We start from the raw sequence: 54374 nt of genomic DNA, 5'->3' as shown, positions 1-54374 counted from the left end.
GCCTGCCATACTACACCACCTCGCTAACTGTTACGGAATACGTACCCCACGCAGAATATGTCATTTCTTTTTCTTCGCCTTTAATCAAAGCATTGGTACGCGCTACTTTCGAGCCTTTTTTATAATTATTCGTAAGAGTGGAAACCGTCAATTCTCCTGGTGCTACTGACGTAATCATTACGTTTTCACTCGCTGTATCGTCGTAAATCGTTATCTCTGTGTCTACCGTAAACCCGCTCTCATCATATACAGAAATAGTCGTAGCTCCTGCTGTAACTGCAGCAGTTGCATAGCTTTCTGTAGATTGGCGAACCATTTTATTTGGCGCCGATCCATCCAAAGCATCAAAGAAAGTACCGCTATTTTGAGGAGATCGACCATCAATTTCCGCCTGGACTCGTAATCGTTGCATTTCTTGCTCGGCTTCCAATATTCGAACGTAGGCATTGTAGATGCCGTTTTCTATATTCATAGCTCGCTGGGCGTTAAACCTGGTACCTTCTTGAATGACCTTTAACTTTGGTTGATTTGTAACAGGATCAGTTATTACATCTCCATTAGAGTCGCGCTCGAATTCAGTGGGATCCACTATGTGATCCACCCATATCGATTTCACATACGGAATTATTGTAGTGGTTGGCATTTACTCTACCTCCTTCACATTTAACTCAATTAGGAAGACCATCATAAATCCGTCTTGTCCTTTAGATATTTTTAATGGTTTCACGCTTAAATCACGTCCTAAAGAGTCTACAAGTTTAGCTTCCGATATATATCCAGTCGCGTTATCTAAGTAGACGTACTTCTTAATTGAATTTCCTTCAACCAAGGAATTGTAAATTGGATAATCTTCAGTAACATCGTCTATAGTAATCTTAGCTTTATCTATAAGATTGTTAATGTAAGTTACAGTCTGATTAATTAATAAGGGTTGTAGGGCCATTGGTTTACCTCCTCATAAACACTTAGTACTTGACCTGTACTCAAGAACGAAGTGCTCTTTTCTTTAACAGATGCTGTTTTGAAGGTTCCGCAAACAGGATAATTAACTGGAAAATAGTACGGTTTATTCTCAAAATTAAGAGGACTACTTATCCCGGTTCCTTGGCGGTCATCTGTGTGGAAACGGTTTGTTATTTTATAAGGAACTTTAAAGAAGTGCGAGGCTTCTTTCAAAGTAATGATTGATTTAGGCATATTAATAGAAAAGCCTTCAAATTTAGATCTAATATTCTTAGCTTTTTGTATCAGCTTTCCTAAGCGATCTATATCTTTTTCAGCTGAAAAGGCTCCCTCAATTTCCACTTTAAAATGATATGGATCTCCCCCGTATTCAAACCACTCTTTTACTGCCCCCTTTTCAAATACTGTAGACACCAGTCTCTCTACAGCCCAAGGAGTTCCTTTATATTTGTGAAGCATCTCAGAGTCTTTAATTAACTGTCTTTTTGTTTCAATGGACAGCTCTGGTTCATAAAAGTCCACATGCTTCTCCCAGGCTAGTACATCTAGCAAAGGTTCTTCTAAGTCCATTAAATTGTTCTCTATAATTGTTTTCGGAATTCGAGTGATTACTCGTCTTAGTTCTTTATCGAATGCGCTAGCTAAACTAGCTGTATCTTCATCTTTAAGGCTTGAAGGTAATAATCCTGCTAACGTAAAAGTTTGTAAATCAATCATCTTCAAAACCTCCGAACACAACATTCACATTAGATTCACTAGCAACTTCTCCCCTATTTAAGGATTGGTAAATGGGAGAAGCTACTATCACTCTTTTAGCTCCGCTTTTTTTCATGTTTGCTATAAGTTCTGTTGGGTCAATATCTCTTCCAAGCTTCTCTTTTTGCCAAAGTTGATACTCCTGAACGGACTGATCAACTTCCTCCTGGATGAAACTTGCCTTACCTGACTCATTACTGTGTATCCAATAAGTTACATCGATGTCGTAAGAGACAACAGCAGGAGCTAATACGCTAACACGGTCAGTCAATGGCCGTATTTTCCTATCATTTAGCTTGTCTGCAACAGCGTCCAATATTTCTTGTCCTGGTACCTGTCCATTTTTTAAAAGAGGTCTAACTTCCACAGTGGCATCACTTGGTGAATCCACAGACACATCCCCTATTAGTGAACTCGCTGTTTTAGCCCAATATTTATAGGCCTCTTCAGGACCCGCAGTTGAGAATTTTTCGGGAGATTGTCTAATGCGCTCTGCGTAACGATCATCATCTTCTCTCTGACTACCGCCTTCACTTTGTGTGACGTTCTCTACTCTCGCAACCCAATACAAAGGCTGAACGAGTTGATTAATTTCTCCTGGCAAGTAACCATTTCCGATATCCCCTACGTTTGTGCATCGCACTTTTCCATCAGTATAAGGATTCTCTGGGTTAGCAATAAGAGTCTCTTCTAATTCAAAAAACACCCCATCACCTGCCGTAACTGCAGCACCTTTTGGGATGTTTTGTATTTGACTGATATTATGTGTAAATCTCATCATTGTTGTAGCAGCTGTTGCCTCCAACCGAGGTGTATTACTATCTACACCTTTGTGATCTAGTACGTCACCTAAAGCGTAAGCAAGTAAGTTTTGTTTTGCTGAATGATCAATATTATTATTAACAGCAACTAAGGCATATACAATTGTCTTCACGAACAACCTGCGAGGATCTGCAGGTCCAATTTTCTGCCCTGATATCCTGTTATATTCCGCGAGGATATTAGCTTCTATTTCATCCGGATCAACTGAAACAAAATCAATATTTGGTAAATTGAATCTAGGCATTAAATCACCTCCGTTCTCTTATATACTCCTCTTCAATGTTTATAACTACAATGGGCTGAAGTACACCATCTGCTTGATTCTGACTGAATTTAACCTCCACAATAACGGCACGTTCTTCATACACCTGCAGCTTCTCCACTATTTCTGCGGAAAGTTTCGCTTGGGCTATTAGTAATGGGTCATCTACATAGTCGTTTGAAAGTCCAAGCTCTCGTGCCATTGGAACAGTGCCCATAACAGTGGTTAAAATTGTATAAACATTTTGGATAATTTCTTCAACCGGGGTGGGATTATAATTAATTTTCTTGGATTCCGCAGTTATGGTATACCTCATACATATTCCTCCAAGCTAACAGAGAGATTACTCACCAACAGGTTCCCCCTATTATCTACATGCTCCCATTTCTGGACCACTTTCTGTAAGCTCCAACGCTTCATCCCAAGTCCCTTACCGCCTATAACTAGGACATACGTTTCTCCGTTCCGAACCATGCTTAGTAGCTTATCCATCTCTTTGCGGGGGTTCATTCCGTATTGAACATCAAAACGAATGTTAAAAGATATAGTTCCAAGCTCAGGGCCCAAAAACTCTGAAGCTGGTTTCTGTAACATTCGATCATGTGTAGCCCAACGCCCGCCTTCTGACCTTTGAAAGTCCGTAAAAGTTCTCATTGATTGTTCGCTTGTGTAAAAAATAACAGGTCCCAATGTTCCGATCATTTATATCACCTACTTATTGATAACATCTCCACCTATTAGAAGATCCTTAGCCAGATCAATATTTCCATTTACCTTTATATTCCCAGTGACTTCAATATCGCCATCAAGTCGTACAGCCCCATTTAAATTAATAGGATTAGAGGCTTGGATGGTTAATGTACTTGATTCAGCATTATATTCTATATAGGTCCCATCTTCGTACCAAACACCTTTGAGATCTGCGTCACTCACTGGCGGAGAGTCCACTTCCGAATAAGGAGAGCCAATGACATACCCCGTTTCAATGCCATTTTGAAGAAAACAACATAAAACTGTTTCGTCAATATCAGGCATTCGGTAATACTTGGTCTTCATAGTTTGAGGAACAATTACTTTTAAGTTGTGGGACGTTACATCCTCACGATCTTCAAAACGTACCCTGACTGTACCTTTTGTAGCATCTACGGAGGCAACTACGCCTACACGAAGTATTTCTGCTGTTTGGGCGCTTGCTGACTGAAATTGATACATCAATAATTCAACGCCTTTCGTATATTTAAATCTGTAGTATATCCGTTGTTAACGCGGTGTACGGAAGACTCAATAAAGTACTTATCATCGTATTTCCCCCACCCGTTTGTGATAATGGTTAACCCCTGAACAAACTCAGGACTCCCCATCATTTTTAATTTTCCAGTTCTCTCGTACTTATTCTTGTTACGAACTGATTTGCGAGCTAGCCTTTTTGCTTCAGCTAGAGATTTCACTCGCTGATTCACGGTAAGAGTTGGACCTTCATCTACGCCAGGTACGACATACGTATAAATTAGTGTCTTCTTCTGATCTTCATCAAAGTACGAAACCGTACATTCTTTATATTCATTTTCCGCTGTAGAAATAGAAAAGGAGTAGCCCAATACCTTGGACTCCCCTTTAACAATTTCCCTTATGGGTGCTTTACTTTCGTATTTTTGTTCATCGTACACGATTAGTTGTTCACTATTTACCTTTGTGGCAGCTCCCTCTTTTCGAGCTAAGTTCGATAAAAATGAAAGTCCTGTTCGTTCAACTTGATCCACACGGTCGTAGGTTACATCCTTTGCATCAAAAAGAAGGGTTAACTCAGCTTGATCTGCTATATCGCTTGCAATTTTAGAGAGCGTTGCTCCTTCCCATGTTCGTGACCGTTTAGAATTTTTACCACCTGGAGCAATAGGTACAGATAAAGCTTTAATTTTCACGGTGTCGGGTGGCCCGGAAAAATCAACAGCATCAACATAAAATACTCCACAGTTAAGCTTGCGATTATCATTTTCTTTATCCCAAGCTTCAACTTCTATAGAGGCCTTAATAATATCACCTTTGCCTGGCAACCAAGGACCATGCCATTTTGCTTCTCGATCTTGCAACGTGATTTGAATATCATCTGCTCTACCTTCGTTATCTGAGTAAACGAAACTCAGCAAGTAAGGAGCCAAATCCGTTGTAATATCGACTCCTTGATATTCAATTATGACTTTGGCTCTTCTTGCTTTCATCTCATCACCTCAACCATGGGGGTTTTTCTTCTTTCGGTTTAACTTCAACAGCTGGTATATCAAGCGAGATCCCAGCACTAAAAATGACCGTGTTAATGTGCACTGGATTAGCCCTCAATAACTCGATCATTTTCGTTTCATCTTTATAGAATTTATAGGCAATGCCGTCCCAAGTATCTCCTTGTAAAGTCTCATATACCATTAAAATTTCGTCCTCTCATGGTCCTTTATCATTTCTTCCCACTCTTCCCTGGCAGATCGTTCTCCCTCTTCAATACCTCTTGCTACCTCATCTTTATCCGCATCTCCCTGGATATAGACATTGGTTGGTCCTGCATGATAGACAAAATTACTAGAGTTATCATTAGAAGAATAACTCGCTGGTTTTACATCGAATGGACTTTCTGAAGGCCCTTGATCAGTTCCCCCGAGAGCTCCAATCTTTTGACCCGTCAACGTCCACAAGTCGAGAGCTCTCTTCGTGTTATTCCAAGGGATAACAGCTTCTGTATCGCCACCTTCACCAATCATGGCAAGCTGCGCATTCGATACTATGCCGCCTGTTGCATACTGAGGAACTTGTCCCTTGCTGCTTCCGCCACCGATAAAGTTTTTCACTTTATTTCTCAAGAAGCCTGGTACTACTGATAGCACTGCATTTAGCACAGCGTCTTTCATAGAACCAATACCTTTGACCAATCCACCAATCATGTTCTTACCGATGCTTAATAAATCAATCCCTTTAAAGAAACCAATTATATTATTCATGATTTCCACGGCAGTAGATTTTATCGCCTTCCAAGCCCCGCTCCAGTCTCCTTGCAGCACTTTAGTAAATGTCTTTAGTACTCCACCTATTAATGTGAGTGAATTTTGTACTAAAGTTAGGACTAATGGAAACACAAATCGGACAATTGCTAATATGCCTCGAATAGCCGGAAGAACTACTCCAGTAATTATTGAGGCTACCCCGCTTAAGATCGAGATGACAATCGGGATGACTGATTGAATGATCTGGAGTAAAATTGGAAAAATGGTTTGCACTACTTGTAATAGAATCGGGAGTACAGTGGAAGCTATTTGTATAATAACCGGAATAATTGACCGTATTAAATTAACTACTATAGGTAGAACAGCCTGTATGACAGATAAGAAAACCGGGAAAACAGCTTGAGCATATTGCAAAAGCATAGGAAGAACAGTAGACGCTAAGCTGGATATTACAGGTATCAAAGAACTTAACAATACTTCGGCAAACGGGACAGCTTGTTGGACCACTTGAAGAATAAATGGAAAGATCGTTGCTACAGCATTCGCTAGTAAAGGCAAAATATTACTCGCTAAATTACCAACCTGCTCTTGCCATACCATAGCATAGCTTTGCAATAATGGAATTAGAGAAGAGAAAGCTTGGCCAAGGGCTGGAAGTATAGCTTGAAAGTTCCCCCACAATTGTTGAATAACCGGGCCGATCGTTTGCATTACATTCTTAAGATAATCTACCGCAATAGGTAGAACGTCTTTTAAATGATTAGCAAAGTTATTAACCGCAGGAAGCAGGTAATCGCTGATAGGATAAGCAAGCTCGACTAGGAGAGTTCTCCCCATCCCTTTAAAAGCGTTGCCCATCGAATCATACCTTACCTCATTCATTTGGTTAAGAGTATCGGTGGAGCCTTTGATGGCGTCATTTGTTTTAGCCATTTCAAGAACAGCCTTAGCTCCCATGTCTTCAAACTTCGAACCAAAGAGCTCTACCCCTATTGCATTTTGATCAAGAGGGTCTTTTACTTTAGATAGCTCTTTGGCAATCGTCTGGAAGGCTTGTTTAGCCCCTTCTCCGCCTTGTGCGAATTGACTTCTCAGCTTTGTTGAATTTAAACCTAGTTGAGATAATGCATTGGAAGCCCTATCGCTATCCTCTCGCATGATAATTCCGAACTCTTTAAATGCATCCGCTGCATAATCAAGATTAAAAACCCCTGCATTCTTTGCATTCTGCATCATTCCCATGAAGTCCTGGGCACTCAATCCAGCAGCATCAAAATGTACCGAATATTCCCGGATGGTGTCCATAAAATCATCAGCATAGTTCAACCCTTTTTGGGACCCCTCAGCAATGTAAGCCATAGCTTGCTCGCCCGATAATCCGAAGTTCTTCATTAAAACATCTGAAGCCTTTACACTTTCATTTACCTCGTAATCGAAAGTATCTGAAAGCAAAAATGCATGTTCAGTTAATTTCTGCAGATCTTTACCTGTTTCTCCAGTTATGTTCTTAGCGCTGATCAGAGCATCATTAATTTGACCAAAGTTTTCCCCGTAGTTGTTTGCAAAAATATCACGGGAAAGGCTTTTAAGTTCTTCAAAATCCTTTCCCGTTTCACCTGTTGCAGCCTGGAGTTTATTCATACTGTCAGCCATCTGGTCAAAATTATGCAAAAGAGCACCGGCCCCCACTGCTCCTGCTACAGAGGTAACCGCTGCTCCCACACCAGTAATTGCTTTTCCTGCTTGTTTAAACGTACTTTTAAAATTATTGGTAAGCTCTGCCCCTAGCTTAAAGGCGAGCTCATAAGTTTTGGCCATTTATTTCCCCCCTTCATCAGGGAAGGCATTCTCTATGGTCTTCTTCCAGCGAAGTAACCCATCAACGGTTTGATTCATGAAATAATCAAGGGGAGTTTCGGATTTACGGGCACAATAAAGAGCTGATCGTTTGATCAGCTCTCCAGGTTGCTTATTCAGTCCCCTTTTAGTAAAAAAACTTGAACCATCCGAGTTACTTTTCCATAATCAGAAGCAGACATAGACTTGATTACATCTACAGGAAGTCCAGCAGCTTTTGCCGCTACGATAGCTTGAAACCCTTTGCTAAGATCTTTCATTGGAGTTTGAGCCGATAGATCCGGGTTCCGAACAGTGTATTGCAGCTCTGCATCCTCAATATCCTGACCTGTTAATTTATCTAGGTCTAGTTTCAGAGTGCGGTATTCTTGATTATTAAAAGTGATAGGTTTCTTTAAGGTTACCTCGTTTTCCAATTCAATTACTTCTACATTATTATCATTTGTCATCTTTGTTCACCTACTGTCCTAGTATTTGTCTTACTTTTTCCAAAACATCTTCACCATCAATAAAAGCAATATAGTTAAATTGATCAATCTCGACGATTCTCTCGCCGTCAACTTCGATTTTTAAGTAAGATACAGATAATTCATTAGAACTATCTGTAGTAGCTCCTACTTCAAATTTCCCAATCCCCGTTGTCTTCGGCACCCCTCGGATAGATACGCGTACCCCTGTCGGTTCATAAGTGCCCGAGCCTGCATCAAACACTTGCATCGCCCCCCGGAAATCAAGAGCATGTGATTTTTGAGCTGCTAATTTAAATTGGGATTTGTTCATCGTCCTCCAGTTCAATGTAGCTGTCATCGCTGCATAGTGACCCAATACTGGACTATCTACTTCGCCAGCAATACCAGCGCCTTTCAACGTTTCAGACAATGCCTCCAATGAAGGCAATTCTACGTCAGCTGTCCCAAGCCACTCTGCACCTTCACGATAGACAGAGTAGTTAATCAGCTTTTCAGGAATTTTATTCATCACTTACAACCTCCTTTTATGATGGAAATAATGTATCAAAATAATTCGGATCAAACTCTACCAGGAAATTCAATTCCTTACCTGGCGTAGGGGGAGTCACGAAAATATGAAATGTGACTTTTCCATCAATCAAGCTGGTCAATGGATTTTCAGGTTTTACAAATTCAATTCGTCCACCCAAAATAAAGCCCCGGGCTGATAGGCCGTTAAGCCAAACGTTCATACTATCTACTACTGTTTCTATAAGCCTTTTATTAGTCGGATCATCAACCTTTTGCCAACAAGTCAAAATTGTCTGATTTTGTATCCAATTCATCATTTTACGAACAGAAATAAAGGTATTTTTTGGATCCGTCTCACCTGGATATGCCCCTGTACGGTTCCCCCAGACTTTCCATCCACCAATGAAGTTGAGCGCTGTTGTAATCCCTTCACCATTTAAGTAGTTTGCTTGCTCTACCCCAAGGTAAACTTCAGAACCATCTTCTAAAACAGCGCTATCAGCTTGCAAATTTTTATTAGAGGGTGAAACATATGGAATATCTTCGTTTTCAACATCTGTACGGCAGATAACGCTCGCCAACTGAGTGCTGAAATGATATTGGGTCCCCCCTAATGAAACTTTTGGCCAACACGGGAATTGATATGGAGACGTCAGGTTATTATCGTTTTTGTGTGCCGGAACCTCTGTATAGCTCGAAACTGCACTTGTTGAAATATCAATAAGTGCTACCGCTTTGAAAAGGCCATTGATGTTAGATGCTTTTGCAGCCATGACAGCTGCTACAGCTGAATCCGTAGAATATTTAGGTGCAAGAATTTGCCCTGGCACCAAACGGAACCTTGAGAAGATTTGATTTACAAGTTCCAGACCTTCGATACGACCATCAGGACTTACTCCGCCAATAATGTCTTGGCCACTCACCATTGTTGGATCTAGTTGCTCGAATTCTGCTTGGACAGAAGAAATGTCGGGGCTCACACTAAAGAACAAATTAATATGACCATTGTCATCAAATTCTATGACATAATCTTGATCTTTCGCATAAGTCGTTGAGCCGTCATCAGATTTTATAACAAGTGAATCCAGCAGAACGCCGTTTTCTGCTAACGTTGCTTTTCCTTTTGTTACAGTTAAGGTTGCTGGGGTACCTGACTTTTTATGTGCTTCAGGACTTAAGACGTTAACAAAAACAACTGGAGCTTGAGCATACAACGAAAAGTGCGAACTCATAAACTCGCATAGCGTGTAGTCATTAAAGTTACTAGAATAACCTAAGGCTTCAATAGCCTCTTTATAGGTATAACAAAGCACCGGCTCGTTAACCGGTGCTGTTTCTCGTTTAGATTGATTTATAGGGGCCGTACCGAAAACGACCGGTAAACTTGCAGTACTATTAGCTGGAGGTACCAGAGAAGTCGGGACCTCCGAGGTATAGGATCCGTGACGATACATTATTTATCACCCTTTCTTAGCCATTCTTCTATCTCAGTCCGATAACGGTGTTCTAGCGTCCCCTTTGTTTTAGAAGCTTGCTCTGCTTCTCGAAGTTGTTCTACAGGTACAATTAGCTTTTCAACAGCTGGTTGTTTTTGAATCAAGGACTCCACATGCTTCGGGACTGGGCCTTTAAATACGGTATAGGTGTTAAGTTGCAATAAGTTTGGTCCGACATAGACCATCTGCTTATCTTTAATTTTTCTAGTCCGATTTGTTGAAGTTTTAACTTCATTTTTCTCAGCTTTTGTCATAATAGGTGATTCACATCCTCTCTTATAGTTTTCGGCACTGTAAAGCTTGCTTCAATTCCACCGTAATAGTAAGGGTGAAAATCTTCATCTGTTAGGGCCCACTTGATAGGGTAAGTGCACTCAAACTTTCCACCTATAACTGGCTTCTTTTTAAGAAAATCGTAGACTTTCCTGAGGATTAGCTTAACGCTCTCATGACCTATCCTTTCCTCAGAACCGTCATAAACCCCAGCCATCAAAGTTACCTGTATGGTATAAGGGGCTTCTTCTTCTTGCTCTTCTCCTTCTAACAGCTTGACTAAAAGACAAGGGTACTGATTGGAATCTCTTCTTCCGCTTTTAGTAGGGAGATATTGTTCGTAGATATTTAAAGGACCCTCTTCTCCATCAGCCAAAGGGAACGGGATGCCCACAAATAACTTTTCTAATTCCTTTTTCAAATCATCCTGCAATTCAAGTGGTATCATGGATTACCTCCTCAACATGCGCTCAATCTCGTGATCGATAGTGCGGTCATACATTTCTTGTGCATTTCGTCGCACTACATCCATCGTTTCTTCATTACCAACCATTTGAGGGACTGAAGGACCAAATAAGCGCCTTATAGGTAATTGCGACTGAATAACCCTTCCACCACTACGTACCGATTTGTGTTGAGCATTACCTTGACGTTGGAACACAAAATTGCCATTTCCAGCATTAGCTACAAACGCTCCAGGAATCTTTTTAAGTGACCCTTTTTCAACTCCGGCCTTAAGTGATCGAGGAGGTGTGTGATGTCTAGGTTCGCTTGGGGAAACCTTGAAATGATCTAATCCAATCAAATTACCTCGAGTGATAATACTTGCGCTAAGAGAATTGTAATTGGCACGCTTCACATTCATAGTTTCTTTGATTTTTGCAGCAGAAAGTCTATATTTCTTTCTAGTTTCTACAGACACATTTTTTTTGGCATTTGTGGCAGCACGATTTAAAGACTTAGATAAAACGTTAGGGGCTTTCTTCTCCAAAGCCCCTAATCGCCTTTCTATATTCCTTAAAGCCCTTCTGTCTGTCGCTATATCTACCCTCATGAGTCCAGCACCTCTAGTACTACTCGATAAAGGCCGTCATGCTCAACTACTGAATCAACATAATAGTCCTCTTCATCGAAAATCATTCGTTCTCCTCGATAAGGTTTAGGAATATCATTCGTTCTAATATAGAATGCCACTTTGTTCATGTAGATGCCTGGACGCTCAATCCCCTCGACCATCTCTTCTTCATCCATTACCACGGTAAAAAACTCTCCGTTAATATTAGTCTCAATTCCAAATTCATCTATATCCATGAAAATACTAATATCACTCTCTAACATTTCACGAAAGGCTGACATTGTTACTCATCCTCATCTTCGAAAGTGGCAAGGACTTCTTCAGCTTTTCCTTCTTCTTGAATACGATCTACTAGCTTATCAAAACCGATATTCCCATTGAACGTGATACCAGCTTCGGTTGCAGCATCCTTTAAATCTGAGAGTTCTATGCCCTCAAACGATAGCTCTTTAGGATGATTTTCAGTTTTGTCATCTTCGGGAATAGAGGGTGCATAAGTAAAAACAGCGTCCCCTTCTTTGACGAGACGCTGTTCTTCTGCTTTATTTAATCCATTTATTACATCGCCTGATTCATAAGTTTCAAGCCTGCCTTCTCTACGAGTGGAGATGCGAGTCTTTGCAGTAATAGCCATATTAAACCCTCCTTACTTAACTTTAGCCACATACCAGCTGTCTACATCCACCGGTACAGGTAACGGGCGAGCAGATAAACGCATCATGCGAACTTCGTTTTTGTTATCAATCCACGATTTAGGAACTCGAGTCCCTTCGATCGTCACAAAACTATTATCTTCAATTTGAGTTACAGCACCATAAAGACGTTTATTCATCCCTCGTGAACCAAGCAACACATGCCCCACTGGCACCATTGGTTGTTCTTCATCATTTTCATCCAGATACCATTCATCATAACTGTAAATTTCAATCCCCAATGAAGAAAGGCGCCCGATAAAGGTAACGGCTTCATTTTGAATAGAAGGTTCAATAGCTCCTACGTTTAAACGCTGTAAATCCATTAACTCTCTAACATCTTTATCAGCTAAGAAGTCATCCACAACGCTTGATTCCATAATGCAAACGTTTGGAGCTTTCCCGGTCTTTTGGATGACTTGAAGACGCCAGCGTTTTAAATCGGCTAACTTCTCGGATGTACCTTCATTCCACTTAGAACCTGTCGATAGCGTTTCTTTATTTGTGAAATTATAATCGACCTCTTGTTCGATACCATCCCCAACCATAAGGACTTTCCCACCGAAGAGAACTTCTCGACACATCCACTCTTCACGTCGCGTAATCAAATCATCTAGATCCATAATGTCTGTAGCCATTAATTCTACAGCTCTTTGGGCTGGCGTCTTTGCACTATACAGACCTTCCCCCATACTGCGACGTGTAATGTCGTCACTTGTCATTACACGTTCAGGGGCAATCTTTGGCACCGCATAGGTATAAGTTTGGAATCCTTGGCGTTCTACTACTTTACCGCCTACACGCGGTGATACGAAAGGTGCCATTTTACGTTTACCCTTCTTAAAATCTACATCCACTTTTTCCGTTACCTTTGTCTCAAAGTTTGGAAAGAACGTGTCCATTAAGAATGTTCGAGCCGGCTTCATCTGAGAGATGGCGCTCAACATTGTACGAGTGCTATAAATATCTACTGGTGGCATTTTGTTTCCCCCTCAAATTTAATAAGAAATAACATCTTTTACATACAAACCGCGTTCACGCATTGTAATTTTGTGGTCATCAATGGCATCCTCATCTGCAAATGCTAGTTCATTAACATTGAACAACCCTGTAATATATCCTGGTGTTACTTTTACTTCGCCAGTGGTATCCACGGTTTCTGCCAATACAGCATAGGCTTTCTCAGAACCATCAGTCTTACTTTTATCTACAAGTACTCCTTCTCCGCTGGCTGTCACAACTCCAATGACTGTACCACGTTTTAAAACCCCTTGATCCGCAGATAGCGTAATACCTTCTGCAATCAAAGGGATTTGATTACCCGCAATAAGACGGTCTGGTGAATATTCATCTGTTTTCGTGTATAGTTGTTCTGGCATTATTCTCTACCTCCTCGAATTGAATTGACTACATCAGCAATAGAAGTTGCAGCAGTTTCTTGGTCCTGTTGTTGATCTCCGCTACCTTCTGGAGCAGCAGAACCTTGTACAGAATCTAATTCTTGTGCATCATCGCGACTATTATTTAAAAACGTCGTCCCTTGTTCCTTCTGGGCTCTTACGATTTGAATAGCCAGGTCAGCAGCTGTTGTTTCCTTATTTTCAAATTTAGCTGTATGGATGAGGTTTTGACTTCCTGGTATATCTAAGTCCTCAATATCCTTAATGCGCGTATTTTCTGCTTTGACCCCCTCGTCATAACCTTCTGCTTTCACTTTTTTAAAGAGTTCAGGGTGATCATTCTTTAGTTTTTCTAAATCCATATCTTCTTCCGCTCCTTTCACACTCGTTTGGTTACTTGCCATGGGAGTATTTTGTGGCAGAACAACTCCACCTTCGTTTCCACCACTTGCACCAGTTTTCGGTGTGCTGTTTGCCTGCTCCATAGTCTCGTTAGCAAACTCATTCCGAATTTTCTCGATTACTTGCTCGGGCAACGTATCTGCATAGGAAGCACTTGCTGAAGCCCCTACTTGCTTTTCGAACATTACTTCGTCAATCAATTTATGCTCAAGTGCTTGTTGAGCTGTCATCCAAGTTTCATCATCCATCATAGATAGTAACTCTTTATCCGACTTTCCACTCTTTAGCTTATAAGCATTTGCGATGGTCTTATTGACATTTTGAAGAAAATTCGAAGATCGATCCATATCCCTATAATCTCCTCGACTGACAGAAGATGCATTGTGAATCATCATCTGTGCTGTAGGTGACATTGATATTTTATTCCCAGCCATTGCAATAACTGACGCAGCACTAGCTGCTATCCCCACAATATTTACTTGTACATTACCTTTGTGATTTTTCAATGCGGTGTAGATTTCAGAAGCATCAAATACTGAACCGCCACCACTATTAATCTCTACCTCTAAGTCTCGATTTTGGGATTTAGAAAGCTCATCTGACACTTTCTTAGGACTTGTAGCCTCCATGTCAAATAAGTCATAAATCCACTGGTGACTGTTTGGGATGATTGGTCCCTTAATTAGAACTTTAGGCATTGTCTAGCCCCCCTTCTTTCCTAGCTTTTTCTTCAACTTCTCTTAATGAATTATTTCTGAAGAAATCTCCATTCCCGAGTTCTACCGTTTCTCTCGTCCGAGTGCTGAACCCTTGATTGACTCGTTCGGTAGCTGCTTTCACCTCCTTCAAAGGATCTAACTGCCCTTGAGAAGGTCCATTCCATTCAGCGTTTGCGTAAGCTTTTCTTGCAACTGGATCACTAAAGAAGCCTGGTGCATCAATTCTTCCTTTAGCTACACCCTCAGCTAAAAACTCCTCATAGATCGGCTGACAAAAATCACTCGCCATCCATGCTCTACGCATTTTAAACATCTTCCATGCCTCTAATAGCGCTCCTCTACTGGCTGAGTATGAGGCTGTAAAGTGTTTCAATAACAATTCATAAGGGATTTCAAGCGCAGCTCCTACTTGTCTACAGATAGAGGTAACAAAGCCATCAAACGCAGGGTTAGGTCTCCCGGGATTCGCAACTTCCACTGATTGATTTTCATCAAGTTCAACGACCGAACCGTTCCCTAATTCATATGAACCTTCATCTTGTTCATCAATTTCTTCGTCGTCGTAATCGTACATCTGTCCTAAGTTCCCCTCTTCACCGCCTTCTGTTTTGACGAATACGGTGTACATCCCACTAACAACTGCTGCCATCAACTCTGCTTCAGAATAACGACTTAATTGTTTAAGTGATTCTATGACGGGAGCGAGAACTGGAACGCCTCTTCTTTGCTCCGGTCGTTCAGTTTCCATCAAATGAATGATATTTGGGCGCCCTGTTTTCGAACCATACTTCCTAATTCGTCTCCAATCATTTTTTGAGAGCGAAGTAGAGTTAGGATGTTGCTGCGCAATATGATAAGCTACCACTTCTCCTCTGCTGTTCACTTCAACTCCGTTGACGATCTTATTGTCCATGTCCATTTTCTTATCTTCTGGCGTACAAATCCGATCAGATTCTAATACTTGCACGCGCAAATCATATGGCATATTGGGTCGTTCGATATATGGTAGTAAAGCAAAGCTATCGCCTGACATTAACTGCGATAGAAAAGCTAATTGTTGGAGTTCATAAAAGTTATTCATACGTTGAGCATCGCAATGAACCGACTCAGCCCATAGTTCAAATTCTCGTTCTACTTGCGTTTGCCAACGGTCCGCTTCTTCTAAAGTCATGCCTAAATATTCATAATCTATTTGAGAGTTTAGTTTTAATCCACTCCCAATAACGTTAGTCCGCATTGTCTTTAATGCGCCCGTAGCCAAAGGAGAACCCATATATAAATCACGCGATCGCTCTCTTAAAGTAGGTATGTGCTTTTCAATATCTTCAAGAACTGAGCCTGAGCGAGTCAGCCATCCGACTAAACTTTTCTTTTTAGTACTAGCTCCATGGTGACTATAACCTTGATTCAGTACTTCCATTCGTTTTCTAGCCCCTGCTCTTTCCAAGGCTTTTTGGGGAGCTACAAAAGCAATTGCTCGATCAAAGAAGTTCAACAGTGTTCACCTCCCTACCAATCTCTCGGAACAGCTCGTCGTACACGTCGCCGTCCACCTTCTAATCTCCCAATTTCTTTTCTCCAATAATTAATTTGTTTACGGATCTCTGGGAGATCTGCTCTTTGAATCTGTCTGTTACCGATCCGATAGGACTGGCCAGTGGCTACTTTATCTTCTGCATCAAGCCATATCTTCAATTTTCTCTTGGCCTCTTCTAATGTGATGCCAGGCATAGAAACACCTCATTCCATAAAAAATAGCCCGTTGCATCGCAACTAGGCTTCTTACATCCCACGAGACGATCTGCGTCGCCTCTTTCTTTTTCGTTTCTTAGGTTGACTCATTAGCGTTTGATTATCTAGGTCCGGGTTAAGAATTTCGAGAGCTGCTGTGTTATAAACTCGCAAGTCTATCGGTTCATTCCTCTCTCGTACCTTTTGCCATACTTGATAGGGTACACCTTGCTTATATCTAGTTACTAACTTTTCAGCAGTTAACCCCTTAAAATAGTTAGCGCCGTAACCATTACCTATGGGAAAGTGACAGTATCCAGGTCCTTGGTTTTCCACCTGCAGACGGGACATTACTTTTGCTTTTCCTTCGTCAACACCTATTCTAAACAAGTTAACCTTTTCTCTCTGGCGTTTTGAAACACCAATAAGTAATGGTTTATGCTCGCCTCCATTACCACCTTCACCTTTAATAGGGAAGATTCTTCTTACCTTCCTCGGTGCACAGAAACGATATACTTCAGATGTGAAGTGACCTCCACTATCAACGCAGGTGCAGGCAATGCTATATCGATTTCCTTCGACATTCTCCCAAGTTCGACTAAGGTATTCATCAAGGTCATCCCAGATGACCTGTTGTTTCAAGTCTCCATATATAGTGTGATAGTGAATGCCCCATGATTCTTTACCGGATCCCCACCCCACAACTTCTATTTCAAATCGATCATCTTGAACATCGACCGCAGCTGTTAGAAGCTTAACTCCATACGGAATACTTGCTTCGTAATGTTCGCTTCGAGCCAGCAATTCATCTTCTTCAACTTGCTCCCCATCTTCTTCCCATGTCTCACCAAGCGAGGTATTCACCCAAACCTTCATAGCTTCAGGACCATTCTTCTTAGCAGTCTTAAAATCATCGATAATCTTCTGCCATGGGCTCCACGGCGATACCAATTCATTCAAATGGAAACCTCTTGTGGGCGAATCAGGATTTTCTGCTATCCATTTCCCGTGCTGATTTTTCCACTCATATTCATTATGAAGTGATCCGCAATATTTACATGCGTGGGAAACAGATTCAAAACTTATTTGAGCCCACCTTAAAGGCTGATACTCGTCACATGAAGGGCATGGTAAATTCCAATGCTCCTGGGTGCTCAGTTCAAATTCCTTTTCTATTCTCGATACACCTTTATTCGTTGGTGTGGAAACAAAGATCTTCTTAGCATTATAGAAGTTGTTAGTACGCTTTTCGGCAAGTGATAAAGGGTCCCCTTCAGAACCAGCACTGACCGGAAAACGGTCCACTTCGTCAGCCAGAAGGATACGAATGGGGCGAGAGGCAAGACCACTTGGTGCATTAGCTCCACCTAAAGCTATATATCCACCGGGAAAAGCTTTCTGCAAAGTGGTATTACCGCCGTCCCTCGTCTTAGAATCTGCTACCTTCTTCCGTAATACAGGTGTATCACGAATCATAGGAGCTAGACGTTCTTTAGAAAAAGCCTTCGCCTTATCTTCAGTCGGTTGAATTAGGAGAATTGGTGCTGGGTCGAAATCTACATGATATCCAACCGTATTTAATAACAATTCACTTTTCCCAACTTGAGCACTGGACATAACTACAATCTTTTTTAGTTCTGGGTCATTAACTGAATCCATAATTTCTCGTTGATATGGAGCTCGATCAGTACGCCACTGTCCCGGCTCAGCTGAAGCTTCACTAGAAAGTTTTCTAAACTGATCGGCCCATTCTGAAACCGTTAAATCAGGAGGTGGAGGGAGAATGTCTTTAATTAAAGAGGAAATAAGTTTTTCAGTGCTATTCTTCCGTCTGGCCATCGTTCTTTAGCTCTTCTCCTTCATCAACTTCTTCCTCTTGATCTTCCTCATCCTCTATATATAGCTTGTCCCTGCTCTCATCGTAAAAGACATGAGGATCATATTCAGCTAACTCCTCCAACGCTTCAAATATCCCCTGTTTCAATTTTTCTTTGATAGGAGGAATTTCGGTTAATCCAATCACTTGAGGAGCATACTTGGATGGGAATGATAGCAAACGACCTCTAAAGGAAGCCAACATATCACTTATTACTCTCCTTACATCATCTCCCCTGTGAACTTCCCCCTTCATGATCTTTAGCTCTAGTTCAGTTTTTTCTCGTTTAGCTCTGGTCCACATAGCTTCTTCTACGTATTTATCTATTTCTTCATCCGATCGCTCTCTCTCCATTTGAAATTCCAAGTAAGCATTAATGGACGAAGGAAGGTCAAACTTGCCATGCGAAACGCGAACTAGCGCATTTTCCTTGGCTAACTGCTGAATTCTACGTGTTGAAACACCTAGGATTTCGCTAATTTCTTTAGTAGTTACTTCATATTTACTTTCGCTTGAATCCTTACCAGCCATGGCTTCGACCCACCTCCTACGATTATTTCCCAGAATCACCGGGAGCGAAAACGAAACGACCTTTGAGTCCCTGAAACTGGGCCATTTTCGCGCTCGAACGCACCCGCATACGTTCGGTTTCTCCAGAAGGACCCAAAACTTCTATGTGCATTAAAAAACCCGCTCAACATCAGTGTTGACGCGGGTTCCCAAGTTATCGGTCTGTTTGATTTAATTTTCTATACTATTAATATAACGCATTAAAACACGAACAACCTGCCCTTATTCTGCCAACAGTCTGCCAATATTATCTAATTACCCATATCTTATATACTGAATCATTCACCCAAAGGCTGAAAGCCTTGATAAATATGTTTTATTTGCACATTTATTATTGAATTACACAACTCTATATTTAAGTATCATTCAAAGGCAGACATTTATTGTCCAATAAAAAATACGCTTCTGATAAGCGTATTTATATCTACCTATATTCTTCATTTTCTCTTTTAGTTAGTATGAAGGTGTAGTAAGCCAAATAGACAAATAGAAATATAAGCTCGCTAAAGAAAAGAGATAATAATAAGGACTTAGTATTTTGATCATCATAAATTCCTACTGGATAAGGCAACAATGTAATAGGGTAGGCCACCCCCACTGCGCATGCATAAACCAAAACAAGCAATCCCATCCAAAGGCCCTTGGGTTTACCAAACTCGCCAAGCAGCTTCTTCTGTTCATCTCTTCTTAATCTTAGAACTTTCAATTCATATTCCATATTTGCTTTGTTGTTAGCTTTTTGTTTATAGTCCTCTGTGGCAGAGTTAGGCATTATTACATCATGGGCTTCCAATAGACGCTTCATAGGATCATGACTCTCTACTTGGGCTCTCCATACAAAAAGCATTTCATACCAATTTCTTCGGTTTGGGAATTCAAACTTGTACTTCTTAAAAAAATGATTAAATTCTACTTCCGGATGCTCGCTTTCTATATTCTGTTGGGATCTCTTGTAAAAATCATTCCATACACTATACAATTCATTTACATATGGCTTCAATTCTTCGTATCCCCTGTATTGATAGTGCTCTTCTAAAATCGCTTCAAAGTCCTGTTCGGAAATTAATCTTTTGTAATGTTCTTGAATAAAATCTTCAGCATCTAAATCAAGAAGTTGCTTATCAATAGTTGTTAACAACTGCTTTTTAGCTTGAATATCTTTACTTATCTCACGTACCTTCCTCAAAATACCCGACTGCTCACTGGATAAAGTTAAAACTCTACTTACTAGAAATCCACCTATAATTGCGACTAAAGCTGCAGTGGAGGTCGCAATAGTAGTTATTAATACTTCCATTTTCATATAACCACCCAAACTTTTTTATTCTTTATCTAATTCCTGAATACTACCCACTTAACCTCTTTTTTAAATTTTGAATTTAGACATGGCTTTATCTAGTGTGTCTTGATTTATTCCTATATAGATTAAAGTAATTTTTTCAGAGCTATGATTAAACAGCTCTTGAAGCATTGCTGTGTTCTTAGTTTGTAAATAAAAATGATATCCAAATGTTTTGCGCAAGGTATGTGTCCCGATCTCTTTTAAACCAAATTGATCAGCAGCATCTCTCAGTATCTTATAAGCCATACTACGCCCTATAGCTTTGTTGCCTCCTTTCCTGCTCTTAAACAAATATTCATTAGGGGCTTTGTCTGCTATATACCATTTTAATTCACGTCTTAGCTGGGGAGTAATCCTTATTTTTTTTCGTTTCTTTGTCTTTTTTTCACGTAAATTGATATGCATCCCCTCAACATCTTTTACCTTTAGCTGGAGAATGTCTGAAATCCTTAGACCCGTGTTAATCCCAATTACAAAGAGCATGTAGTTACGTTCGCTTTTCTCGAGCAAGTAGTCTTTGACCTGATTAATCATTATAGGATCCCTTATAGGTTGAACAAAATTCATTGCTTCTCCACCTCCTCATAAACCGCAACTTTTAAAATGAAGGCTAATTTGTAAAAAGCATCACCCTTTATCCTGTAATAGGTGCGTTCGCTAAAGCCCAGATCGTTATAGGTTTCATAATCAAACACATCATCTTCTTGCATGTATCTCTTAGTGATTACTGCGCTTTCTTTTCTGTTAAGACGTTTCAAGGCTCTTTCAATCCGCCTCATATAGACATCTCTTTCAGCTTCTTTATCAATCTTTTCAACTGCAGCTTCTTCCGTTTTGGAGTGACTGCCAAAACCGGAGCTCGATGGAACCTCTTTAAAAGAAGATGTAATTTTCGTGGATGCGTCCAATGGCTCCATGAGCTTATACATTCGGTACTTTTCTAGAGCAGCTTCCACTCTTTCTTTAGTTTTGGGACGATTAATCTTTGGTAATTCAAAACTAATTTGCTTGGCCATTACAACCACACTCCTTTATTTTTGCTTATAAGCTCCACCAGGTCCACGTTTATAAGTAGGACGATTCATACCCATGAGACTTTCAATCTCACTCCTAGAATAGGATTCACTGTTGTCCTTTTTTGATTTTTTCTTAGGTGAAGGAGATTTAATGCCATGTTTCTTTTTATACTTTTTTAACTGGTCCCTTAATTGATCAGACATAGAGTTACTCCCTTCCAAATATTTAAAAAAGGACACAGATCAAGAGCCTAGTGCTCTTGATCTGTGTCCTGCGTTCTTCGCTCAGACATATTTATTCAACCAAAGGTCTTGCTTTAATAATTTCCATAGCCTGTACTTCTGTAAATCCTGCTAACACCAAATCTTAATATTTCTTTTTTTTATAGCTTTGCATCGTGCTCAGATTTTGCAATTAATATATCCAAAGAATTAATGAATTGATCTAAGGCCATTTCCATTTCAATTTTTGAATATTTTCCATTTGGCTGGTCCATTATATAACCTCCTGCCCATTCAAACGCTGTCGTTGAGTTCTAACCACATCAACCACTTTTCCGTCCTTCCAAACAACTTCATCTGAGCCAAACGGCTTCGCGCTTACTTTTGTAATCTGACCATCTCTTACCACATACATTGCGTTTTCAGAAAGATCTATTGTTGTTTCCATTTTAATTTGTCCCACAAAGCAGACCCCCGATATGATAGAATAGTAGTTGGCAAGCACTATGCTAAGAGTCAGGGTCCGCCCTGGCTTTTTTTATTTACTCAAATTCTTCATGTACGACATAAAAACCACAACACTGGATGACCTCAATCTTCAGTGACCACCATTCTTTCCCGCAGCAACTACAAAAATATTTGATCATCTTGAACGCTTCCTTCCATTACTGACGGGTCTTCCCTCTGCTCGTTAGTCTAGTTGGCTTATACTTATAGTCATATTGTTTCAGCTGTACAAGGGCCAATTGATTGTGCAGTGTAATATTCCGTTTCCAAACTCTCAATTCCTCAATCTGTTCGTGACTTTTTTCCTTAGTTTTCGTGTGTAACTTAGCAATATATTTAACTTTTGACCTGAGGTGTTCTGAAAACTTTAAGCAGACGGCTTTAAATACATTAGCAATTTTCTTCCCAAATTCTTTTATTGCATTAAATAGCTCTTCATTAACCAAAATTATGCCCCCTTAACTGTTTTTTACTTTATCAGCGAGGATTTCTTCAAAGCATTTCTCGCAAAGATGACAAGACCAATGAGTTGCATCTTTTTTCTTACACTCAACGCATTTATTCATGTTCTCTCCCCTCCGATCTGCTTAAAATGCTCAATGTACTTCCAAAGCGACCTCTTGACCTCTTATGTCTGTTTCACTTAGGAGCTGCTTTGCCTTGGCAAGATTTCCTTGAGCCACCTCATTAACTTCCTTATAATACTTCACGTATTTCTTTTTCACCCTATTGATTACTATCTCCGGCCATCCTCGTGACTTATTATATTTATCGCCAATTTCATAGACTGTTCGTGACTCCATCTTCATGAGCAAAACGTCTTTTTCTAAATCAGTTAGTGTTTCAAGGAAGTCATTTACGACTACCACAGATTCGTCGAAACTATCGCCTACAAGGAAATCCCCTAACGTAGTGTCCCCTTCTTCATTGATAGGCGTTTCAGTCGAAATTCTTGGCATCAAATACTGTTTGGCCAATTCAGCGTGTTCCAATTTCACTTCGAAATGTTTTGCGGTTTCCTCAGCATTTTTTTCTACCATATCCTCGGCTTTAATTTTACGAACAAGCTGATCTTGTAGAGCCGGCAAATGGATGAGCCCGGAATTTTTTCTGATCTCCGCGTCTATTTGCCCCATCATCTTTGTGCCAGCATAAGTGAGAAACTTGTACCCTTTTTCTGCATCGAAACTATCAAATGCTTTCATAACTCCAATACATGCGCAGCTATATAAATCATCTGGTGTAAAGCCTGCTCCTTTTCCTCTAGCAATGTACTTTTTTACCTGTTTCCAAATAAACTTACGATGCTTCCGAATTAAGTCTTCTGCCGTTACCCACTCGCCATCAACGTAACGTTCATTCATGAGTTCCACCTCTCGATCAGTAGCCGTTAAGCTGTCGCTGGTGATTGATGTTGTTCTTCTTATAGTACGCTTCCTCTACTTCTTCCCAGGAGAATCCTAAAAACTTACTAGCGATACCTACATAAACCTGAAAGGCCTCCCGGAGGATTTCTTGTAGGTCTTCTAAGAAAATAGAAGCTGGCAAATTAACGTCTTTTAAAACATACAGGCTTGAAATTTCACTTAGTACGCTTAACAACGTTTCCGTTAAGTTTGCTTCCGTAAAATCATCCCAAACCATTAAGCTACTTGGCTCCATTTTCAAATCAATTGCTAAGCTTAAAAAGAAATGAATCCCATCCACGTATTCTTCTAGTTGTATTTCAGGTTCGCTCGGTTCTTTGCTCGACCAAAATTTAAAGCAGCGAGTCTCATTAGCTAATTCTGCAATTTCTACTTGAAGAGCGAGGACTTTTTGGTTAAACAAGTCCTGCTCTTCCAATCCTTTTTCAAGAACAACATGAGAATCTAAACCGCCCTGGACCTCCATTAACTTATCTAAATTCATTCGTTTACCCCTCTCCCAATTCAACTGAACTATCATTTTGTTTCGTTCAACTTACCCACAAACTCCAGAAGAGCCTTTTTGGACAACATTTCAACATGAGAATTTCCCTCTTCATCTTTTCTTTCGGGTATTGCATATAAAATGTCCTCACCTTTACCTTCCAACAGTACGTGTTCCTCACCCCAACGATCTTGCCACTTAGCTATAATTGGCTCACTCATGCTGACCCTCCTTGTTTCGCATAATCTTCGTGATCCGTCTTAATATCCCCCAGTAGAAAGTGCAATGAATGGCTTACCTTCCCAATACATTTCAATCACTTCACGAACCGTTATAAGCTCCTCGCTGCCCTCACTTTCACGTACCTTGTAATCAAGAGGAACAACTTCCATATCCTCATATCCATGTAATTCATCATCTTCAAGTCCAGTTTGTTTTTGGTAAAATTCAATAGCTTCATCAAGAGAATAAGCAGCTACAGCATCACTTTCACAAACTTGGAATACCTTAACGTCCTACAATCCTTTTTCATCAGATACTTTAAGCTCTTTCATCAATATCTCTCCTTTTAATTTGTAGTACTTCATGTGTCTGGTCCGTCCTTCCTTTTAGCTTTGCTATGAATAATTCCAATCGCCTAAAATCAAATTTACTTTTAAAAGTGTGTTACGACTCTCTCTGAAAATCGACAAGTTAGACTTTAAGGGGAGATGTTTACATGAAATTTTCACTATCTTTTAATGCCGATTTGGAAATCAAGGTGGTTAAACACGAATGGTTGATCTTAGTTATCGAGTTTATTGTCCAGATGCTGAGCCTCTTATAACGCTCAGCTTCTTATCTATTACACACAATCGCTACTTTGTTTCTTTCTGGAGCTTCTTTGCTCCCTCTTCCCATCCGGTCATTTTCATTTGACCAAACCACTTTCTGTACTCAGCTAACTCTTCCTTAAGCCTTTCATTCTCTTGCTTTAGTTGTGGCTTAGATTTGCATGTAGAGTGTTTAAGACTATCGTTGTACCAAGTCTGTTCATCCTCATATACAAGCCAACCACACACGTAGCAATCACCAACTATGCACCCACTCGCCATAATCTATTAGAATGACGCCTCTGGCTCTTCTTCTGGGTAAACATCGTCATGTATCATTTCTTCATCGACAATGATCTTGGTGTTATTCTGATTCATTTTCATTAGTAGAACTTCAAACTCATCAAGGCGTTTTAGAGAACTCAGATCATGAGGTGTTTTATAGTCAATCGTCCATTCCTCTTTATCGAATTTCTCCCAACGATGTACAGGGAATTGAATATTCAATGTTTCATCATGCTCACACTCAAAAGTAATCATCCCGTTTTGAAAAGAACTCCAAGAGCGATCTTCCATAAATTCGACTTGTACTGAAACAGCTACAGGTTCATAACTAGGCTCATCATCGAGATCAACTTCCAAATCATCTGTATCAACGTTATGTGCTACGTACTCTTTCCATTGCTCAAAGAGTTCCGTGATCTTTGTGACTTTTTCGGTCTCTGGACTCATAAGGTTTTTAAAGTTATCAAGCAATTGCTTATTATCCAGTGAAGAGCTTTTCAGTACATCCACTAAAACTGCATCAAGTTTTGTTACATACTGGCTGTAATCGTATTTTTCAAGATAAGGAACCATAACTGATTTAAGTTGCTGTTCAATTACTTTGTTCGCATCACCGAAGAGTCCGAATAAATCTTTTAGTGCCTTCTTAATTCCTTCTTCCACTTGCTCCTCGATTAGCTTTTCAACCGTACCGTCAGATAATTTCTTAGCAATAGCATCTTTAACGCTGCTTTCTAAATTCATTAATAATTCCTCCTTTTTTGAATTACACACAATGCTTACTCTGTTGCTTACAAATACTCAGTTACACTTTCTGGACGAAAATCTGAATGTAACCAAATCTTCAAACCAACAGGCTGATCAGAGTCCCTAAACTTCTTTAACTGATCGGTAGCTTCCAGCCAAGTAAGATCATTAAAGTCCCAAATAGCTACAGCATACTTACACCATAAATCTAGTTTTCTTTGAAACTCTTCCCCTTCAGGACGCATGCCTAGCTCCAAGGGTCCTTTAACATCTTCGGGAATATAGGCCTTAACCTCAAAGTATTTCAACTGATCAAAGTAGCTTCGTTGTACATTTATTTTAGATTCATCGAATTGGTAGATTAGATCTTCTAATGTGATCTGACTCATTCTATTACCCTCCATCCGTTCTTCCTGCGACTTAGGAGTTCGTACTTGTGCAATGGTTCGTACCTATGCACCATCTGGTAGTTTTCACGCCTGGACAACAAGTACCACTTACGTTTCCGTTTACCCATCTTTTCTTCCAGTCCTTTTGTTCCTGACTAATGAATAATTTGCGCTCTTTGCTTGCTTTCGATCTTCTAGATCACATTTTGCTCCGATTCGCTTTTTCTCTAACTCCTGGTGACTGAGCATATAAGTGGTAACTTCTCCCCTATGCATCTTCACGAATTCACCCCGCTATTAGCAAAGCGATATTTCTTACTAGCGTGCAGATCTTCTAATTCGTAGAGCGATAAATCTTTAATAGACTTACCTGCCGCTGAGGTTTCTACATCCATATCAAGTAGCACACCAATTAAAAATTGTCTCCGTCTTGAAGCATTAACTGCTTTTCTTAACTGGTTTTCTTCCCCATTCGTCACCTATAGCACCTCCGTGTCTCCAAGAAACGAGACCTTCTGTTGTTTGATCCAGTGTCAATGCCAGCACATCTTTTTGTGATCGCTTCAACATCTTGGCTATCGCCATAAAACTGTAGCCCTGATCCCAATACTCTCGAAATCTCTTAACCTCAGATTCTTTCCAATCCAAATTACATTTAGTAAGAGCGATGTAAAGCCGATCCTTGCTCATGCCGAATGCTTCTCCTTATTCCTGGCCTCTGCCTCGTCCAGTTGCTTGTAAAGTTCAGCAAACTCCTTTTCATGCTCCTCCTGAGGTTGCTCCCCGCATTGTGGACATGGTTCAAAAAAGTAGCCGTGTTCTACTGGTGTATGAACCACGTAATCTCCTCCGCAAATTGTGCACATAACCTTACCTCCCTAAAATAATTCTTCGCGACGATCTCGCCCTTCTACCATTATCCGTTTAGCTCCAGCTACCATTCTTGATGTAATACGACCGCCCTGTATTGATCCGTACTTTTTCACCATTTCCGGTGCAGAGTAGTTAGTCGTATAGATGGTGGGCTTGTCTTCCCTTAGGTCCGTAACTTTAAGGATTTTCTCAGAAGCCCAGGACTCAAACTCATCTTTTTTGTTCAAGTACTCAGCCCCTATTTCATCGAAAACAAGAAGGTCCAGTTGCTCAATCATTTCGAAAATCTTACTCTCCGTGAGGTCAGATTTTTTATCGAAAGTGGACTTTATGAGTGATAAAAAGTCATCTGCCGCAATATACATAACACTATAACCGCGTCTTCTGATTTCGGAGGAAGCAGCGTAAGCTAAATGGCTTTTACCTAGACCCATTGGCCCTTTCAGGACAAGCGAATGATGATCTGTCTTTCCAAAATTACGAACATAATCAACAATTGCTTCCTTCATCGCTTTTTCCGAATCATTTTCTGGTACATATTTGGCAACTGTCTTCCCGATCAATTTCCTTGGCACCTTTTGATACTTTTCGCCAAAGCGCTTTATTTTTTCAATTTTGATATCCTCAGCCTTAGGAGCTTTAGATTTAAGCTTTTGAGTATCGCAAGCCAAGCAGAGCGATTCTTCATGAACAACTCCATCTCGATCTGTTCGTTCCATAACGGGTACTTGAGCCTGGCATGACTCACATGTTCTTGTTCCGATCTGCTGAATCCGTCCGATATTTAAGCGCTCCATGTTTCGTTTTAATCCGGCTGCAGTTCCGTTCATCATTCACCCTCCTAGAATGCATTTTGGTAACGACTCGGCATAGGCGTTACATTGGAGGATGGACCTTCTCTCTTTCTAGCAAATTGCTTCTCCTCAGCTTCAACATCTGCCAATGTCCTCACATTGCCGTGGTACCAGCTATTTAAAATAGAGTTGGCATATGGGAAGGTTTTGTTTGCTAATGCAGCCTTATCCATTGCCTTTATAACTAGCTCTTCTCCAAGATCGTCAATCCATTGATCTATCTTTTCAGTCGTTACATGGTTCAGAGGACCGAAGCAATTCTCGAAGAATGTGAACGGATTCTGAGAGTTTCGGCCGTTATCTTCTTCTTCTTCTTCTGCTTTACTCTCCTCTTCTTTACTTTCCTTTACTCTACTTTCCTTTACTTTACTTTGTGGATTACTGTTATCATTTTTTGAGTTATTGTTAACATTAACTTCCTTTCCGTTGGGTTTAGTTAGTATTATTGCTGTCTTAGAGTTGCCAATAATATGTTCAAAGTCCTGTAAAAGGAAGTATTCCTCTTTAAAACGAACCTCTTTTCTACGTTTTACAGCCTCTAAGTATCGGCTCTGAACCCCTTTACTGGTAAGGACTGCATATTGTGCGTACACGTCTTTATTGAACAAATTTTCCTCGATGCAATCAGCGACAATCTCTTTTACTGAGTTAATGTTGACATTAACTCTTCTAGAGAATAGTAATTGCTCGCGTTCATTCCATTCGTAGTAGTAACCTTCCTTGTACACTTTCATTAAGAGCTTCATTAAAACCGCAAAACCTTCTATCCCATGTTTAGCTTCGATAATGGCTACCTTGTCGTCCTGGTCCATATCTACATCGAGTGGGAAGTAGTCAATACCTTCTTTGTATGGTCTAGCCATTTAATCTCCACCCTCCTTTATTCTTTTTACACAAACAGCTTTCATGCCCTTGATCTCAGCTAGCCGCCATTCAGGTTCTACGCTTCTCAAGTAACCTATAACGTAGCTAACGAACAGATCGCGTCTGTTAGGGGCATCTTTGGTCATCCACAAATAACAGTGCGGAATAGGGAATTCACGCTTGTCCAGAAGTAATCTCACCCCTTTTGTGGTATAATATGATTAATAAAAGTTTTTTCGAGGGACCGCATACCAGTGCGGTCTTTTCTTATGCTCGAAGGTGCTTAGTCACACCCTCATGAACAGGAGCAATTCGGCATTTCAACCTTCCGTATCTGGGAGGAAAGGAAGGGCCCCTATTCATGAGGGCAAGACTACTTGCCCTTTAATACATTTAGTGATATTATGAATCTAGACGTTGTTGGTAGTCAGCAGGCTTTGCTGGCTGCCTTTTTTTGTGTTTTATTTAGTGATTTAACAAAGTGGTCGGCTTGATCAACTAGGTTTCGATTGGCTAAAGCTTGTTTAATTAATGCATTAGCCTCTCCCGCCTTCATCAACCGGCTTGCGTATTGGACGTATTGCAAGATTCTTTCCTCGCTTTCTCCTTTAACCCAAATTCAACCGCATGCTCCATAGCATCTATAATCGTCTTTGGGTCAATTTTTTCTCCTGTATTTAACGCTCTCTCTACAATCCAATCAAGACTTCCAAAGAGAATTGAATCCCTCACATCTCGGGCAATTTCATCTGAAGCTTCGATTTGATTTGCGATAGCAGAAATGATTTTGTGATTTTCTTCCTCTGTCATAACAATGCTCCTTTTCTGAATTTTATTGAGCTACCTCACCACATAACCTTTTGCGATCATCTCTCGGTTATGATTTTCTAACAGTTTGGTATAATGTAATCCGTATGGTTCCAGAGCTCGTAAGAACACCCAACCGCAAGTCATAGATTCAATATACTCCTGAGCGATTTCTTCAAGCTCCCGGCGTTCTACGTCTGATATGGATGAACCTGGCTTGAGCATGATTTTCTTTGCTTTCTTCACTGCAACTAACGCTTCTTCTAATTCTTCCTCTGACTTCATTAATACAGAAGAAGGATGATGATCGACGTTATCTCCATTTAATTGAGGAAAGAAATAAGGACCGAAGTAATCGGCGGCAGCTTCCATCACCATATCTAAATCTTGATACTTCTCTAAAGCATGTTGGAAGATATCAGATGGAACTTTTGCTCTTCCGTTCTCGTAAGCAGAAATCGTCTCTCTTGAACAATTCGCTTCCATACTCAAATTCGTTTGACTATCCCCACATTGTTTCCTAGCATTCTGAAGTGCTTTACCAATTGGCACCAGAATTACCTCCTTTTTTTACCCTCACAAATCTTGTGATTCGATATAATGGCATTAAACAGATTCATGATGCTGATTTCTCAGAGGTATTTGAAGTGGATTCCTGTTCTTCTTGCTCACGTTCTCGTTTGCGCTTTTCGGCCGCTATCCGAACAGCTGAAGGGTAAAGCGCTTGGAAAAACTTTTGCGTTTGCTCTTCGTTTAAAACGATTTTCATGAAATCACTCCTTTACACATGTTTATGAGCAAGCCCCCTCAGACTATCCATAAAAAGTTACTTCTGTTCGAGTTAGTTAAATGGCTTGTCCCGGCCCTTTTTGTTCCAAATCGCTACATTGTTCTTCAAAAAAAATCGACCATTCAAAGTCTAGAGTTGAGGCAATTTTTTTTGCTACAGAAACGCTAGGGTTTCTGATTCCATTCTCAATTTGAGTATAATATGCTCTCCCAATATTGGATTGTTTTGCTACCTCTAATTGCGTTAATTCTTTCTTTTTTCTTATTTTACTTAGCCACATTCGTTGGTTCATTTACTCACCACCTTTTGTAGCGATTTGCGACTGTATAACCAAAGTATAATGTAGCAATACGCAACTGTCAACACAAACATGTACTTTTTTGCTACATTTATTTCATGTAGCAAATTGCTACTTTATAATATAAATAGTTTATAAAATATATAAAAATACATTTTTAACAAAACATGATCAATATATTAACTAAAGGAAGTGCTTTGATGATTGGTCAAAAGCTTAAATATTTGAGACAGAGGGAAAAACTTACGCAAGGAGAGCTTGCTGAAAAACTGAATATTAGTCGAGGAACTTACGCTCATTACGAGTTAGGAAAAAGAAATCCAGATTATGAAACACTAAATAAGATAGCTAACTTCTATAATGTTAGTACTGACTTTATCCTGGGGAGATCCTACGCAGAATCTAGTGAGGTGAAAGATGCCTTTGATCCCCTTGAGGAACTCAAACAATACCTTATAGATAATAACATGCAAGATATGGATCTTAGCTTTTATGATCTTAACTCATGGAAAGACCTCACGCGTGAAGATATAGAAGAAATTAAAAATCACTTCGAATGGGTTCGAGAAAAAGCTAAGAAAAGAAAAGATGACTAATAAGGGTTATAAATAAACTTATAATCCTATTGGTCTTATTTTTCACCCAAAAAAGAACATTTGTTCTATTTTTTCTCCTAATTGGAAGTGGATAGCAATTCAATTATTTAGTAGAATTATCTAAAGCCTGATAAAATAACAAGGCTTTTCCAGTTCATAAATAGTTTTGTTACAAGTGGGAGGATTCTTTATTGAAGTACGAATACACAAGGTTAGAAGATCAAATCAAAGAACTATACACAGCTATGGGGATCCATTGCCCGTTTGATATGGAGCTAGGTTATATATCATCCTCTTTAAAAGTAGATCTGAATATTGGAGAGCATGGACCCTTTCGATCTGGAAACTCCATTCATTTGCAAATTCATGATACACCTGAAGAACAATGGGAAAGCTTCGGTCATGAAATCTGCCATGTTCTTTGGCATGCGGGAAATCAGCTTTTTATGGCTAACACATACCGTCTGAAACAAGAATGGCAAGCTAGGAATTTTGCTCTTCACTTTTGTGTACCTACTTTCATGTTACTTAAATTAGATCTTCCAGAGCGTCGTTGTGAAGCCGTTGAACTTATAGCTGAAACATTTGGTGTCACACATACTTTTGCCAACCAAAGACTTCAACATTTAGAAAAACAATACCTGGGTAAGATGGTATGGGAGGAAATTGTGAGAAATGGTTTTTGTTCCCTGGGATAAGTCGTTGAACTAACAGGCTCACGCTCTATATAATATAGGTAACATTATTTAACGGAGGTGATGAACATGAGAGCAGCTAAATACAGACGTGTTTCAACAATTATGCAAGTTGAAAAAGGTGTCAGTTTGGAAACTCAGAACGAGCGCCTTAATGCTTACATCACCTCTCAAGGGTGGACGTGTGTTGAGGACTACGTAGATGATGGTTTCTCGGCTAAAGACCTTAAACGTCCAGGAATGCAACAGTTGATTGAGGACATCGAGTCTGAGAAATTTGATGTTCTGCTTGTTTATCGTTTGGACAGATTCATCCGATCAGTGTCTGACCTTCATAAGCTGTTAAAACTTATGGAGAAACATGATGTAAAGTTTAAGTCAGCGACGGAGGTTTATGACACCACTACTGCTGCTGGTCGTTTATTTATTACACTGGTTGCAGCTATGGCTCAATGGGAACGTGAGCAGACAGCTGAACGTGTTTTCGAAAACATGATGAGCCGTAGTGAAAATGGCTATCGAAATGGAGCTCCTGCCCCCTATGGTTATGACATTATAGAAGGTAAACTTGTAATAAATCATGATGAAGCTCAATGGGTTAAATATATCTTTAAGAAAGCACTCACACATGGTTCTCAATACATTGCTAAGCAACTTAACAAGCGTGGAGTCAAGACGAAAAAGGGAGAGATTTGGAGTGACTTCTCTGTTCGTTATTTGCTTCGCAATCCTATTTACATTGGACAAGTTCGTTGGAATCATCGAAGTCTAGCTAAAGGGAAATTGACTGGAGAAGATATTATTACCCCTATCCAGCAAGAGGACTTTGAACCTCTTATTGAAGAGGAAGATTTTAAAGAGGTAGCTTTAATTATGAAGAACAGAAGTAAAATGGCCTTTAAAGCAAACACCCCCTATCCATTCTCAGGTATCGGAAAGTGTGGAAAATGCGGTAAAAGCTTAACGGGTAGTAGTAAGAAAAGAAAAAACAACACGGTCCATAGATTCTACAAATGCCAGGGACGGTTTAAGTTTGGTATTTGTGATCAACCTGTTATTGCTGAAAACACGCTAGAAGAAACCTTCTTCAATGCACTAACAGTATCCATTGATAACTTCCAACCATCGAAAGAGACTTCTAATGCTGATCCAGAAGTGGATAAAGAACATATTGAGAATGAACTTGAGAAGGTTAAGTTGAAACGTGAGCGCGCTGAAGAAATGTATCTAGAGGGCGATATTGATAAGAAACGTTATAAAGATATACTAGAGAATGCTCGATCCACTGAGGAGGATCTAATGAAAATGCTAAAGGAAGAAGTATCGGAAGTAGCAAGCGAAGAAGATGTAATGCTTGTTCTACAGAATATCAAGGAAACCTACCCTCAAATGTCATTTGAAGACAAGAAAATTGCCATCCAAACCATTTTCGAGTCCGTCACCATAGATATCATAAAAAAAGCACGAACCGGCAAGAATGCTGAGCCAGCTGTGCTTGAGATTACGGATTACCAATTCAGGTAATCCGTTTTCTATTTTAATGGGTGTTTAAGGAAATGCATGCATCCTCATGCATCGGACAACCTTTAATGGCGTAAACTGCCCCTTCATCTGTATGAGAGAATCGCTCTAAACCACGTTTTAACAACGTAACAAGTGTCGATTTACCACCGCTGACTGGTCCCATCAATAACAAAATCCGTTTCTTAACATCCAGTCGCTTGGCTGCCGGGTGGAAATATTCCTCCACCAGTTTCTCCATTGCTTCTTCTAATCCAAAGATCTGATCGTCAAAAAACTTATAATGAACCCTTCCATTTTGCTCTTCGATCCCCGCATGTTTAATCATATTATAAACACGGGAGTGAGCTGACTGAGCCAGGTACGGACGTTCACGAAGCATGTCTAAATACTCACCAAATGTCCCTTCCCACTTCAAGTTCTCCTCTTCTTCCCTGTAACTTTGCACCTTTTTTAAGAAATCCACTCAAAAGACCTCCCCTGTTGAAGTTAGGCAAGCACTGAATAATACAGTCTATGTACGAGGTTTCGGAAAAATGAGTCGAAAGAAAAGATTCGCCCATAATGCAGGACGCTGTGAGTTTGATAAATGCTAAGGCTGTATTAGGAACACCTTCCTTTCCACTGCGCCCTATCATAGTGGCGGCAGAAGAGCGGAACAATTGGATATAAAAAAACTGATTCCATTCAGGAATCAGTTTTTGACGTTCATAGCTTGTAAGATCTTCTCGAAAGAATTCACCGTTTGGCTTAATTCTTCTTCATTTAAACTCTCAGATAGGAGACGGAAGAAATAGTCGTCATACCGCTCAAGATCCTTCGCATAGGCTTTCCCTTTCTCTCCAAGGGTAATGCGGTGGACGCGTTTATCGCTCTTGTCTGCATATTTCTTTAAGAAAGAATCCTCCTCAAGTTTAGAGACCATTTGGCTTACGGCGCTTTTCGATATATCTAGTTTTTCAGCAACTTCTGTACTCGTTGGATGTTCCAATCGAATGACCGTGGTCAGAAGAACTTCTACGGTAGAAGATAAACCGTATTTCTTAAAACGGTCTTCCTCTTCCGCTAAGTTCTTCCAAAATTCCTCAAATAAATGCTGCAAATAAGCAGCTTTCTCGTTATCTTTCATAAAGACCCCTCTATCTATTAGTGGGCAGCCTTAGCCATATTCAGGATGAAGACCCCACCTATAATCAAAAGTATCCCTGCAATCATCATACCATTGATTTGTTCTTTGAAAAGCAGAGCGCCAATAGCTACTGTGAGCGCGGTTCCCCCACCAGCCCATACGGCATAAGCTGTATTTAATGGGAGGTACTGAAGAGTGAGCTGCAGGAAGAATAGAGCCATCATAAACCCTGATATTACTCCAATCGTTCCCCATAGTTTTGAAATGCCCTCAACTGTGGACCATTTCAACATGGAACTCCCGAACACTTCGGTCACTATGGCAGCTAGTAGATAAATGTAACCCATGTACACCCACCCCTTTACCATTTAATTTAGTTAACTTAACTAAATTAAATTATACACGGTTCTCTATACCGTTGTCAATTTACTTATTTAGAACATGCCTTCAACTTCAGGTGCATATAGATCATTAAGGAGCTGAGGCCGGATGAACAACCGATTAGGTATAGGGCTCGTGATTGTTTTTATGATGGTGTTAGCAGGTTGCCAAGAAAAGCCGCCTTCGTTAAAAGGAACATGGGTCATCTTAGAAGAAGGTGGCTCCTTCCACTCCGGAGATCGCCTTGTTTTAAAAGAAGATGGAGTTGTCACCCTTAACGGCTGGACTTCGGAATATGAACTCATCGAAGATCAGTATATGAGAATTGCAGCAGATAGTGGGAAATTAATGTGGGCCTATTCTGTAACAACGGAGACGTTAACGCTACAATCTAAGAACAGTAAACACGATATGAAAGTCACAGCCCAAAGAATCAATACGGATTAAGGAAAATAAAACGTTCACATTTCTCCCTAGAAAAAACCTATTCTATGTTCACACTTTTGTCCAAATTGGGTATAATAAACATTAGCGAACATTATGACGTTCTAGACTAAGGGGGCATAAGACATGAAATTAATGCTAGTTCTTGGGGTTATTGTGACTTTTGTTATTTCGATCTTCTCAGCAGGTTACGATACAAAATAAGCCACTACATAAAACCAGCATCTCTAGAGATGCTGGTTTTTTTACAATGAAGGAGGCGTTGTACGGTGAAAAATATTCATGTATTCTATATCAAACTTCTCTTTACAGCAGCGCTGATCTACTACTTCGTCCATTACTTAATTACAGGTGAAGGTGGCCTTTTAAATCTATTATTACCATTCGTGTATATCACCTGGGTGGGATCAGATTATCTAAAGCACCGCAAGCACAACACATGGCAGGAGCGTTACACGTTTAAGAGCTAGACATTTCTTTGCATCCATAAAAAAGCCGATCGCCTCGTTACGGGGCGATCGGCTTCTTTTTTTAGTTTAAACCAGGAAATCCTTGCTGGCGTAACACTTCGTACACAAGAATGGCAGCCGTATTGGATAAGTTTAAAGACCGAACTTTATCCGACATATGAATACGTAAACAGCGGTCTTCTTTCCCTTCAAGCAAAGATTTCGGAATCCCATCTGTTTCCCGTCCGAAGACAAAGAACAATTCTTCTTCAGGGTTACTGTAATCATAATCCGTCCAATACTTTGTACCAAAGTTCTCTATATAATAGAAACTGCCGTCCGGATGCGCTTCATACAATTCCTCAATCGAATCATGATAACGAACATCGACATCGTGCCAATAATCAAGGCCAGACCGACGAAGCATTTTATCATCTGTTGAGAAACCAAGCGGACGAACTAAGTGCAATACCGTATCCGTAGCCAGGCATGTTCTTGCGATATTACCCGTATTGGCTGGGATTTCTGGTTGATATAATACGATATGAAGAGCCATTTTCAGTCACCTCTAACATGTAATAACTACCGTATTATATCATATTTTCTACTCTCCTATCCTGAAAAACTTATACTGAATATTAGGAGTATAAGCCGTTGAATCTTCATAATCCCAATACCGGTGATAACTATTAGACGTATGAGCGTTCACAAGAGGCTCCCCAAAGGCATCTTTCCCTACAACAATCGTGGTATGATTCCACCTTCCGTCTCCTTCAAAATCATAGCAAATAATATCTCCTAAGATCAGGTCACTCGCTCTTTCTACCTCTCTCCCCTTTACTCCTTGTTTAGCCCCGCTCAAGTACCACCGCATCGCATTCGCTACTGTCCAGCTATAGCTCCATACTTTATAGTTGTACCACCATCCCTTTCCCCTGTGCGGCGATCCCCACATTGGGGCTCCTCCGGCTTTCAGACATTGTGAGATAAAATTCGTGCAATCATCTGTGAAGTGTCGATAAGCAGGATTATGCGTATTCCACCAAAGGTTTGCATACTGAACCGCTTTTTGCCGGTCGTATGTGCTTCTCGTATCTTCTCGCCACAGCGTGCCTTCTTCATTAATTAAAGTAAGAGCTTCACGGGGCGGGGCTTCCTCCTTTGGAACAGGTAAGGCTTCATCTTTAAGAAGTTCATTCCCTTTAAATATAGCACGATGATCCCGCTGCTCTTCTTCTATATAATAGTGATCCCCTTGTTGAATAAAAAAAGTTACATAGAGCGCGTAATCGATCTGTTGTTCACCATTATTCAGCCTTAATGACCGATAAGGCGCCCCCTCCGCTGTAACACGTACAACTCTGGCTCCCCGCTTCTCATGACATTGCATCTTCAGTAAAACCCACGAAGGCGTCCGCCTCTCCAGCCCTTCACCTTTCAAACACCGCTCCCAGTAATCCTTTAATCTCTCCTGAATCCCCATGGCTCCCCTCCTTTCTACCACTTTATGAAACACCACCCCAAATCATCCCTAAACCACACAGACGCCCCCTTCACCGCATTACCATACTGACGCGTGCCAGACACCCTGCCATGCGTTAAAGCACGAACGCGTGTCAGACACGTATTCGTGCTTTAACGCAAAAAAGCAGAGACGTTTTACGTTAAGTAAAGGTCCCTGCTTTTTTTATTTAGGCTGTTTCTTGTTTTATGATTCGGTTAATTTCGTTTTTGTATAAATCTGAACGTCCGCCAAATATAGCTTGAATGTTGTGGTCTACCTTTACAACCCCGGCTGCTCCTAAAGCTTTCAAATGATCTTCGTCAATTTTCTCACGATCACTGACTTCCACACGCAGGCGAGTAAAGCACGCATCGATGTGTTTTAAATTCTCCTGACCTCCAAGAGCTTGCATGATAGCTAAAGCGGTTTCTTTATTGGCGCTTCCTTTTTCTTTCTTACCGCCTTTGTCATCGCCTTTCTTCTCATTATAATCTGCCCTAGTATAAAGCTTATTCTCTTGTCCACCACGCCCTGGTGTGGCAAGGTTCCATTTCTTAATGGCGAAAGAGAATGAGAAGAAGTAAATCACGAAGAATACAGCACCAAGAACCATGTTCATCCACCAATTTTCTGTCCCTGGTATCGCGTTCACAAGAACATAATCAATGAATCCAGAGCCCCCGGCCCATCCTAAGTGAACGTCGAGCATGTACGTAACAGCGTATGATACACCTGCTAGAAAAGCATGGAATAAAAATAGAAGTGGAGCTACGAATAAGAAGGTAAATTCAATAGGCTCCGTAATTCCTGTTAAGAACGCTGTACCGGCAGCCGCAATCAGCATCCCTTTCACAACCGGACGATTGTCTTTGTCTGCCTGACGATACATCGCAAGTGCCGCACCTAATAATCCGAACATAATAACTGGAAACTTACCGGCCATAAAGCGACCAGCTGTAACCTCTACACCTTCAGCAATTTGAGCTAAGAAGATATATTGGTCACCAGAAACCATTTGTCCGGCAACCTCTGTCGTTCCACCAAGGGATGTCCATAAAAACGGCGCATACCAAATATGGTGAAGACCAGTAGGAATTAAAGCACGTTCAAGAAATCCGTATAAACCAATATACAAAGGATTCGTTGCTCCGTTAGCGATCACATTGGCAACGGCATTAATACCACCTTGAATGGGTGGCCATACAACCATCATTGCCATTGCCAAGAAGATTGATGTAAATACCATAGCAATCCCAACCGATCGATCCCCTGCAAAGAATCCGAGTACTTCAGGTGGATCAAATTCGTGGAACTTGTTGTATACCCAAACGGCTAGAAGGCCTACAACAATTCCCCCGAGCACCCCTGTCTCGAGCGTCGGGATCCCAAGCGCCATTCCATACTCCCCGTTTTCAGCGACCTGTTCAGCTGTAATACCAAGGGCGAAGGAAATGGTTTTATTCATAATTACATAACCAAGAAGCGCTGCTAGTGCCGCAATGCCTGACCCTCCCGTCAGCCCTATCGCGACTCCAATGGCAAAGATCACAGCCAGATTATTAAAGATACTAATCCCAATATCAGACATCCCTTCGCCGATGAATTGCACAACATCATTTTGTAAAAACGTCACCGTATCTGCTAAAGGACCTGTAAGTGCCGCCCCAAACCCTAACAAGATACCTGCTGCCGGTAGAAGCGCAACAGGAACCATCAATGATTTCCCGAATTTCTGTAACGATCCAAAATATTTTTTCACGATTCCGATCCCCCTTTTTTAACGAAAACGCTTTCCTTGTTGGAATAAGAGAAGACCCGGGGTGTGGTCCGGGTCCGTTCCTTACTGCACGACCGCTTCTTGCTTACGTTTATGAAGTTCTGGCCAATACGCTTTATTCGCATCAATCAGATCATCTAAAATCTGTCTTGCTACCGGTGCATCTACTACTGTCCGGTTTAATGTCAGCGCCTGTAACGCTTTTTCATAACTATTCTCAAAGTACGCATCCACAACGAGCTGTTCATAAGCAAGCTGACCTTCGATTAGACCTTTGTAGAACGTCGGGATGTGTCCAACAGCAAACGGTTTCGGGCCACGGTTCGTCATCATAGCCGGCACCTCTACCATAGCGTCATCCGGAAGATTCGCAATGGTTCCGTTGTTCTCAACCATGACGATGAAAATATCTCCGTTATTATATGCCATTGAAGCCGCTACACGGATCATGTATCGACCGTGGATATCAACTTCTAATTCCACATTCGCAGTCGTTCCATCTGCCACAATCTGATCCGCTAAAGCGTGTACGCGTTCTTGGCGTCCGTTAATAACCTGACGAGCTCTCGTATTCTCCGGATCTTCTTTCTCTACCATTTCAGTTGGGTATAAGTAGTACTGAAGATACGTATTTGGAAGATAATCAGGGAAATCGTTAACCATACGCTCTACCTGTTTAAATGTCTTAATCCAAGAAGGGTCATTGGCAATCTCAGCGTCTTCTGGGATAAATCCATCTTCAGTAATCGCACGCTTGATGGTTTGAGTATGATCATTACCGTCTTTATCATAGATTCCTGTAAACCAGCCAAAGTGGTTTAACCCGAAGTATTCTGGCACAAGATCAAATACATCTTTTCCTAGAATCCCAGCGTAACTCACCATAATGGCTGCCGGCATATCACAAATATTTAATAACTTCTTATCGTTTGGAAATTCTCGTTTAAGGGCTTCTGCGACAATGGCAGCAGGGTTTGTATAGTTCAGAATCCAAGCATCCGGAGCATAGTGACGGATATCTTTCACGAGATCAATCATATCCCCAATGGAACGCAATCCATAAGCCATGCCCCCTGGCCCGCATGTTTCTTGTCCAACGGCATTGTACCGAAGAGGAATCTGTTCATCTTTCTCTCTCATTTGCAGTCCACCAGTACGAATTTGAACAAAGACAAAGTCAGCGCCCTTTAAGGCTTCTTCTTTATCCGTTGTATAGGAGAACGACTCTAGTTCTGGATATTTTTCGCGTAATATAATTTCAGTCGCTTTTGCAATCTGTTCTTGCCTTGCTCCATCTGTATCGTAAAACGTAATCGTTTTCAAAGGAAACTGTTCTTTTTCAGCGATTAAACTCATAATCATTCCGATTGTATACGTGCTTCCGCCACCTACGACGACTAGATTTTGTTTTTTCATCGTTATAACCTCCAAGAAAGGTATTATATTTGTATTAAAAATAACTTAATATGAATATAATACACATTTTTGAAAGCGTCAACATCTTTTGTCGAAATTTTTATCTTTTTCCGTTATAATGGTTTTATAGAAGAACTGGAGGAATCACGATGGCAGCCCCTTTATATAGACAAATTGCACACAAAATCAGAGAAGAAATAGAATCAGGAAACTGGAGGGAAGGCGAAGCGATTCCTACGGAGAAGCACCTTTCTGAACAATTTTCTGCTTCACGCGTTACCATCAGGCAGGCGATTAAATGTCTGGTGGAAGAAGATTTATTAAAACGCGTGCAAGGCAGCGGCACTTATGTAAATGAGAAGAAAATTGAACATAATATTTTTGAATTACAAAGCTTTACGGAAGAAATGAGACGTTTAAATAAAGAACCTATTAATCACGTTTTAAACTTTCAAATGATCGAACCTAGCGAGAAGGTAAGGGAGGTTCTACAATTATCAGAAGGGGAAAAGGTCTTTTATATCAGGCGACAGCGTCTGGTAGATGATACACCTTATGTATTAGAAGACACCTACCTTCCAGTCAACATGTTCCCTGACCTTTCCTATCAAATTATGAGCGGGTCTAAATACGACTATATTGAGCAGATTCGAGGGATGAAAATAAAAGAAAGCTTCCAAGAGGTCATCCCGATTCTGCCAGATCAGGAAGTTGCCACTTCTTTACGCCTTGATGCGACCACCCCTATCTTGAAAATTCAACTTCACAGTGTTTTCTACGATGGAACGGTATTTGAATACAGCGACATCTACTTCAAAAGCGACGAGTACAAGTTCACTCTACGCGCATCCAGACCCTAACAGCAGCAAACAAAGAACCTGATTCACTTCCCTTTGCGTGCCAGACACCCTTCACTCCGATAAAGGGTGTCTGGCACGCGATATAAAAAAAGCCGTTTCCCCCCATTAGGAGGAAACGGCTTTTTGATGTTCTAGATCTAATAAATGTTCTTTACGCTCAAGACCACCTGCATACCCGACAAGTGCTCCATTGCTTCCAATGACACGATGACATGGAAGAATAATCGAAAGAGGGTTTTTATTAACCGCTCCACCTATGGCGCGCACTGCCTTTGGTGCTTGAATCGCTAAAGCAATATCTTTATAGGAACGAGTTTCGCCGAAAGGAATATCGGCTAAGGCTTTCCATACTTTTTGCTGAAATGGAGTTCCATACAAATCAAGCTGGACCTCAAAGTGATCTCGTTTGTTTGAAAAGTATTCATCTAATTGCTTCTTTAACTGCTTAAATTGGGCTGGGTCGTGTACATATTCAATGTGTAAGAAGTATTTTCTGGCCCACGTGGTTTGCTTGGATTCCACATCTCGCAACGAACCATGGTCAATTCGGCAAAGACCTTTTTCCGTTGCCAGGAGTGTTAAAGGTCCAATAGGACTTTCCATTTCATCGTAATAAAGGAAGGAACCTTTCGTCATGTTTATCCCTTCTTTTACAACAGATTTTCTATTATTGTACATGGTATTCATGGATTGTAAAAGTGTTTTTCCACCATTTTTACATAAATAGATAGACTAATTTTAGGAGAAATTGTCGAAGACTAGAGCAAGGCTAAACCTTTATCCATTTCTTCAATCACTTCCTCATCTGTTTCCTTACCTTTTGCTTCGGTTATAGCAGTATATGCAGAAGGGTTCCCGATTTTTCCTAAAGCCCAAGCCGCTGTTCCTCGAATTACGGGACGAGGATCCTGGTTCATTAAACGCGTCAATTCCTCTATAGCCGTTTCATCCTTATAATGGGCAAGGGCAAGGATCGCATTCCGTTGAATGGGCTTCTTGCCTCGCCACGACCCAGACATCTGCCCGTAGGTTTCTTTAAACTCACGGTTAGAAATGGACAACAGCGGCTTCAAACTCGGCTTCACTCGCTCAGGATCTGGCTGAAACTCTGCGTGAATTAAATTGTGTTTCTTCTTGTTCTTTGGACAAACCGTCTGACACGTGTCACACCCGTATAAACGGTTACCAATGACACTGCGGTATTCATCCGGCAGAAAACCTTTTGTTTGAGTTAAGAAAGCAATGCATTTCTGTGCATTTAACTGCCCTCCCTCAATCAAGGCCCCTGTAGGACAAGCGTCCACACAAATATTGCAGTCTCCGCAAGAATCATCGACAGGTTCATCAGGAGGGAATGCAACGTTGGTCAACAGTTCGCCGAGGTACACATAGGAACCATACTCTTCTGTAATTAAGTTTGTGTTCTTACCGGTGAATCCAATACCCGCTCGCTCCGCAACAGCACGGTCAGATAGCTCTCCTGTATCCACCATGGACCGTCCATAAAAATCTGTTACGCGGCTTTCTAGATACTCTCCAAGTTTGGTTAAACGGTCACGAAGGACATCATGATAATCCTGTCCCCAAGATGCGCGACAGAATAACCCTCGTCGATCTTCTCTTGTACTTCTTGGTGCATCTTTCAATTTGGACGGATAGGCAAGCGCAATTGAAATAATCGATTTGGCTTCAGGCACGATCCGATTCGGTTCTGTTCGCTCTTCTATAGTCCCTTTTTCAAATCCAGACTGGTATCCAAGGTTCTGCTGCGTACGAAGGCGTTCCTTCAATTCAGTAAAGACATCTGGCGTTGTAAATCTAATCTTATCTATGCCAATTTCTTTCGCATAGGCTTTAACATCTTCTTTCAACTCGTGAAGGTCCATCTTCATTCCCTCCTTTCTTCCCAGTTATGATAATTGTTTTAGGAGAACTGATCGACTTTACTTGTTCGTAAACGATTTAAAGTAGCCGCGATCTCGTGGCGACGTGGCCTGGCTAGATCACCAGGATGCTGGTCTTTAAAGTCAGTAAACGATGCCAGACCTTTTTGATCAAGCTGAGCTTCAATTGCATCTAATAATTCCGGGAAACTCCGCTGGTCTTTCAACCAATTCTTCTGCTCTAGATGATGAAGAATTTCTGCAATCATTCTTGTTTGCGATCCGCTTACCAGCTGTTCCACATAATGGAGTGAAATCTCAGAACGTCCTAGGAGAATAAGCGTACGACCTTTCGCTTGCACTTTTGATTTCTTTCCTCTCCGGCTATCTAAGCTTCCAGGTAGAAAATGACGCTTTGGCATCGTCTTGAAGTGGTCTGCTTTTTCTTCATCCCGGTGGAACGGGTATTTCTGGGCAATTTCTTTCGCTTGCTCCGTGACGTTATAAGGGAGATATTGATCAAGCATGATCACATCATCCGCTGCATCAAAATAGTCACCAGAACCACCCATTACGAGGATGGTCGACACATTTACTTCATCCCGTAGACGTTTAATCTGATCAATAAATGGAGTAATAGGTTCTTTATCTTTCGCCACTAATTCTTGCATTCTTGCATCCCTAATCATAAAGTTCGTAGCACTTGTATCTTCATCAATCAACAAAGTAGAGGCCTCGGCTTCAATCGCTTCCATTACATTCGCAGCCTGAGACGTGCTTCCACTGGCGTTTTCTGTCGAGAAGCGCACTGTATCTTCTCCATGCGGTAAATGATTAATAAACGGTGATATGTTAACACCAGATACCTGACGTCCATCTTCAGCCCGAACTTTCACAGCATCCGGATCCGTCAGTACATATTCACGGCCATCTCCCTTAATATGAGGATACACCCCTCGTTCAATAGCTTTCAATAGGGTACTTTTTCCGTGGTAGCCCCCACCAACAATAAGAACGATTCCTTTTTTCAGCGCCATTCCCGTAATCGGTTCGTTTCGATGCGGAATGGTGAAAGAAACGCGGTTCTCCTCAGGACTTGTGAACGGAACTGCCTTTTTCATCGGTCTGTTACTAATTCCACTTTCGCGAGGAAGAATGGATTCATCTGCAACAAATGATATCCAATCCTCTTCTTTCATCTTAGCTCTGATGGCATCATGCTGATCTGCTAACTGAGCTGCTGCTTCAAAATCCTGATCTTTCATCATCAGTAAGGACTGTTTAAGAACGGAAGGAAGCACTTGTAAGAATAATTTTTCCGCTTCTTTACCATTTATGCGACGCCCGTTCGCTGGCAGTCCAATCGATAAGCAAATCTCTGTTTGCTTTTCTGTTATGGAAACCGCTGTTCGCTCAAGGATTTCCTGTCCGGGAGCATCGATCGAAATTGCCCCACTCTTACCGGATCCTCTAATTGCTGTTTTATCCTTTGCGATCGCCCGTGCGACGTGGCGAGCCACAAGGTCTTCTATATACGTCAATCGAGTCGACGTCTCCATCCACTCGCTTGCAATTTTATATTCATTTGATGGGACAATTAGTCTGATTTTAGACGGAGCCGCAAACGGGTCACCCTGCACGTAGTCAATAGCTACCGCATGCGTCTGAAACGTATATCTTCCTTGAATGTCTTTATACGCTTTATAACTCTTCCCATCAATTTGCTTTAGTTTCTGCTGTAAATCTTTCATCCAAATGGCACCCTTTCTTGTTTGGTCATGATTATTACAAAAGGGCAGAATTCCCCTTATAACCAATGTAACCTTTTTGGACAATATAAAAACGCAATGCTTCGTTTCCACACCTTTAAACGAAACACTGCGTTGGCAACATAAATTATGGAGCGGGTGATGGGAATCGAACCCACGACATCAGCTTGGAAGGCTGAGGTTTTACCACTAAACTACACCCGCATTGGCACCAATGCTTAAGTTATTTATACTAAGCTTGTAGTATTAATTATGTGCTGAAATCAGCTACAAAAATTATATTAACAAATCCTTAACAATTCAGCAATAGAAATTTAAAAAAATTGTCGAAAACCCGTAATTTTTCTGTTTAGTTATGATTCTTTGAATCTTTCTTATAGTGTATACAAAAAGAGCAACTATTAAACCTAATAGTTGCTCTTTAGTAAAGATTTCGCATGGTTTAGTTGTTTTTTTACTTGATTGGGTGCCGTTCCACCTATACTCCCTCGTGCAGACACGACTTGTTCCGGACGCAAAGCCTCATAGAGATCTGAATCAATAAAAGTAGAAAAAGATTGATATTCTTCTAGACTCAGATCTAGTAAGTTTTTCTTCTGCTGAATAGCTGACAGGACGATTTTCCCTGTTACTTCATGAGCTTGCCTAAAGGCCATCCCCTTTGTCACCAAATAATCAGCCAAATCCGTTGCATTGGAATAGTCTTGTTTTACCGATTCATACATCTGCTCTTTCTTAACAACCATAGTCTCAAGCATTGGTGCCAATATAGCCAAACTCTTCTCCAGGGTTTCCACTGTATCAAACATACCTTCCTTGTCTTCTTGCATATCTTTATTATACGTAAGTGGTAACCCTTTTAGCGTTGTTAACAGCCCCATCAGATGGCCATACACTCGCCCTGTCTTCCCTCTTAAAAGTTCAGGCATATCCGGATTTTTCTTCTGAGGCATCATACTAGATCCTGTACAGAAAGCATCATCGAATTCCACAAAATTAAACTCTTGGCTTGACCAGATAATCATCTCTTCGCTCAGACGGGAAATATGCATCATAAGGATAGACGCATTGCTCAGAAATTCTACTATAAAGTCCCGGTCGCTTACAGCATCCATACTGTTCGGATAAACTTCTTTGAACCCTAATAGATCAGCTGTGAACGCCCGATCAATTGGAAATGTCGTTCCTGCAATAGCCCCGGCCCCAAGGGGGGATACGTCAATTCGTTTCAGACTATCCTCTAATCGACCTGCGTCCCGCTGAAACATCCAGAAATAAGCGAGTAAATGATGGGCAAATGAAATGGGCTGCGCGCGCTGAAGGTGCGTATATCCAGGTACAATCGTATCAATATGAGATTCCGCTTTCTCGCATAAAACAGTCTGGACATCGTTCAGAAGACTGCTTATATTCTGTACCTTCTTCTTCAAATATAAGTGCATGTCTGTAGCAACCTGATCATTCCGACTTCGCGCAGTATGAAGTTTACCAGCGAGTTTGCCTATTTCTTCATGAAGCAACATTTCCACATTCATATGAATGTCCTCATACTGGGCTCTGAGCGTCGCTTCTCCTGATGCCACCTTCTCATGAACCGTCTTTAACCCTTCAGTAAGGGTTTGCGCTTCTCCCTCTTCTATAATTTCACACCGAGCAAGCATAGCTACATGAGCAAGGCTTCCTTCAATGTCCTCGTCGAGCAATGCCTGATCAAAGCAAATCGAAGCATTCATTTCCTCTACGAGCTGATTTGGACTTGTGGTAAAGCGTCCTCCCCATACTTTTGATGACATGTTATTTCCCCCTCAGACGTTCACTTTTGTTTTCTGTTTCTTAGCATATACTTTAGATGGCAATCCCCACAATTTAATAAAGCCGACAGCTGCATCGTGGTCAAAGGCATCCCCTTTAGAGTAAGTAGCTAATTCTTCGTCGTATAAACTCATTTCCGCTCTCGTACCGACAACGACCGCCTGACCTTTAAAGCACTTCACTTTCACATCTCCCGTTACGTTCACTTGAGTCTCTTCATGGAAAGCTAGAAGCGCTTCACGCAAAGGTGAATACCACAATCCTTCATAAATCATCTCTGCTAGTTGTTGCTCAGCTTGTGGTTTAAACTTAGCTACATCTCTTGTATGAGTAAGGTGTTCTAATTCCTTGTGAGCTTGAATCAGAATCATGGCTGCAGGACATTCATAAACCTCACGTGATTTAATGCCCACAAGACGATTCTCTACGTGGTCAATACGCCCAATACCATGCTCTCCGCCGAGGATATTTAGCTTTTCAATAATGTCGACAAAAGACATTGCTTTCCCGTTTATACCAACCGGTTTACCCTTTTCAAATGAAACGACAATCGTTTCTGGCTCATCAGGCGTAAGGTGAATAGGAGCCGTCCATTCATATGCTGCTTCCGGCGCCTCTGTCCAAGGGTCTTCAAGCACCCCCGCTTCACAAGCCCGTCCCCAGATGTTCGCATCAATCGAGAAAGGATTCTCATCTGTTATCGGTATATTTATGCCCTTTTCCTTGGCATAAGCAATTTCTTCATCCCGTGTCATCTTCCACTCTCGAACGGGTGCAATCACTTCAAGATCTGGGTCTAATCCCTGAATAGCAACTTCAAACCGAACCTGATCATTTCCTTTCCCTGTACACCCATGAGCGACCGCCTCTGCGCCCTCTTGATGAGCAATCTCAACAAGTTTTTTGGCAATCAATGGACGAGACAGTGCTGATGACAATGGATACTTCCCTTCATACATTGCATTTGCTTTTAACGCAGGCAAAAGAAAATCTTCCGCTAACTCTTCTTTTGCATCAATCATAATCGCCTTTACAGCTCCCACATCTAACGCTTTCTGACGGACCGCTTCCATGTCTTTCCCTTCCCCCACACTAAGACCAAGCGCAATCACATCGTATCCGTACTTCTCTTGAAGCCATTTAATTGAAACGGAAGTATCTAACCCTCCGGAATAAGCTAACACACATGTTTTGTTCATCATAAGTCCCCTTTCCTTCTCCCTTGGTTATTATATTATGTATGATTATAACGCCAAAAGTATAAGTATTCAATAATTATGAATAAAAACTTTAAAAACAGACTTTTTATTCATTTTAACGTATAAAAAACCATCCATAAGATTTAGTTTATGCCAGACTGTTGACAACGTTTTGATTTATCTATATATTTTGCACTAAGGAAACTTTTATAGCTCGAGTTAATTTTTTAAAAAACACGCACACTTTTCTACTTCGCTCATATCTTTATAGAGCTAACGAAAAGTCATTTTTTTAATTATTTTTTTGCATAAAGGAAACTTTTATTAACATGTACAAAAAGGGAGGACATAGGAAACATGAAGAAATTAATAACCATAGCATTCCTAACAATGATTGCTTTAGTTGGGTGTAATGCTTCAGACGACACATCAGGAGATGAAAAAGTAAAGGTTGTTACTACCATAGCTCAAATCGGTGATATTGCTGAAAACATAGGCGGTGAACATGTCAATGTTAAGAGCTTAATGGGGCCTGGAACGGACCCGCATACGTATAAAGCCACTACGAGTGATATTGAAAACTTACAAAAAGCGGATGTGATCTTCTATAACGGACATCACTTAGAAGGCCAAATGAACGATGTATTCGCAAAAATGCGCTCCGAAAAACCTACGCACGCTGTAGCAGAAGCCATTCCAGAGGATATGCTTGATGCTGACCCGGCCAACCCGGACATTCCAGATCCTCACGTCTGGTTTGATATTAACTTATGGAAGTATGCTGTTGACGAAGTGACCAAAGGTCTTAGCGATTTAGACCCTGAAAACCAAGCGTATTATGAAAAACAAGCAGAAAAATATAAACAAAAATTAGACGAAACGCATACTTATGCTAAAGAGCAAATTTCTCAAATTCCAGAAGAGAGCCGCGTACTCGTCACCGCCCATGACGCGTTTCATTACTTTGGTAAAGCATATGGACTAGAAGTGATGGGACTGCAGGGATTAAGCACAGAATCAGAATATGGATTAAAAGATGTGCAGCGTATTATCGATACCGTTTCTGAGAGAAATATTAAAGCAGTCTTTGTAGAAAGTAGTGTAAACAAAAGGTCAATTAATGCTGTAGTAGAGGGTGCTAAAGCAGAGGGTCATAACCTAAAAATCGGCGGAGAACTTTATTCCGATGCGATGGGCCCAGCTGATACTGAAGAAGGAACCTATATTGGCATGTTCAGACACAATATCGAGACGATTGTAAGTGCATTGAAGTAATAAATTTGTTTCTGTACCTTCAGCCTTACCAAGAAAGGAGATGCTTATATGAAAGCTATCGAAATTCAAAACCTGGCTGTAACCTATGAACGACAGCCCGTCCTAGAAAATGTGAATTTCACCATTCCAGAAGGAACGTTAACTGGAATTATCGGACCAAACGGGGCAGGAAAATCCACCTTAATTAAGTCGATTCTGCATCTGATTCCTCGTCTATCAGGGGATGTAACGGTGTACGGGAAACCATATAAAAAACAGCGTAATTTAATTGGCTACGTTCCACAGAGAAGTGAAGTAGATTGGGATTTCCCCACAAATGCATTAGATGTAGTTCTCATGGGCCGCTATGGCCATATTGGTTGGATCCGTCGCCCAAATAAAAAAGAAGTACAATTCGCCTATGAGTGTCTTGAAAAAGTCGGTATGAAAGAATTTGCTAACCGACAAATTAGTCAACTATCTGGAGGACAACAGCAGCGTGTTTTCTTAGCCCGTGCACTAGCACAAGATGCTCAAATTTATTTCATGGATGAACCATTCGCAGGCGTAGACGCCGCAACGGAGAAAGCCATTATGAAGCTGCTACAAGAATGGCGTGAACAAGGCAAAACAGTCCTGGTCGTCCATCATGACCTGCAGACTGTAAAAGACTATTTTGACCATTGTCTGCTGCTTAACAAAACCCCAGTGGACTATGGACCAACAGAGAGTGTTTTCACGCTTGATAACCTGGAACGAACTTATGGAGGAGCCATATCCTTTTTAGGAAATGGTCCTATTCTTACCCAAGGAGGATAATATTCATGAGTGAATTTTTAAGCCTATTAACCAACCCAAACACGCAATGGGTATTAGCTGGCTCCTCCTTGCTTGGCTTTGCTAGTGGTTTAATTGGTAGTTTCGTTCTACTCAAAAAACAAAGTCTGATAGGAGACGCCATGGCTCATGCGACACTTCCTGGCGTCTGCTTAGCTTTTCTATTATTTGGCGTTAAATCGATTCCCCTCTTTCTACTAGGGGCTGCTACAACAGGATTACTTGCCACATACTTTATTCAAGCCATCGTGAAACATTCAAGGATCAAGACGGATGCCTCTATTGGCGTCGTGTTATCCGTTTTCTTTGGACTTGGAATTATGTTGCTAACCTATATAACAAAGCACGCAAAAGGCAATCAAAGCGGCCTTGAGGATTTCATATTCGGGCAGGCAGCTGCTATGGTTAAGAGCGATATTCAAGTAATTGCGGTGGGATCTCTCTTAATCATTGTACTCTCCTCCCTATTCTTCAAAGAATTTAAGATTTCTATTTTCGACCCAAACTACGCCAGGGGGATCGGCTTACCGGTTAGCGTGTTTAATTTCGTTCTAATGGCCCTAGTAGTAGGTGTAGTGGTTGTCGGAATTCAAATGGTTGGAGTGGTACTGATAGCGGCACTGCTAATTACTCCCCCACTCGCTGCCCGTTACTGGACAGATCGTTTAGGAAAGATGGGCGTCATTGCAGGTCTATTCGGTGCCGTATCAGGAGTAACCGGAACGTTAATCAGCACAGCAGGTGAAGGGCTTCCTACAGGTCCCCTCATTGTCCTATGTGCCTCTTTCATCTTTGTCCTATCCTTATTATTTGGCGCCAGTAAAGGAGTTATAATAAAGGCGGTGAGACAAACATGACGTATAGTTTATGGATTATTACAACAGGAGTCTTGGTAGGTATCACTTGTGGTATGACAGGAGCTTTACTCGTTCTTAGAAAAATGTCGATGCTTGCAGACGCCATCAGTCATACCGTTCTCCTCGGGATTGTAGGAGCATTTCTCGTGACCCATTCTCTAAATGGAGTTCCCATGCTAATCGGAGCAGCCATAGTAGGCATACTAACCGCTTTAATGGTGCAACTCCTCGATTCAAGCGGAGTTCAATCCGATGCTGCAATCGGGGTCGTGTTCACTTCTCTCTTCGCACTCGGCGTCGTCTTGATCTCCTTTATAGGAGATAGTGTACACCTAGACGTTGAACACGCCTTAATGGGAGAAATTGCATTTGTCCCATGGGATACATGGACATGGAACGGGATAAACTTAGGCCCCACTGCAGTATGGCTATTAGGCTTCGTGTTTATCTTAAACCTATCCATCATCTTACTATTTTATAAGGAATTTAAAATTAGCACCTTTGATCCTCAGTTAGCTATATCAATAGGAGTGCCAGTGGTCGCTATTCATTATGTATTAATGTCGATGGTATCCTTCTCTACCGTGGCCTCATTCGATAGCGTGGGAGCTATCCTTGTTGTAGCTATGTTAATCGTACCAGGAGCAACTTCATACCTTCTCACTGATTCCTTCGGTGGTATGATCGCCTTAAGTGCTCTTATCGGCGCACTCTCCTCCTTACTAGGATACACCTTCGCTCTTTTTGTAGATGTATCGATATCAGGAGCCATGGCCACTGCAACAGGAGTGCTCTTTACTCTCGCTTTCTTCCTAAGTCCAAAACACGGAATGCTAGCGAAATGGTACAGACGGAAACAACAGCAAAAGAAACAACTGAGAGCATCGTGAAGATACCAAGATAAAATGAGCGTTGAATTGCATAGCAATTTGATGCTCATTTTTTTTGTGGTTATACCTTTGTTTATCAGTGCTATTTGTAGAATAGAATGCAAATCATATTCCCCGTCGAAAACATACAATTTCAAGTGCAAAAACGCATCCAATTTCGACTACAAAAAAAGAGCAAGTTCCCTGTCGGAAAATGCTCCTTCTTCTTCAACTAAAGACCCTCATATGGAATACTCGAGGTTTGAGATATTCGAATTGGAAGAGGCCGCTCCATTTCATCAGTGAAAGGAGTGTTTTTGTTCTACAAACAGTCCAACACCATAGGGCGGCGACTGTTACAGGATTAATGAATATGGCATGTTTCCGTTACTCCCAATGAGCATAAGGGAGACCCAGGAAAGCGCGTACCGATTGAGGAGACCTCCCAGCTCGCCGTGGAAAGCGAATAATTTCCCCAACCACCTTACACCCATCTATCGCTAGCGGAAACACCCTCTCAACTTCAAATTTCTACATAAGAAGATACTAAAAAAAGACATAAAAAAAATCGCTCTTCTCAGCGATTCAAAATATGTTCAATATTCTATTTCAGACTTTCCAGTACCGGTGGTCGGGTTCGAACCGACACTCCGTGAGGAACACGATTTTGAGTCGTGCGCGTCTGCCAATTCCGCCACACCGGCATATAAATGGAGGCGGCAACCGGATTCGAACCGGTGGTAAAGGAGTTGCAGTCCTCTGCCTTACCACTTGGCTATGCCGCCAAATAAAAATGGAGCGGAAGACGGGATTCGAACCCGCGACCCCCACCTTGGCAAGGTGGTGTTCTACCACTGAACTACTTCCGCGAAACTTCTTGGCTGGCCCAGCTGGATTCGAACCAGCGCATGACGGTACCAAAAACCGTTGCCTTACCGCTTGGCTATGGGCCAATGTTTTATGGGGCGAATGATGGGGATCGAACCCACGAATGCCGGAGCCACAATCCGGTGCGTTAACCACTTCGCCACATCCGCCATAAAATGAAATTGGCAGGGGTAGTAGGAATCGAACCCACATCGGCGGTTTTGGAGACCGCTGTTCTACCTTTGAACTATACCCCTACTTACTGTAGTAATTTAAATGGTGGAGGGGGCAGGACTCGAACCTGCGAACCCAGAGGGAGCGGATTTACAGTCCGCCGCGTTTGGCCAACTTCGCTACCCCTCCACGTTTTGAGAAAGTATGCAGGCCAGAGGACTTGAACCCCCAACCTACTGATTACAAGTCAGTTGCTCTACCAATTGAGCTAGGCCTGCACAAAACATGGTGGCTCGGGACGGAATCGAACCGCCGACACACGGATTTTCAGTCCGTTGCTCTACCGACTGAGCTACCGAGCCAGTCTTATGTACTTTACAGTAACAAAACTATTTAATTGAAAAATGGCGGTCCGGACGGGACTCGAACCCGCGACCTCCTGCGTGACAGGCAGGCATTCTAACCAACTGAACTACCGGACCTTGGTTGCGGGGACAGGATTTGAACCTGCGACCTTCGGGTTATGAGCCCGACGAGCTACCAGACTGCTCCACCCCGCGACAATGTTGAATATCAACTATATATCCAATTATATGATACTTACAATGATCTTGTGCATTGTATTTTAAAATGGTGGAGGATGGCGGGCTCGAACCACCGACCCCCTGCTTGTAAGGCAGGTGCTCTCCCAGCTGAGCTAATCCTCCATATATTAAGTGGTGACCCGTACGGGATTCGAACCCGTGTTACCGCCGTGAAAGGGCGGTGTCTTAACCACTTGACCAACGGGCCAATAAAAGGTTGGTGGCGGAGAGCGAGGGATTCGAACCCTCGAGACCCGTGTTTGGGCCTACACGATTTCCAATCGTGCTCCTTCGGCCACTCGGACAGCTCTCCATGGCTCCAACGGCAGGATTCGAACCTGCGACCGATCGGTTAACAGCCGATAGCTCTACCACTGAGCTACGTTGGAATATTGTCAAATCCATCTGTCCTAGAAGAAGTCTCTTGGATAGCTTTATAAGATAACAAAGCATGGCGGCGTCCTACTCTTGCGGGGGTGAAACCCCGACTACCATCGGCGCTGAAGAGCTTAACTTCTGTGTTCGGCATGGGAACAGGTGTGACCTCTTCGCCAAAACCGCCAGACTCTTTGTTGTTCGTTTTCTTCGTTTCTTTTAACGACAAGTTATATTTTATCTTGTTGAGAGAAGAAAGTCAATAGATATTTTAGATTTTTTTCTAAATACCTTCAAAACTAGATAAGAATTATGACATCGTGCCTTTTACGTTTTTACGCTTAAGCTGGCTTCCAGCTCCAACTCCCAGACCCTAGCGTATAAGTCATCTTCTTTCCAAAGGCTAACGCCTTTTCCAAGAATCTGTCTTATCCGTACGGGTCTAAGCGGTCGTCTGCGCTTTAGATAGATAAGTCCTCGATTTATTAGTATCGGTCAGCTGCACGTGTCACCACGCTTCCACCTCCGACCTATCAACCTT

Annotated in this window: 67 protein-coding genes, 16 tRNA genes, 1 rRNA gene and 1 pseudogene; 10 read left to right on the top strand and 75 right to left on the bottom strand. The window is 41.3% G+C overall.

The window, feature by feature from the left end; all coding sequences use genetic code 11:
* Positions 1–10: 10 nt before the first annotated feature.
* From LQ226_RS13685 to LQ226_RS13465, 46 genes are all read right to left on the bottom strand, one after another.
* The gene (locus LQ226_RS13685) at positions 11–643 is read right to left on the bottom strand and encodes a hypothetical protein (protein ID WP_231418518.1); all 633 of its coding nucleotides are present in this window, start codon (positions 641–643) and stop codon (positions 11–13) included.
* Entirely contained in the window at positions 644–943 is a 300-nt protein-coding gene (locus tag LQ226_RS13680; RefSeq protein ID WP_231418517.1) for a hypothetical protein, read from the bottom strand.
* Entirely contained in the window at positions 922–1680 is a 759-nt protein-coding gene (locus LQ226_RS13675; protein ID WP_231418516.1) for a phage tail protein I, read from the bottom strand. The genes LQ226_RS13680 and LQ226_RS13675 overlap by 22 nt, the downstream gene beginning before the upstream one ends.
* Entirely contained in the window at positions 1673–2785 is a 1113-nt protein-coding gene (locus LQ226_RS13670; RefSeq protein ID WP_231418515.1) for a baseplate assembly protein, read from the bottom strand. Before LQ226_RS13670 ends, LQ226_RS13675 begins: the two co-directional genes overlap by 8 nt.
* 4 nt (positions 2786–2789) lie before the next feature.
* Positions 2790–3119: a lysozyme gene (locus LQ226_RS13665; protein ID WP_231418514.1), complete on the bottom strand. Its 330-nt coding sequence runs from the start codon at positions 3117–3119 to the stop codon at positions 2790–2792.
* Positions 3116–3505, bottom strand: a complete 390-nt coding sequence (locus tag LQ226_RS13660; protein ID WP_231418513.1) for a phage tail protein — start codon at positions 3503–3505, stop codon at positions 3116–3118. The genes LQ226_RS13665 and LQ226_RS13660 overlap by 4 nt, the downstream gene beginning before the upstream one ends.
* A gap of 9 nt (positions 3506–3514) precedes the next feature.
* Entirely contained in the window at positions 3515–4015 is a 501-nt protein-coding gene (locus LQ226_RS13655) for a phage baseplate assembly protein V (RefSeq protein WP_231418512.1), read from the bottom strand.
* Positions 4015–5022, bottom strand: a complete 1008-nt coding sequence (locus LQ226_RS13650) for a phage late control D family protein (protein ID WP_231418511.1) — start codon at positions 5020–5022, stop codon at positions 4015–4017. The genes LQ226_RS13655 and LQ226_RS13650 overlap by 1 nt, the downstream gene beginning before the upstream one ends.
* Positions 5023–5026: 4 nt before the next feature.
* Positions 5027–5224 (bottom strand): tail protein X, encoded by a 198-nt coding sequence (locus LQ226_RS13645; RefSeq protein WP_231418510.1) that lies wholly within the window; start codon positions 5222–5224, stop codon positions 5027–5029.
* Positions 5224–7611 (bottom strand): phage tail tape measure protein, encoded by a 2388-nt coding sequence (locus LQ226_RS13640; RefSeq protein ID WP_231418509.1) that lies wholly within the window; start codon positions 7609–7611, stop codon positions 5224–5226. The genes LQ226_RS13645 and LQ226_RS13640 overlap by 1 nt, the downstream gene beginning before the upstream one ends.
* Before the next feature lie 155 nt (positions 7612–7766).
* Positions 7767–8099, bottom strand: a complete 333-nt coding sequence (locus LQ226_RS13635; protein ID WP_231418508.1) for a phage tail assembly protein — start codon at positions 8097–8099, stop codon at positions 7767–7769.
* A 10-nt stretch (positions 8100–8109) separates the two neighbouring features.
* Complete coding sequence (locus LQ226_RS13630) at positions 8110–8628, bottom strand: phage major tail tube protein (RefSeq protein ID WP_231418747.1); 519 nt, start codon at positions 8626–8628, stop codon at positions 8110–8112.
* 16 nt (positions 8629–8644) lie between these two features.
* The gene (locus tag LQ226_RS13625) at positions 8645–10084 is read right to left on the bottom strand and encodes a phage tail sheath family protein (RefSeq protein ID WP_231418507.1); all 1440 of its coding nucleotides are present in this window, start codon (positions 10082–10084) and stop codon (positions 8645–8647) included.
* Positions 10084–10380: a hypothetical protein gene (locus LQ226_RS13620; protein WP_231418506.1), complete on the bottom strand. Its 297-nt coding sequence runs from the start codon at positions 10378–10380 to the stop codon at positions 10084–10086. Before LQ226_RS13620 ends, LQ226_RS13625 begins: the two co-directional genes overlap by 1 nt.
* Positions 10377–10847: a hypothetical protein gene (locus LQ226_RS13615; RefSeq protein ID WP_231418505.1), complete on the bottom strand. Its 471-nt coding sequence runs from the start codon at positions 10845–10847 to the stop codon at positions 10377–10379. Before LQ226_RS13615 ends, LQ226_RS13620 begins: the two co-directional genes overlap by 4 nt.
* 3 nt (positions 10848–10850) lie before the next feature.
* The gene (locus LQ226_RS13610) at positions 10851–11453 is read right to left on the bottom strand and encodes a phage tail protein (protein ID WP_255688648.1); all 603 of its coding nucleotides are present in this window, start codon (positions 11451–11453) and stop codon (positions 10851–10853) included.
* Complete coding sequence (locus tag LQ226_RS13605; RefSeq protein ID WP_231418503.1) at positions 11450–11755, bottom strand: hypothetical protein; 306 nt, start codon at positions 11753–11755, stop codon at positions 11450–11452. The genes LQ226_RS13610 and LQ226_RS13605 overlap by 4 nt, the downstream gene beginning before the upstream one ends.
* 2 nt (positions 11756–11757) lie before the next feature.
* The gene (locus LQ226_RS13600) at positions 11758–12108 is read right to left on the bottom strand and encodes a hypothetical protein (protein ID WP_231418502.1); all 351 of its coding nucleotides are present in this window, start codon (positions 12106–12108) and stop codon (positions 11758–11760) included.
* 12 nt (positions 12109–12120) lie between these two features.
* A complete protein-coding gene (locus LQ226_RS13595) occupies positions 12121–13146 on the bottom strand; it encodes a major capsid protein (RefSeq protein WP_231418501.1) in 1026 nt (341 codons plus the stop codon).
* Positions 13147–13164: 18 nt separating this feature from the next.
* The gene (locus tag LQ226_RS13590; RefSeq protein WP_231418500.1) at positions 13165–13545 is read right to left on the bottom strand and encodes a head decoration protein; all 381 of its coding nucleotides are present in this window, start codon (positions 13543–13545) and stop codon (positions 13165–13167) included.
* Positions 13545–14666, bottom strand: a complete 1122-nt coding sequence (locus tag LQ226_RS13585; protein ID WP_231418499.1) for a head maturation protease, ClpP-related — start codon at positions 14664–14666, stop codon at positions 13545–13547. The genes LQ226_RS13590 and LQ226_RS13585 overlap by 1 nt, the downstream gene beginning before the upstream one ends.
* Positions 14659–16182, bottom strand: coding sequence for a phage portal protein (locus LQ226_RS13580; RefSeq protein WP_231418498.1), 1524 nt, complete (start codon positions 16180–16182; stop codon positions 14659–14661). The genes LQ226_RS13585 and LQ226_RS13580 overlap by 8 nt, the downstream gene beginning before the upstream one ends.
* A 14-nt stretch (positions 16183–16196) precedes the next feature.
* A complete protein-coding gene (locus tag LQ226_RS13575; RefSeq protein ID WP_231418497.1) occupies positions 16197–16418 on the bottom strand; it encodes a DUF6148 family protein in 222 nt (73 codons plus the stop codon).
* A gap of 51 nt (positions 16419–16469) precedes the next feature.
* On the bottom strand, positions 16470–18257 hold the full coding sequence (locus tag LQ226_RS13570) for a phage terminase large subunit family protein (protein WP_231418496.1): 1788 nt from the start codon (positions 18255–18257) through the stop codon (positions 16470–16472).
* Complete coding sequence (locus LQ226_RS13565; RefSeq protein ID WP_231418495.1) at positions 18238–18825, bottom strand: hypothetical protein; 588 nt, start codon at positions 18823–18825, stop codon at positions 18238–18240. Before LQ226_RS13565 ends, LQ226_RS13570 begins: the two co-directional genes overlap by 20 nt.
* Positions 18826–19288: 463 nt before the next feature.
* Entirely contained in the window at positions 19289–20167 is an 879-nt protein-coding gene (locus LQ226_RS13560; RefSeq protein WP_231418494.1) for a hypothetical protein, read from the bottom strand.
* 63 nt (positions 20168–20230) lie between these two features.
* The gene (locus tag LQ226_RS13555; RefSeq protein WP_231418493.1) at positions 20231–20773 is read right to left on the bottom strand and encodes a tyrosine-type recombinase/integrase; all 543 of its coding nucleotides are present in this window, start codon (positions 20771–20773) and stop codon (positions 20231–20233) included.
* A complete protein-coding gene (locus LQ226_RS13550; protein WP_231418492.1) occupies positions 20770–21222 on the bottom strand; it encodes an ArpU family phage packaging/lysis transcriptional regulator in 453 nt (150 codons plus the stop codon). The genes LQ226_RS13555 and LQ226_RS13550 overlap by 4 nt, the downstream gene beginning before the upstream one ends.
* 15 nt (positions 21223–21237) lie before the next feature.
* On the bottom strand, positions 21238–21426 hold the full coding sequence (locus tag LQ226_RS13545) for a hypothetical protein (protein ID WP_231418491.1): 189 nt from the start codon (positions 21424–21426) through the stop codon (positions 21238–21240).
* A gap of 292 nt (positions 21427–21718) precedes the next feature.
* On the bottom strand, positions 21719–21907 hold the full coding sequence (locus LQ226_RS13540) for a DUF3954 domain-containing protein (protein WP_231418490.1): 189 nt from the start codon (positions 21905–21907) through the stop codon (positions 21719–21721).
* Positions 21908–22109: 202 nt separating this feature from the next.
* On the bottom strand, positions 22110–22397 hold the full coding sequence (locus LQ226_RS13535) for a hypothetical protein (RefSeq protein WP_231418489.1): 288 nt from the start codon (positions 22395–22397) through the stop codon (positions 22110–22112).
* A gap of 150 nt (positions 22398–22547) precedes the next feature.
* Positions 22548–23315 carry a sigma-70 family RNA polymerase sigma factor gene (locus LQ226_RS13530; RefSeq protein WP_231418488.1) on the bottom strand — a complete coding sequence of 256 codons (768 nt, stop codon included), beginning with the start codon at positions 23313–23315 and terminating at the stop codon, positions 22548–22550.
* Between the two features lie 16 nt (positions 23316–23331).
* Complete coding sequence (locus tag LQ226_RS13525; protein WP_231418487.1) at positions 23332–23862, bottom strand: dUTP diphosphatase; 531 nt, start codon at positions 23860–23862, stop codon at positions 23332–23334.
* 32 nt (positions 23863–23894) lie between these two features.
* Positions 23895–24083, bottom strand: a complete 189-nt coding sequence (locus LQ226_RS13520; RefSeq protein WP_231418486.1) for a hypothetical protein — start codon at positions 24081–24083, stop codon at positions 23895–23897.
* Between the two features lie 39 nt (positions 24084–24122).
* On the bottom strand, positions 24123–24254 hold the full coding sequence (locus LQ226_RS21010; protein ID WP_255688642.1) for a hypothetical protein: 132 nt from the start codon (positions 24252–24254) through the stop codon (positions 24123–24125).
* Positions 24255–24719: 465 nt separating this feature from the next.
* A complete protein-coding gene (locus tag LQ226_RS13515) occupies positions 24720–24956 on the bottom strand; it encodes a hypothetical protein (protein ID WP_231418485.1) in 237 nt (78 codons plus the stop codon).
* A 6-nt stretch (positions 24957–24962) separates the two neighbouring features.
* On the bottom strand, positions 24963–25703 hold the full coding sequence (locus LQ226_RS13510; RefSeq protein ID WP_231418484.1) for a hypothetical protein: 741 nt from the start codon (positions 25701–25703) through the stop codon (positions 24963–24965).
* A gap of 47 nt (positions 25704–25750) precedes the next feature.
* Positions 25751–26095, bottom strand: coding sequence for a hypothetical protein (locus LQ226_RS13505; RefSeq protein ID WP_231418483.1), 345 nt, complete (start codon positions 26093–26095; stop codon positions 25751–25753).
* 278 nt (positions 26096–26373) lie between these two features.
* Positions 26374–26574 carry a hypothetical protein gene (locus LQ226_RS13500; protein WP_231418482.1) on the bottom strand — a complete coding sequence of 67 codons (201 nt, stop codon included), beginning with the start codon at positions 26572–26574 and terminating at the stop codon, positions 26374–26376.
* Between the two features lie 207 nt (positions 26575–26781).
* Positions 26782–26961, bottom strand: coding sequence for a hypothetical protein (locus LQ226_RS13495; protein ID WP_231418481.1), 180 nt, complete (start codon positions 26959–26961; stop codon positions 26782–26784).
* Positions 26962–26973: 12 nt separating this feature from the next.
* Complete coding sequence (locus tag LQ226_RS13490; RefSeq protein ID WP_231418480.1) at positions 26974–27801, bottom strand: ATP-binding protein; 828 nt, start codon at positions 27799–27801, stop codon at positions 26974–26976.
* 8 nt (positions 27802–27809) lie between these two features.
* A complete protein-coding gene (locus LQ226_RS13485) occupies positions 27810–28685 on the bottom strand; it encodes a Lin1244/Lin1753 domain-containing protein (RefSeq protein ID WP_231418479.1) in 876 nt (291 codons plus the stop codon).
* 556 nt (positions 28686–29241) lie between these two features.
* The gene (locus tag LQ226_RS13480) at positions 29242–29496 is read right to left on the bottom strand and encodes a hypothetical protein (RefSeq protein WP_231418478.1); all 255 of its coding nucleotides are present in this window, start codon (positions 29494–29496) and stop codon (positions 29242–29244) included.
* 30 nt (positions 29497–29526) lie between these two features.
* Positions 29527–30045 (bottom strand): helix-turn-helix domain-containing protein, encoded by a 519-nt coding sequence (locus LQ226_RS13475; RefSeq protein WP_231418477.1) that lies wholly within the window; start codon positions 30043–30045, stop codon positions 29527–29529.
* A 64-nt stretch (positions 30046–30109) separates the two neighbouring features.
* Positions 30110–30262, bottom strand: a complete 153-nt coding sequence (locus tag LQ226_RS13470) for a hypothetical protein (protein ID WP_231418476.1) — start codon at positions 30260–30262, stop codon at positions 30110–30112.
* A 76-nt stretch (positions 30263–30338) separates the two neighbouring features.
* Positions 30339–30575: a helix-turn-helix transcriptional regulator gene (locus LQ226_RS13465; RefSeq protein WP_231418475.1), complete on the bottom strand. Its 237-nt coding sequence runs from the start codon at positions 30573–30575 to the stop codon at positions 30339–30341.
* Between the two features lie 173 nt (positions 30576–30748).
* On the opposite strand from LQ226_RS13465, the gene LQ226_RS13460 reads away from it, so the two are divergent.
* The 3 genes from LQ226_RS13460 to LQ226_RS13450 all read left to right on the top strand — a co-directional run bounded on the left by LQ226_RS13460 (position 30749) and on the right by LQ226_RS13450 (position 33396).
* A complete protein-coding gene (locus LQ226_RS13460; protein WP_231418474.1) occupies positions 30749–31177 on the top strand; it encodes a helix-turn-helix domain-containing protein in 429 nt (142 codons plus the stop codon).
* Positions 31178–31368: 191 nt separating this feature from the next.
* Positions 31369–31875 (top strand): ImmA/IrrE family metallo-endopeptidase, encoded by a 507-nt coding sequence (locus LQ226_RS13455; RefSeq protein WP_231418473.1) that lies wholly within the window; start codon positions 31369–31371, stop codon positions 31873–31875.
* 66 nt (positions 31876–31941) lie between these two features.
* On the top strand, positions 31942–33396 hold the full coding sequence (locus LQ226_RS13450) for a recombinase family protein (protein WP_231418472.1): 1455 nt from the start codon (positions 31942–31944) through the stop codon (positions 33394–33396).
* A 40-nt stretch (positions 33397–33436) separates the two neighbouring features.
* Here the strand turns inward: LQ226_RS13450 and LQ226_RS13445 are convergent.
* From LQ226_RS13445 to LQ226_RS13435, 3 genes and pseudogenes are all read right to left on the bottom strand, one after another.
* A pseudogene (locus LQ226_RS13445) lies at positions 33437–33859 on the bottom strand (protein prkA); the annotation flags it as partial.
* Positions 33860–34087: 228 nt separating this feature from the next.
* Complete coding sequence (locus LQ226_RS13440) at positions 34088–34522, bottom strand: MarR family winged helix-turn-helix transcriptional regulator (protein WP_231418471.1); 435 nt, start codon at positions 34520–34522, stop codon at positions 34088–34090.
* Between the two features lie 17 nt (positions 34523–34539).
* The gene (locus LQ226_RS13435; protein ID WP_255688637.1) at positions 34540–34869 is read right to left on the bottom strand and encodes a DMT family transporter; all 330 of its coding nucleotides are present in this window, start codon (positions 34867–34869) and stop codon (positions 34540–34542) included.
* A gap of 142 nt (positions 34870–35011) precedes the next feature.
* Here LQ226_RS13435 and LQ226_RS13430 point away from each other — a divergent pair, with 142 nt between their 5' ends.
* Positions 35012–35350, top strand: a complete 339-nt coding sequence (locus tag LQ226_RS13430; RefSeq protein WP_231418469.1) for a hypothetical protein — start codon at positions 35012–35014, stop codon at positions 35348–35350.
* Positions 35351–35616: 266 nt separating this feature from the next.
* Entirely contained in the window at positions 35617–35817 is a 201-nt protein-coding gene (locus tag LQ226_RS13425) for a hypothetical protein (RefSeq protein WP_231418468.1), read from the top strand.
* A gap of 61 nt (positions 35818–35878) precedes the next feature.
* Here LQ226_RS13425 and trmL read toward each other — a convergent pair whose 3' ends face one another.
* The 4 genes from trmL to LQ226_RS13405 form a co-directional block, all read right to left on the bottom strand.
* A complete protein-coding gene (gene trmL / locus LQ226_RS13420; protein ID WP_231418467.1) occupies positions 35879–36352 on the bottom strand; it encodes a tRNA (uridine(34)/cytosine(34)/5-carboxymethylaminomethyluridine(34)-2'-O)-methyltransferase TrmL in 474 nt (157 codons plus the stop codon).
* A gap of 48 nt (positions 36353–36400) precedes the next feature.
* Complete coding sequence (locus LQ226_RS13415) at positions 36401–37279, bottom strand: amidase domain-containing protein (RefSeq protein WP_231418466.1); 879 nt, start codon at positions 37277–37279, stop codon at positions 36401–36403.
* A gap of 208 nt (positions 37280–37487) precedes the next feature.
* Positions 37488–39059 carry a PTS transporter subunit EIIC gene (locus LQ226_RS13410; protein ID WP_231418465.1) on the bottom strand — a complete coding sequence of 524 codons (1572 nt, stop codon included), beginning with the start codon at positions 39057–39059 and terminating at the stop codon, positions 37488–37490.
* Between the two features lie 81 nt (positions 39060–39140).
* Positions 39141–40493: a 6-phospho-alpha-glucosidase gene (locus LQ226_RS13405; RefSeq protein ID WP_231418464.1), complete on the bottom strand. Its 1353-nt coding sequence runs from the start codon at positions 40491–40493 to the stop codon at positions 39141–39143.
* A 149-nt stretch (positions 40494–40642) separates the two neighbouring features.
* Between LQ226_RS13405 and LQ226_RS13400 the strand changes: the two genes are divergently transcribed.
* Positions 40643–41353: a UTRA domain-containing protein gene (locus LQ226_RS13400; protein WP_231418463.1), complete on the top strand. Its 711-nt coding sequence runs from the start codon at positions 40643–40645 to the stop codon at positions 41351–41353.
* A gap of 105 nt (positions 41354–41458) precedes the next feature.
* Here LQ226_RS13400 and LQ226_RS13395 read toward each other — a convergent pair whose 3' ends face one another.
* The 6 genes from LQ226_RS13395 to LQ226_RS13370 all read right to left on the bottom strand — a co-directional run bounded on the left by LQ226_RS13395 (position 41459) and on the right by LQ226_RS13370 (position 48019).
* Positions 41459–42031 (bottom strand): methylated-DNA--[protein]-cysteine S-methyltransferase, encoded by a 573-nt coding sequence (locus LQ226_RS13395; RefSeq protein ID WP_284526765.1) that lies wholly within the window; start codon positions 42029–42031, stop codon positions 41459–41461.
* A gap of 80 nt (positions 42032–42111) precedes the next feature.
* Positions 42112–43239, bottom strand: coding sequence for a tRNA epoxyqueuosine(34) reductase QueG (gene queG, locus LQ226_RS13390; protein ID WP_231418462.1), 1128 nt, complete (start codon positions 43237–43239; stop codon positions 42112–42114).
* Between the two features lie 38 nt (positions 43240–43277).
* Positions 43278–44987 (bottom strand): ABC-ATPase domain-containing protein, encoded by a 1710-nt coding sequence (locus LQ226_RS13385; RefSeq protein WP_231418461.1) that lies wholly within the window; start codon positions 44985–44987, stop codon positions 43278–43280.
* 148 nt (positions 44988–45135) lie between these two features.
* Positions 45136–45209 (bottom strand) — tRNA-Gly (locus LQ226_RS13380).
* Between the two features lie 203 nt (positions 45210–45412).
* Positions 45413–46798, bottom strand: a complete 1386-nt coding sequence (gene argH / locus LQ226_RS13375) for an argininosuccinate lyase (RefSeq protein ID WP_231418460.1) — start codon at positions 46796–46798, stop codon at positions 45413–45415.
* 12 nt (positions 46799–46810) lie between these two features.
* A complete protein-coding gene (locus tag LQ226_RS13370) occupies positions 46811–48019 on the bottom strand; it encodes an argininosuccinate synthase (RefSeq protein ID WP_231418459.1) in 1209 nt (402 codons plus the stop codon).
* Positions 48020–48373: 354 nt separating this feature from the next.
* Here LQ226_RS13370 and LQ226_RS13365 point away from each other — a divergent pair, with 354 nt between their 5' ends.
* From LQ226_RS13365 to LQ226_RS13350, 4 genes are read left to right on the top strand one after another with little or no spacing between them, the layout of a single operon-like run.
* The gene (locus LQ226_RS13365; protein ID WP_231418458.1) at positions 48374–49291 is read left to right on the top strand and encodes a metal ABC transporter solute-binding protein, Zn/Mn family; all 918 of its coding nucleotides are present in this window, start codon (positions 48374–48376) and stop codon (positions 49289–49291) included.
* 48 nt (positions 49292–49339) lie between these two features.
* Complete coding sequence (locus LQ226_RS13360; RefSeq protein WP_231418457.1) at positions 49340–50089, top strand: metal ABC transporter ATP-binding protein; 750 nt, start codon at positions 49340–49342, stop codon at positions 50087–50089.
* Between the two features lie 5 nt (positions 50090–50094).
* Entirely contained in the window at positions 50095–50964 is an 870-nt protein-coding gene (locus tag LQ226_RS13355) for a metal ABC transporter permease (RefSeq protein ID WP_231418456.1), read from the top strand.
* Positions 50961–51854: a metal ABC transporter permease gene (locus LQ226_RS13350; protein WP_231418455.1), complete on the top strand. Its 894-nt coding sequence runs from the start codon at positions 50961–50963 to the stop codon at positions 51852–51854. The genes LQ226_RS13355 and LQ226_RS13350 overlap by 4 nt, the downstream gene beginning before the upstream one ends.
* A 601-nt stretch (positions 51855–52455) precedes the next feature.
* On the opposite strand, the gene LQ226_RS13345 is transcribed toward LQ226_RS13350, so the two are convergent.
* From LQ226_RS13345 to rrf, 16 genes are all read right to left on the bottom strand, one after another.
* Positions 52456–52537: transfer RNA gene (locus LQ226_RS13345), tRNA-Leu, on the bottom strand.
* Between the two features lie 7 nt (positions 52538–52544).
* Positions 52545–52618: transfer RNA gene (locus tag LQ226_RS13340), tRNA-Cys, on the bottom strand.
* Between the two features lie 9 nt (positions 52619–52627).
* A tRNA-Gly gene (locus LQ226_RS13335) sits at positions 52628–52702 on the bottom strand.
* Positions 52703–52711: 9 nt separating this feature from the next.
* Positions 52712–52786: transfer RNA gene (locus tag LQ226_RS13330), tRNA-Gln, on the bottom strand.
* An 8-nt stretch (positions 52787–52794) separates the two neighbouring features.
* A tRNA-His gene (locus LQ226_RS13325) sits at positions 52795–52870 on the bottom strand.
* A gap of 13 nt (positions 52871–52883) precedes the next feature.
* Positions 52884–52957: transfer RNA gene (locus LQ226_RS13320), tRNA-Trp, on the bottom strand.
* Positions 52958–52977: 20 nt separating this feature from the next.
* Positions 52978–53063: transfer RNA gene (locus LQ226_RS13315), tRNA-Tyr, on the bottom strand.
* 16 nt (positions 53064–53079) lie between these two features.
* Positions 53080–53152 (bottom strand) — tRNA-Thr (locus tag LQ226_RS13310).
* 8 nt (positions 53153–53160) lie between these two features.
* Positions 53161–53236, bottom strand: a tRNA-Phe gene (locus tag LQ226_RS13305).
* 43 nt (positions 53237–53279) lie between these two features.
* Positions 53280–53356: transfer RNA gene (locus tag LQ226_RS13300), tRNA-Asp, on the bottom strand.
* Position 53357: 1 nt separating this feature from the next.
* Positions 53358–53434, bottom strand: a tRNA-Met gene (locus tag LQ226_RS13295).
* 71 nt (positions 53435–53505) lie between these two features.
* A tRNA-Val gene (locus LQ226_RS13290) sits at positions 53506–53581 on the bottom strand.
* Between the two features lie 10 nt (positions 53582–53591).
* Positions 53592–53666, bottom strand: a tRNA-Glu gene (locus LQ226_RS13285).
* A 13-nt stretch (positions 53667–53679) separates the two neighbouring features.
* Positions 53680–53771 (bottom strand) — tRNA-Ser (locus LQ226_RS13280).
* A gap of 1 nt (position 53772) precedes the next feature.
* Positions 53773–53847, bottom strand: a tRNA-Asn gene (locus tag LQ226_RS13275).
* A 60-nt stretch (positions 53848–53907) separates the two neighbouring features.
* Positions 53908–54023, bottom strand: a 5S ribosomal RNA gene (rrf, locus tag LQ226_RS13270).
* Positions 54024–54374 lie beyond the last annotated feature (351 nt).

The sequence above is a fragment of the Pontibacillus sp. HN14 genome (assembly GCF_021129245.1).
Lineage (GTDB): Bacteria > Bacillota > Bacilli > Bacillales > BH030062 > Pontibacillus.
This window is presented reverse-complemented; position numbering and strand designations above follow the sequence as displayed.

What these genes read in the sequence shown, in the direction of transcription:
- LQ226_RS13630 (WP_231418747.1), bottom strand. Translation starts at nt 8,628, where the DNA reads ATGAATAAAATTCCTGAAAAGCTGATTAACTACTCTGTCTATCGTGAA.
- LQ226_RS13655 (WP_231418512.1), bottom strand. Translation starts at nt 4,015, where the DNA reads ATGTATCAATTTCAGTCAGCAAGCGCCCAAACAGCAGAAATACTTCGT.
- LQ226_RS13515 (WP_231418485.1), bottom strand. Translation starts at nt 24,956, where the DNA reads ATGGCGAGTGGGTGCATAGTTGGTGATTGCTACGTGTGTGGTTGGCTT.
- LQ226_RS13640 (WP_231418509.1), bottom strand. Translation starts at nt 7,611, where the DNA reads ATGGCCAAAACTTATGAGCTCGCCTTTAAGCTAGGGGCAGAGCTTACC.
- LQ226_RS13350 (WP_231418455.1), top strand. Translation starts at nt 50,961, where the DNA reads ATGACGTATAGTTTATGGATTATTACAACAGGAGTCTTGGTAGGTATC.
- LQ226_RS13355 (WP_231418456.1), top strand. Translation starts at nt 50,095, where the DNA reads ATGAGTGAATTTTTAAGCCTATTAACCAACCCAAACACGCAATGGGTA.
- LQ226_RS13555 (WP_231418493.1), bottom strand. Translation starts at nt 20,773, where the DNA reads ATGAATTTTGTTCAACCTATAAGGGATCCTATAATGATTAATCAGGTC.
- LQ226_RS13605 (WP_231418503.1), bottom strand. Translation starts at nt 11,755, where the DNA reads ATGTCAGCCTTTCGTGAAATGTTAGAGAGTGATATTAGTATTTTCATG.
- LQ226_RS13585 (WP_231418499.1), bottom strand. Translation starts at nt 14,666, where the DNA reads ATGCCTAAAGTTCTAATTAAGGGACCAATCATCCCAAACAGTCACCAG.
- LQ226_RS13685 (WP_231418518.1), bottom strand. Translation starts at nt 643, where the DNA reads ATGCCAACCACTACAATAATTCCGTATGTGAAATCGATATGGGTGGAT.
- LQ226_RS13495 (WP_231418481.1), bottom strand. Translation starts at nt 26,961, where the DNA reads ATGTGCACAATTTGCGGAGGAGATTACGTGGTTCATACACCAGTAGAA.
- LQ226_RS13360 (WP_231418457.1), top strand. Translation starts at nt 49,340, where the DNA reads ATGAAAGCTATCGAAATTCAAAACCTGGCTGTAACCTATGAACGACAG.
- LQ226_RS13620 (WP_231418506.1), bottom strand. Translation starts at nt 10,380, where the DNA reads ATGACAAAAGCTGAGAAAAATGAAGTTAAAACTTCAACAAATCGGACT.
- LQ226_RS13395 (WP_284526765.1), bottom strand. Translation starts at nt 42,031, where the DNA reads ATGTACAATAATAGAAAATCTGTTGTAAAAGAAGGGATAAACATGACG.
- LQ226_RS13675 (WP_231418516.1), bottom strand. Translation starts at nt 1,680, where the DNA reads ATGATTGATTTACAAACTTTTACGTTAGCAGGATTATTACCTTCAAGC.
- LQ226_RS13625 (WP_231418507.1), bottom strand. Translation starts at nt 10,084, where the DNA reads ATGTATCGTCACGGATCCTATACCTCGGAGGTCCCGACTTCTCTGGTA.
- queG (WP_231418462.1), bottom strand. Translation starts at nt 43,239, where the DNA reads ATGGACCTTCACGAGTTGAAAGAAGATGTTAAAGCCTATGCGAAAGAA.
- LQ226_RS13450 (WP_231418472.1), top strand. Translation starts at nt 31,942, where the DNA reads ATGAGAGCAGCTAAATACAGACGTGTTTCAACAATTATGCAAGTTGAA.
- LQ226_RS13405 (WP_231418464.1), bottom strand. Translation starts at nt 40,493, where the DNA reads ATGAAAAAACAAAATCTAGTCGTCGTAGGTGGCGGAAGCACGTATACA.
- LQ226_RS13520 (WP_231418486.1), bottom strand. Translation starts at nt 24,083, where the DNA reads ATGAGTGAGCCAATTATAGCTAAGTGGCAAGATCGTTGGGGTGAGGAA.
- LQ226_RS13470 (WP_231418476.1), bottom strand. Translation starts at nt 30,262, where the DNA reads ATGAAAATCGTTTTAAACGAAGAGCAAACGCAAAAGTTTTTCCAAGCG.
- LQ226_RS13465 (WP_231418475.1), bottom strand. Translation starts at nt 30,575, where the DNA reads ATGAACCAACGAATGTGGCTAAGTAAAATAAGAAAAAAGAAAGAATTA.
- LQ226_RS13565 (WP_231418495.1), bottom strand. Translation starts at nt 18,825, where the DNA reads ATGGCTGGTAAGGATTCAAGCGAAAGTAAATATGAAGTAACTACTAAA.
- LQ226_RS13660 (WP_231418513.1), bottom strand. Translation starts at nt 3,505, where the DNA reads ATGATCGGAACATTGGGACCTGTTATTTTTTACACAAGCGAACAATCA.
- LQ226_RS13415 (WP_231418466.1), bottom strand. Translation starts at nt 37,279, where the DNA reads ATGGGGATTCAGGAGAGATTAAAGGATTACTGGGAGCGGTGTTTGAAA.
- LQ226_RS13680 (WP_231418517.1), bottom strand. Translation starts at nt 943, where the DNA reads ATGGCCCTACAACCCTTATTAATTAATCAGACTGTAACTTACATTAAC.
- LQ226_RS13480 (WP_231418478.1), bottom strand. Translation starts at nt 29,496, where the DNA reads ATGACAGAGGAAGAAAATCACAAAATCATTTCTGCTATCGCAAATCAA.
- LQ226_RS13440 (WP_231418471.1), bottom strand. Translation starts at nt 34,522, where the DNA reads ATGAAAGATAACGAGAAAGCTGCTTATTTGCAGCATTTATTTGAGGAA.
- LQ226_RS13650 (WP_231418511.1), bottom strand. Translation starts at nt 5,022, where the DNA reads ATGAAAGCAAGAAGAGCCAAAGTCATAATTGAATATCAAGGAGTCGAT.
- LQ226_RS13505 (WP_231418483.1), bottom strand. Translation starts at nt 26,095, where the DNA reads ATGAGTCAGATCACATTAGAAGATCTAATCTACCAATTCGATGAATCT.
- LQ226_RS13590 (WP_231418500.1), bottom strand. Translation starts at nt 13,545, where the DNA reads ATGCCAGAACAACTATACACGAAAACAGATGAATATTCACCAGACCGT.
- LQ226_RS13610 (WP_255688648.1), bottom strand. Translation starts at nt 11,453, where the DNA reads ATGAGGGTAGATATAGCGACAGACAGAAGGGCTTTAAGGAATATAGAA.
- LQ226_RS13430 (WP_231418469.1), top strand. Translation starts at nt 35,012, where the DNA reads ATGAACAACCGATTAGGTATAGGGCTCGTGATTGTTTTTATGATGGTG.
- LQ226_RS13595 (WP_231418501.1), bottom strand. Translation starts at nt 13,146, where the DNA reads ATGCCACCAGTAGATATTTATAGCACTCGTACAATGTTGAGCGCCATC.
- LQ226_RS13600 (WP_231418502.1), bottom strand. Translation starts at nt 12,108, where the DNA reads ATGGCTATTACTGCAAAGACTCGCATCTCCACTCGTAGAGAAGGCAGG.
- LQ226_RS13645 (WP_231418510.1), bottom strand. Translation starts at nt 5,224, where the DNA reads ATGGTATATGAGACTTTACAAGGAGATACTTGGGACGGCATTGCCTAT.
- LQ226_RS13665 (WP_231418514.1), bottom strand. Translation starts at nt 3,119, where the DNA reads ATGAGGTATACCATAACTGCGGAATCCAAGAAAATTAATTATAATCCC.
- LQ226_RS13490 (WP_231418480.1), bottom strand. Translation starts at nt 27,801, where the DNA reads ATGATGAACGGAACTGCAGCCGGATTAAAACGAAACATGGAGCGCTTA.
- LQ226_RS13460 (WP_231418474.1), top strand. Translation starts at nt 30,749, where the DNA reads ATGATCAATATATTAACTAAAGGAAGTGCTTTGATGATTGGTCAAAAG.
- LQ226_RS13400 (WP_231418463.1), top strand. Translation starts at nt 40,643, where the DNA reads ATGGCAGCCCCTTTATATAGACAAATTGCACACAAAATCAGAGAAGAA.
- LQ226_RS13525 (WP_231418487.1), bottom strand. Translation starts at nt 23,862, where the DNA reads ATGAATTTAGATAAGTTAATGGAGGTCCAGGGCGGTTTAGATTCTCAT.
- LQ226_RS13370 (WP_231418459.1), bottom strand. Translation starts at nt 48,019, where the DNA reads ATGATGAACAAAACATGTGTGTTAGCTTATTCCGGAGGGTTAGATACT.
- trmL (WP_231418467.1), bottom strand. Translation starts at nt 36,352, where the DNA reads ATGGCTCTTCATATCGTATTATATCAACCAGAAATCCCAGCCAATACG.
- LQ226_RS13635 (WP_231418508.1), bottom strand. Translation starts at nt 8,099, where the DNA reads ATGACAAATGATAATAATGTAGAAGTAATTGAATTGGAAAACGAGGTA.
- LQ226_RS13385 (WP_231418461.1), bottom strand. Translation starts at nt 44,987, where the DNA reads ATGAAAGATTTACAGCAGAAACTAAAGCAAATTGATGGGAAGAGTTAT.
- argH (WP_231418460.1), bottom strand. Translation starts at nt 46,798, where the DNA reads ATGTCATCAAAAGTATGGGGAGGACGCTTTACCACAAGTCCAAATCAG.
- LQ226_RS13575 (WP_231418497.1), bottom strand. Translation starts at nt 16,418, where the DNA reads ATGCCTGGCATCACATTAGAAGAGGCCAAGAGAAAATTGAAGATATGG.
- LQ226_RS13485 (WP_231418479.1), bottom strand. Translation starts at nt 28,685, where the DNA reads ATGGCTAGACCATACAAAGAAGGTATTGACTACTTCCCACTCGATGTA.
- LQ226_RS13545 (WP_231418491.1), bottom strand. Translation starts at nt 21,426, where the DNA reads ATGTCTGATCAATTAAGGGACCAGTTAAAAAAGTATAAAAAGAAACAT.
- LQ226_RS13550 (WP_231418492.1), bottom strand. Translation starts at nt 21,222, where the DNA reads ATGGCCAAGCAAATTAGTTTTGAATTACCAAAGATTAATCGTCCCAAA.
- LQ226_RS13365 (WP_231418458.1), top strand. Translation starts at nt 48,374, where the DNA reads ATGAAGAAATTAATAACCATAGCATTCCTAACAATGATTGCTTTAGTT.
- LQ226_RS13615 (WP_231418505.1), bottom strand. Translation starts at nt 10,847, where the DNA reads ATGATACCACTTGAATTGCAGGATGATTTGAAAAAGGAATTAGAAAAG.
- LQ226_RS13530 (WP_231418488.1), bottom strand. Translation starts at nt 23,315, where the DNA reads ATGAATGAACGTTACGTTGATGGCGAGTGGGTAACGGCAGAAGACTTA.
- LQ226_RS13560 (WP_231418494.1), bottom strand. Translation starts at nt 20,167, where the DNA reads ATGAAAATGGAAGTATTAATAACTACTATTGCGACCTCCACTGCAGCT.
- LQ226_RS13435 (WP_255688637.1), bottom strand. Translation starts at nt 34,869, where the DNA reads ATGGGTTACATTTATCTACTAGCTGCCATAGTGACCGAAGTGTTCGGG.
- LQ226_RS21010 (WP_255688642.1), bottom strand. Translation starts at nt 24,254, where the DNA reads ATGGAAGTTGTTCCTCTTGATTACAAGGTACGTGAAAGTGAGGGCAGC.
- LQ226_RS13510 (WP_231418484.1), bottom strand. Translation starts at nt 25,703, where the DNA reads ATGAATTTAGAAAGCAGCGTTAAAGATGCTATTGCTAAGAAATTATCT.
- LQ226_RS13570 (WP_231418496.1), bottom strand. Translation starts at nt 18,257, where the DNA reads ATGGCCAGACGGAAGAATAGCACTGAAAAACTTATTTCCTCTTTAATT.
- LQ226_RS13670 (WP_231418515.1), bottom strand. Translation starts at nt 2,785, where the DNA reads ATGCCTAGATTCAATTTACCAAATATTGATTTTGTTTCAGTTGATCCG.